Genomic DNA, 57671 nt, shown 5'->3' on the forward strand with positions numbered 1-57671 from the left:
CATGGAAAAGACAGAAGGAAACGATTTTATCAGATATGAGCTGGAAAGTAGAAAAAGGGGAGCATTGGGCAGTACTAGGCCTGAACGGATCAGGGAAAACAACACTACTTAATATGGTAAACGGCTACATATGGCCAACAAACGGGAAGGTCAGTGTACTCGGGAAGCCATTTGGTAAAACGGATATCAGGGAATTGCGTAAATCAATTGGCTGGGTCAGCTCATCACTGCAGGAAAGAATAAAAGGAACAGAAAATACCGTTGATGTGGTTATAAGTGGAAAATATGCTTCCATCGGATTATATGAAACGAAGACAGCGGCTGATTATCAAAAAGCGTATCAACTTATGGAACAATTAGGCTGCAGCTATCTCGCACCGCGTACATATCAGACATGTTCACAAGGTGAAAAACAGAAAATCTTGATTGCAAGAGGATTAATGGGGGAGCCTGAATTGCTTATCCTGGACGAACCAACAAGCGGTCTGGATTTCATTTCGCGTGAAGAGTTACTGGTCGCAATCGACCAGTTAGCTACTCAAAAGGACGCGCCCACAATTATCTTTGTTACCCATCATATCGAGGAAATACTACCTGTTTTTTCACACACGTTGTTGCTTCGACAAGGAACTGTATATAATATGGGGGAGCGGACTAGGATGCTGACGGGAGAATGCCTATCTGGGTTCTTTGAAACACCTGTGAATATTGAATGGCATAAAGAAAGGGCATGGATGACATTAAGGGATTGAAGAGGATTCTTCGGAAATGCCGAGTTTAATGGCCAGGAATCGTGGAGAATAAACAAAAGACAAGGATTAACTCAAACCTTGTCTTTTCCTGCGTTAAGAAATACATACGTTGTTACTGCATAAGTTCATGCTTGGCTTTTTGCTATAAAACATTGCGTAAAACCATACTTTCTAATTATCCGAAGACCCACAGCCCAATTGTAAACAGCAAACCAAAAACCCAGTGATGTCTCGCTGCCCACTTCATCCCACTTACTTCATCAGAGTGTGTTGCGTTTTTTCGAAATGACCAGAACAACCGGACTGCAAATGGGGAAGCTAAAACAACGACAAGCACTGATGCCGGAGTGAATTGAAATATAGTTAGCAGTATAACAGTTATATATGGCAGTATGAGTAAAGTCGTAAGCAGACGGACGGACTTCTTACGCCCAAGAGAATTTGCTAGCGTCCTGCGAAAACCGATGTCTTTTTTAAGATCTCTAATGTTGTTTGTAAGAATCATCGATGCAATTAGCAATGCAAATGGTACGGAAATGGCAAGAATTTGGAAGTCCAGTGAATTCCCCTGAACAATATAGGCTAGAATTGTGATAACAGGGCCTAAAAAGATAGCAGCTACCACTTCTCCCATACCGATTGAAGAAAAGGAGTGAGAACCTGCAGAATATTTAAAGCCTGCAGCAATTCCCAACGTTCCTGCAAGCATCACCCACATGGTAGTAGAAAATGCTAGCCATAGGCCAATCAGGATGGATATGATAAACATTAACCCGGCAACAAAGGGCAGGAGGTGATGGGCGGGTCCATGATTTGAATTTGAATCATTGGTTAGAATCCATTTTTCCTTATCCTGTCCATATTTGAAATCATAATAATCATTTAATACATTTGTTGCAGTCTGTATAAACAGTGCAGATATCAATAAAGCGATGAATATATCTAAACGTATCGGACCAGTAACTCCTGCAAAACCTGTTCCGACAAGTACTGGTGTTATTGTACCACTTAGAGTCATTGGCCGCATAAGCTCAAACCACGTATTCCGGTAATAATAATGATCTGGATTAAAGTCTATGAGAAGGTTCTCGTTTTTAGTTCCCACCGGATAAACCACCTTTCATCATAAGTTTAGCCTAAGGCTTATCACCAAAAATCTTGAAGATAGGCCGATTTTTCTTCTGTATTAAAGGGAAACCATCAAGTAAATAAGTGTAATAAAACCAATTACTTCAACAGATTCGACGGCGGCTATTTGCATAAGTGCCATTGTTAATGGCTTTTTGTTTCCGGATTCTGCATTTTTCCAAAGCCATATATCAGAAAAGATTTTGATGGAATGCCTATAGCCAACCACAACACCCCATAAAAGGGTGATAATACCGACAATCAAAGCGGTGAACCAGGTGTTTCCATAGGTCGTATTCAGGACATCATCCCAATTACTAATCGGGCCTGCTACCGTACCGAGTAATATACCGGTAAGGATTACACCGCTTCCAAGAGCTGTGAAAAACCAATGTGTCCAGTGCATCAGTGTAAGGAAAAACTTTCTCTGTATTTCGTATGCCAGAATTCTTACAGCAGGAAACACCCCCCAGCCAACAAATAGGACACCACCGACCCACAGGACAGCTAAGAAAATGTGTACAACCAAAAGGATTTGGCGGATCTCCCAAGGCATGACAGATCAGTCCTTTGCTATGTTTTAAATAATTTTTACCGATAACTGTTATTAGAAAAAAGTGGATTGTGTGCCATCATGTCCGCCTTTTGTAAGATCTGGTGGAATTTCATGTGTTTTCTCAATCACCAGTGTGTAATTTCTGTCCACTGCTTTTTTAAACTTATAGATCACAGCAGCTGCCAAAATACTTTGGACGGCAATTAGCAGATAATATAATATAGGAATGGCAGATTCATTGATCGTGAAAATAATTAGAAATAATAAGAGTTGGCCAAAAAATAATTTTTTTGTTCGTAAAATGATAGATAAAGCGAAAGTAACGATTGCCAGGAAGAAAATAAAACGATGTTCCTGAACAAAAAGAGTGAATTGAAAATCAGCTACGGCCAGGTTAGAAAAATGAATGATATTCATTCCTCATTCTCTCGTTTTCCGGTCGATTTCTTGTATGCTGCCTGTTTAGGTTCAAGCTTTTTCTTGTCATTATCGTAATAGATAAAGCCGGCACCAAGTCCTTCGTTAATCATCCGATCTACACCAATATAGCAATCACAAACTTCAACATGGTTATTTTCCATGTTCATCCCCTCCTTCTGATTCCATTATCTAATATTCCATCAGTCAATTCGTTGACGCAGGTCAAATTTTTAGAAAAACTTGGATTATTTTTTTGTGTCTTTGCTATCGAGAAATTTTATATTTTTCTGTCTGCAAAAAAACAAGGGAAGGCTCCCTTGTTACGTATGTTCCAGCTATTTGGCATTCTACTCCATTTTTAGTAAAGTAATAATATAATCTGCTACTTCTTCAACAGATCTATTATCTATTGCTACCTTATAATGATTTTGTGAATATATTGGTTGTCTTTCATAAAACAGCTGTTCGATTTCATCCATCGTCTTTCCTTGTAGTATAGGCCGGGTGTCAATAAGCATGTGTAATCTTTCTTTCCAGTATTCAAAGGATAAATCAAGGAAAAATACCACACTTTCTGACAGGCAGGTGTTTCTAATTTCATCCTGTAAAAAAGCGCCTCCTCCAACGGAGATGATTTTTTGTTTTTGTTTGCAGTTGTTTAAAATCATTTCTTTTTCTTTTTCCCGAAAGTTTTTTTCTCCATATGTTTTGAATATATCGGAGGTTGGCATGTTGAAAACTTTCTCAATTTCCTCATCAATATCAATAAATTCCCTATTGAGTTTTTCGGAAACAGTCTTACCGATTGTTGTCTTACCAACCCCCATAAATCCGATCATTATAATGCTTTTTTCCTGTAGTGAAACATTCTTCATCTGCAAGCCCCTTTTTAAAGAATAATTAAAATTATTATAAGCGATTTGAATTAATTTTGCACGGTAGGAAAATATAATAGATTTACAGTATAATAAAGAAAAGCATTATTGGATGGAAAGGTTGTTTGAGATGAATGTGGTTCAAATCAAAAATGTAAAAATTGGTGAAGGTATTCCGAAATTGATTGTGCCATTGATGGGGGAAACGGAGGAACAATTAATGGTAGAAGTTGTCGAAGTAATAAAGTTATCTCCGGACATTGTTGAATGGCGTGCCGACGTTTTTGACCAGGTGGAAAATCCGGAAGCGGTTCAAAAAATGATATCAAAGATGCAACAAAGCCTGGCTGGTATTCCGTTATTATTCACCTTCAGAACTCATAAGGAAGGGGGCAAAAAAGAAGTCACAGATCAATATTATTTTCAACTGCTGGAGAAGACCATCAAGACAAAAATGGTGGACATTATTGATATCGAACTGTTTGTTGGTGAGCAGGAAGTAAGATCGCTTGTACGGAAAGCGAAAGAAAATAATCTATATGTTATTGTTTCAAATCATGATTTTGAAAAGACACCAGCCAAAGAAGAGATTATCGCTCGACTGCGAGCCATGCAGGATCTTGGTGCCGATATCCCTAAAATTGCTGTCATGCCACATAGTGTGGATGATGTGCTGACACTGTTGGATGCAACGAATGCAATGAAATCACACTACGCAAATAGCCCATTAATAACAATGGCAATGGGAGAGAAAGGTTTGATTAGCAGGCTTGCCGGGGAAGTATTTGGGTCAGCAGCGACGTTCGGAATGGGAAAAGGAGCTTCTGCCCCAGGACAAATCATGGTAGATGATTTAAGACATGTACTCGATGTGATACATGGAAATAAATGAGGAAATATTAAGAATATAAATAAGTAAGAAGAAAACGGGATGCAGATCTATAGCATTCCGTTTTTTATTTGGAAAAAATAGCACGATCGACAATAATCAACACTAAATTACAAATATTAATTATATTAAAATTACTCTTGCAATTTAGATAACTATTAAGTATATTATAATCAAACATGGCTAATGAAAAATCAAAATATTATTTATTGGAGAAAGATAGATTTGTAAAGGGAGATGGGAGCATGTCAGACGTTGTTTTAGAGTTAGACAACCTGCATACGCACTTTTTTACAGATCGTGGAGAAATACCTGCGGTGGATGGTGTCAGTATAAAGGTACATAAAGGCGAAGTGGTTGGTGTTGTAGGGGAATCAGGATGCGGAAAAAGTGTGACGGCTTTATCCGTCATGCAATTGGTTCCAAGTCCACCAGGAAGGATTGTCAGTGGCAGAATTAATTTTAAAGATAAGAATCTGGCGAAAGCTTCGGAAAAGCAGATGAAAAAAATACGGGGAAACGAGGTCTCCATGATTTTTCAAGAACCAATGACATCATTAAACCCTTTATTTACAATCGGAAATCAAATGAAAGAAGCGATTAGAATTCATCGAAAGATAAGTAAAAAAGAAGCAAGGAGTAAATCTATTGATACATTAAGGCTGGTAGGAATACCAAGAGCCGAATCTATTATTGATGAATATCCGCATCAGCTTTCCGGAGGGATGAGACAGCGTGTGATGATTGCGATGGCGATGTCCTGTAATCCGGAATTGCTCATTGCCGATGAACCCACTACGGCGCTGGATGTAACCATACAAGCACAAATTCTTGATTTGATGCGGGAACTGAATGAAGAAAAAGATACGGCAATCTTATTAATTACCCACGACCTTGGTGTAGTAGCAGAACTTTGTGATCGGGTTATTGTAATGTATTCCGGTCAAGTGGTGGAGGAGGGAACTATGAGAGAAATCTTAAAAAACCCAATGCATCCATACTCCCAAGGTCTTATTCGTTCATTACCAAAACTCAATGAAAAAGAGCAAAAACTTTATTCCATCCCGGGGACCGTACCAAAACCACAAATAGGCAGGGTTGGCTGCAGGTTTGCCGATCGCTGTGAATTTGCATTTGAACGTTGCTTCCAGGAAAACCCGGAACTCTTTTCCTTAGGAAATAATCGCAGGAGCAGATGCTTTTTACATGATCAGAACGAAGGGGAGGGAGCTGAAAATGCTGAGTCCACTATTGGAAGTTAATGGACTAAAAAAATACTTTGATATCAAGGGTGGTGTATTTGGTAGGAAGGTAGGAGAAGTCAAGGCGGTCGATGATGTATCTTTCACCGTAATGGAAGGGGAGATTCTCGGAATAGTTGGCGAATCAGGATGTGGAAAGTCGACAGCTGGTAAAGCTATTTTACGATTAATTGAACCGACAGAAGGTGAAGTGAAATTTGAGGATCAAAATATCACGACAATGACGCCGGAAGAATTGCGGAAGCTGAGGGGGAATATGCAAATTATTTTCCAGGATCCTTATGCTTCCTTAAACCCGAGACATACGATAGAAAAAATAGTAGGAGAACCATTATTAATACATGGAAATTTATCGTTCAAAGAAAGAAAAGAACGTGTGAAGGAATTATTGGAAGTAGTGGGCCTTAGAACTCACCATGCATCTAGGTACCCCCACCAATTCAGTGGCGGCCAAAGACAGCGTATTGGAATAGCGCGTGCACTGGCAAATAATCCGAAATTGATTGTTTGTGATGAGCCTGTTTCCGCGCTTGATGTCTCTGTGCAGTCACAGATTCTCAATTTAATGGAAGGATTGCGCGATGCGTTTAATCTGACATATGTTTTTATCGCACATGATCTAAGTGTTGTGAAGCATATCAGCGATCGGGTGGGTGTCATGTATTTAGGCAGGATGGCTGAATTGACATCCAAGGATAAATTATATGATGATCCGAAGCACCCATATACTCAAGCACTGCTATCGGCGGTGCCTGATCCGGACCCGGACATCGTCAAAGACAGGGTGGTTTTAAAGGGAGACGTACCAAGCCCTGCCAATCCACCAACTGGTTGTGCCTTCCATACAAGATGTCCGCAGGTAATGGAAGTTTGCAAGACGGAGAGGCCGGTATTTGAAGAAGTTGAGGATAATCATTTTGTTGCATGTCATCTTTATGGTGATATGCAGTAAAATATATCAAAATATTATAAAGAGGGGGAAAAGGGATGAGGTTGAGGTTTACGCTTTTACTTACCTTAATGTTTGCATTTGTACTAGTGCTTGCAGCATGCAGTGGTGACGGAGGAGCAGACACTGCAGGGACCGAAGAAGCGGAAGAAGCAGACGCCAGTGATGACACAGATGCTGGAGACGATGCCGCTACAGAAGAAGGAGAAGGTGATCAGGTTCTGGTATTCGCTCGAGGAGGAGATTCAGAGAGTCTTGACCCTGGGAGCACGACTGATGGAGAATCGTCTCGCGTAACGAAGCAGGTCCTGGAAAGCTTATTGGAATTTGATAAAGATTCGTTTGAACTTACTCCTGGTTTAGCACATGACTGGGAAGTGTCTGATGATGGACTAAGCTACACGTTCTATTTAGAAGAAGGGGTTACATTCCATGATGGAACAGACTTCAATGCAGAAGCAGTAAAAACAAATTTTGAACGCTGGGCAAATCCGGATCATGAATACGCCTTTACAGACGACGGGTATGTGTACTCGATGTATGGAACGATGTTTGGTGGGTATGAAGGTGATGAGGGCCATGTCATTAGTGAGATAAATGTTGTGAATGATCATGAGATTGAATTTGTGTTAAATCAACCGCTTGGATTTTTCCTGCAAAACATGGGGATGAGCTATTTTGGTATCACCTCTCCGGCAGCTCTTGAGGAGTATGGTCCTAAGATCAATGAAAATCCTGTTGGTACAGGGCCTTTTGAATTCGTAAGCTGGAGCAGGGACGATTCAATTGTTCTGGATAAGTTTGAAGATTACCGAGTAGAAGGCTTGCCAAAACTTGATCAAGTAATCTTTGAGGTCATACCCGATAATGCAGCACGCTTAATTGCGCTTCGTTCCGGTGAGATTGATATTATGGATGGACTAAATCCGGATGATGCTGCGGGTATCAAGTCTGAAGACGGGTTGGAATTATTGACACGTTCCGAGAATAATGTTGGGTATGTCGGTTTTAATACCCAAAAAGAACCATTGGATCAAGTAGAGGTTCGCCAGGCAATTAATTATGCCATTGATCAAGAATCAATCGCTGAAGCGTTATATGCCGGTTATGCAAATACAGCTGTGAATCCGCTGCCTCCTGGTTATCTTGGATATAATGAGGACGTGGAAGGCTATGAATATGATCCGGACCGGGCGATGGAGTTATTGGCAGAAGCAGGTTATGAAGATGGCTTGGATATTGAACTATGGACAATGCCTGTGGCTAGACCATATATGCCGGATCCGGAGACGGTATCGCAAATCGTACAAAATAATTTGGCCGAAGTGGGAGTTAACGCTACGATAGTCCGGGAAGAATGGGCGCCTTATCTGGAAAAAACTTTAGAAGGTGAGCATGAGCTGTTTATGCTTGGCTGGTCAGGAACAAATGGAGATCCAGATTATTTCTTAAGCAGTCTGTTACATGGATCGAATATTGGCTCAAGCAACCGTACCTTCTATGAAAACGCTGAGGTGGATGATTTATTGGATCAGGCAAAAAGAGCAGTAGATCAAGATGAACGTGCAGCATTTTATGAGGAAGCACAGACTCTTATTTCAGAAGATTCGCCAATGGCTACATTAGTACATTCCACGCCAGTGATGGCAACGACAAGTGATGTTTTAAATTACGTACCGCATCCTTCTACCAGTGAGTCCCTGGCAGAAGTTGAATTAGCTAATTAATCGAAAGGGCAGTAGCTTATTACTGCCCTTTCAATTCAAAAACATCTTCGGAATATTCGCATTTTTTATCCGCTGTAAAAGAATTGAGGTGAAATGATGTTTGCCTATATCACTCGAAGACTGTTAATGCTTATTCCGGTTTTAGTTGGTATGACATTAATTACTTTTTCTATTGTACATCTGATTCCCGGCAATCCTGCACAGGTTATCTTAGGAGAAACAGCAACAGCGACAGCTATAGGGGATTTGGAAGAAAGTATGGGACTTAACGAGCCATATCTAATTCAGTATGGATATTATGTAATGGACTTACTTCAAGGAGATTTAGGTACTTCATTACGATCGAAAGCAGAGATTTCCAATGAAATATGGCCCTACATTGCAGCAACTTTTGAACTAACAGTTTTTGCTATGATCTTTGCCGTGATTGTCGGGGTGAACGCTGGAATTATCAGTGCCTGGAAACAGAATTCCTGGTTTGATTTCTTAGCAATGATTTTTGCCTTAATTGGTGTTTCCATGCCAATTTTTTGGTTAGCTTTAATGGAGCAATGGGTTTTCGCCCAGGAACTTGATTGGCTTCCAGCATATGGAAGGCAGGATAGCAGGGACCCGATTGCACCAATTACACATTTTTATGTTCTCGATGCACTCATTCATCTCGATTTTGCAAGAGCATTAACGGTATTAAAACATTTAGTATTACCTAGTATTGCTTTAGGCACCATCCCAATGGCAATTATTGCAAGAATGACCCGGTCAAGCATGCTTGAGGTAATGAAAACGGACTATATCCGGACAGTCAGGGCTAAAGGATCAGGTCAATTTCTAGTCATCTATAAACATGCTTTAAAAAATGCATCGATACCAGTATTAACTGTGATTGGCCTGCAAACTGGAGTGCTTTTAGGCGGAGCAATTTTAACAGAAACCATTTTTAGCTGGCCCGGAATAGGAAGGTATGTGTATGAAGCTATAAATTACCGGGATTATCCAGTTATTCAGTCTGGCATTCTTGTCATTGCGTTTATCTTTGTCATGATTAACTTAATCGTTGACGTGCTATATAAATTTATTGATCCCAGGATTAAATATTAGGGGGGATGTAATGAAAATAGACGAGAAAGACAAGCAGACTGAACGATTGATAAAAAATACCACGAAGAAAGATCAGCAATTTGATACAGAGGAAATCGAAGCGATATCCCCATGGAGGGACACCATTAAACAATTGAGAAGAAACCGGTTTGCATTGATTGGATTTACCATCATTATATTTTTTATCATCCTCGGTCTGGTTGCACCACTTCTAACCCCTTACACAGTTGAGGAACAGGATCTGGTCAACCGGCTTCTTCCACCGTCAGTGGACCATTGGCTGGGAACGGATCATCTTGGCAGAGATATTTTCACCAGAATAGCATATGGTGCGAGAGTTTCACTTCAAGTTGGATTTTTTGCTGTAACAGGTGCACTGTTTTTTGGTACGTTATTAGGGATTATAGCAGGGTATTTTGGTCGGTGGATTGATATGGTAATCTCACGGATTTTCGATATATTACTGGCTTTTCCCAGTATTCTATTGGCTATTGCAATTGTGGCGATACTAGGAGCGTCACTTCAAAATGCCTTAATTGCCATTGCAATTATAAACATCCCTATTTTCGGCCGGCTTGTGCGATCAAAGGTAATCAGTTTACGTGAAGAGGAATATATCATGGCTGCCAAAGCTCAGGGGATGAAAAATGGCAGGATTATTTTACAGCATATATTACCAAACAGCCTTGCTCCAATTATCGTGCAAGCAACATTGGGGTTTGGTACAGCAATATTAGAAGCGGCTGCACTTGGCTTTTTAGGATTGGGGGTTCAGCCGCCTACACCGGAATGGGGGCAGATGCTAGCTGATTCACGTGATTTCATCCAGCTGGCACCATGGACATTAATTATACCAGGTGTGTCGATAATGCTTGTTGTACTAGGTTTTAACCTAATGGGAGATGGGTTGCGTGATGCCCTGGATCCGAAAATGAAGCATTAATTATGATAGAAGTACTATTCAATAGCGGCCCGCAGCTTAGCATGCTGTGGGTCGTTATTTTGGTGAAACCTTTTTTGTTTCTCATCCGTATTACAATTACATGCTAATCAAAAGGAGTTAAAACATGAAGAAATTTTATATAACTGTCATTCTATTGTTTTCCATCTCTATCATAGCAGCCTGTTCGGATGAAGAACGTTCTTTTTCCATTGATGACGTAACGATCGATGCCCAAATTCAAGAAGATGGAACTATTCATGTCCGCGAGCTGTTTACATATACGTTTGTTGGTTCATATGAAGGAATGACACGTTCAATTGAATCAGATGTGGAAAATTTTCATGCTTATCTAACGGAAGGAACGGATCCTGCAATTCCCACAGATGAGTTGTCCTCTTTAGAGGTTGAAGAAGAAGACAATACATACAGTGTTTTTTCTGATTCAACGGATGAGACAAAGAAAGTGTTGTATAGCTACGATGTTGAAGGATCTGTAAAAAAATACACTGACGTTGCTGATATAACCTATGCTTTTTTTGATGGTTCCAATGAAACAAATCTGAATAATGTAGAAATTACCGTACACCCGCCCGCCGGTACCAGTCTTGGTCATGCACATACTTTTTTACATGAAGATAAGACAGGAAGCCTGACAATGACTGATAATGGCATCAAGTACACAAATTCATTATTGGAAGCAGGGGATTCATCGATGATTCGTTTTGTTTTCCCGGCAGGACAACTGACTGGTATGGAGCTTGATCGTAATAAAGCGATGGAAGCCGCGATTCTGGCCGAAGAGCAGGAACTTACTGAACGTGCAGAGAATCTTGAAGCAACGATGGGACAGGTTGAACCTATCCTATGGGTGTTCCTTGCAGTTCTGATTTTAGCATCCATTTTCATGCTTATTGTCCACCCGAATCGATACCGTGGGGATAAGGGGCAGGATGCGCTGCTTCGATTGGTTGAAAAAACGGACCCGTTATTTGTTAAATACCTCAATGGCTATTTAAGTTTGCCGAATGACAGCTTTATTGCAGCTTTATTTTCACTAAAACGACGTGGGGTGGTAACACTGAAAGAGGTTCCATCCAAAATAGATAAGGAAGAAAACACCTACCGTTTTACCTGGAAAAACGAAGAATCAGGCATTATTGATGAAGCAGACCAATACCTTCGTTCATGGCTATTTACAGAGCGTGATGCAGGTGGCGATTATTTTCTATTGGAAACCTTAGTCGATAATGAAGATGAATCCGATGAAGTAAAAGAAGAAAAAGCTGAACAGTTTAATTCCGGTTTTGACCAGTGGTCGGAGAAGGTGAAAGAAAGAGAAAACTATCAGGGATTGCGTAGCCCGTTCAAAGGATTCTCTCTCTTTTCCATTCCACTCCTCATCGCTTCGTTTGGATTATTTTATTATTTTACAAGCATCGATACAATCGGATCGACAGAGCAATGGGTATTACCATTAGTTGCTGGTATTTTAACAGTCGGTGCTCTCATGTTTAATCGAAATAAATGGGTATTGTTTGTATTTTATTTTGTCATACTGCTCATGACGTTAATTGGATTCAGCCTAACACCAGCAGTTATACTGACACTGGTTTTCTATGGTCTGTCTTTAATTGCACTGCTCGTTATCCCTTCCTATTATTGGAAAAAAGATATAAGACAACTGAAATATGCGATTCATCAAGCGCATGTGTTATTCCGAAAAAAGCGATACCCAATTGGAACAGACCCCAATAAAATAGAAAGAAGATTGGAATATGCGATTGTCCTGGGAGTTGGGGAGAACTATGGTGAACAATGTGGGAAGGAAGAACAGATAGCTGTATGGAAAACATATCACCCCTTACTTCAAAACCCTGTTTATGCGACGACAGCGTTTAGTACGAACAGTTTAATTCTTTACACTGTTGCTGTGCAAAATAGCAGTACAACAAATACATCCGCAACTGGCGGTGGGGGAGCAGGGGCGTTTTAAAGCAAATTGCTTATCTGCACTTTAACCTGAACTTATGTAAGAAGGTTTTATACTTAAAAAAGGAAGCTAATCCTTGGGACAGCTTCCTTTTTTATTCACTTAATTTACCTCCACATCGTGCACTTCGTGTTCATGAAGTCCATCATCATTTTCTACATGAATCTGAACCTTATATATGCCTGGCTTTGGAAACTCATATGTCGCATGATATTCTCCTGCAGATGATTCTCCTGCTTTTACCCAATTATGTTTGTCCGAAATAGTATCATTCCAGATTTCATAACGAACATCGGCTGCTTCCAAAGGGTTACCGTCCATTTGTAAATGAACCGCCAGATTTGTTTCTGCTTCCGTGTTAATCTCATCATCTTTTTTGAATTCCATGGAAAATCCTTCAGATTCTGTTTCATCATCAGACCCTGTTAAGCTTGCATCATCCTCCGATTCCTCACTTGTCCCTTCTCCGACTGTAATGGACTCAAGTGGCATGGTATGCATGGTTCTTGCTGTAACATGTGCATACATTTCATAAACGCCATCCTCGTCAAATGTTGTTTCGGCTGTATAGGTTCCATCTCCATTATTTTCCGGTTCTATCATGATGCTGTCATCTTCATTTCCTGTTTCCCAGATTTCAAACGTAACTTCATCGGCATCGTCTACGTTTTCATCCCCATAAGTAACAGTCGCGGTTAATTCTATTGTCTCATTAACCTCAGCTTCTTCCGGAACCGCAAAATCCACTAGAAGCTGCTTGAGTTCTTCCACATTTGATTCTGTATTTTCTTCCTCATTGCCACATGCTGATAGTAGAGTAAAAGAAAGGATTAATAAAAATAACCATTGTTTTTTTAACATAATTGAACCCCTTTTATAAGCAATCTTTAATGATAAAACTAGTATAACATGTTATTTAGCCTGATTTGTGAAGGATCAATGAACATCTTTAGTGAAAAAGAATCAAAGAAATTGACGATGTACACCAATCATTGTAAAATCAGGAGGTAATTAAACATACCAGATTAATTGGTATTAAAGAGGGGGAATATAGATGAAAGCAAAAGCATTGATACTCATTATGATTTTGATGGGACTTATTTTAGTGGCTTGTGCGGATGAACCAGACTCATCAGGAAGTGATGATTTGGAAGACAATAATAGTACAAATGAAACACAAGAAGCAGAAGGATCTAATTTAACAGTTGATTTGGCTTCTGAACCAGTGTCATTGGATCCACATGCAGCCAATGATGGAAATTCATTATATGTAATGAATGCAATGTACGATACCCTTGTACAATTGGATACAGACTTAACTTTGCAACCAGGTTTAGCAGAGAGTTTTGAACAAATCGAAGACACAGTCTGGGAATTCAACATTAGACAGGATGTAACCTTTCATGATGGCTCCCAGCTAAATGCGGAGGTTGTAAAAGCTAATTTAGATCGGGTTCGCGATCCTGAGGTGGCCTCACCACTTTCTTTTTTATTTGATATGATTGAGTCTGTAGAAGTGGTAGATGAATACACCGTACATATAACAACAGCCTTTCCATTTGCAGCATTGCCTTCACACTTGGCACATCCTGGTGGACATATAATCAGCTTGGAATCGATTAAAGCAGACTATGAAGCAATTGAAAATGGGGAAGAGCCGTTTGCATCTATTAATGCAAACCCAGTAGGAACCGGATATTTTAAATACGAAGATCGCCAGCACGGGGAGTCTATTACACTTGTTAAAAATGAAGACTACTGGGGCGAGCCAGCAAAAGTAGATGAAGTTACTTATAAAATTGTTCCAGAGGATGGAACAAGAATTGCTGAATTAGAAACTGCAGAAGCAGATATTATTTATCCAGTAAATGCAAATGATATTGGTAGAATTGATTCGAATGAAAACACATATGTAAAGCAATCAGATAGTGCAAGTTTGTCGTATATCGGATTTAATACGAATGTAGAACCTTTTAATGATGTTCGCGTTAGACAAGCAATCACTATGGCAATTGATAATGAAGCTTTAATTGAAGGTGTAACAGATGGAGTAGCATTGCCAGCTATCGGTCCATTAGCGCCAACCGTATTTGGCTATACCGATGATATCGAACCGCTGACTTATGATCCAGAACAGGCGAAAGCATTACTGGAAGATGCAGGGTACCCGGATGGATTCTCGGCAACAATTCTTACACATGATCGGACAACAACAGATACTGCTGAAGTAGCACAAGCACAATTAAGTGAGATAGGGATTGAATTAAACATTGAAACATTAGAAACGGGAACATATTTGGAAACTACTGCTAATGGAGAGATGGATATGTTTGTCGGCAGTTGGGGGACAGTTACCCTGGATGCGGACTACGGTCTTTATCCAATGTTCCATTCATCAAATGCTGGAGCACCTGGGAATCGGTCTTTCTTCGCAAATGATGAGGTAGATGATTTATTAGAACAAGCGAGAAAAACAGTTAACGAAGAAGAACGTTTGGAACTATACAAGAAAGCACAACAATTAATTGTAGATGAAGCACCAATCGTTCCACTCTATCACTCTGTATTACTAGCAGGACTTGCATCGCATGTAGATGGTTTCTTCCAATATCCAAGCAGTTTCCCATTCTTACGTGATGTTACCGTTGAGGGAGATTAATGTAAAGAAGTTCTGAGCAATTATGCTCGGGACTCTTTTTTTGTGTGCTAGAATGAGATTGTTATGAACAATTATACTTGAGGAGGGAGAACCATGGCTTGGCTATACGTTCTATTTGCAGCGATAGTGGAAATATTTTGGGTAATTGGCCTGAAGTATTCGGATTCTTTTTTAGAATGGCTTGGTACGATTATCATGATTGTGTTTAGTTTTTATTTTGTTATTAAAGCCTGTGAAAAATTGCCTGCAGGTACAGTGTATGCTGTTTTTACCGGGCTTGGAGCGGCTTCGATTGTAGTGATTGATTTTACAATTTTTGATTCGGAATTTACGTGGGAAAAGGTTCTCTTTATCGGTCTAATTATTTTGGGTGTGATCGGGATTAAAATGACAACACCTAAGTCAACGAAACAGCAGGAATCCACAGAACAGGGAGGAAGATAGAATGGCTTGGATTTACCTCATTATTGCGAGCTTTGGTGAAATATTTGGTGTAATGAGCATTAATCTATATCTTCGCAGGAAAACACTTGGCTGGCTTGCAATGATTGTATTGACTTTCGGATCTGGGTTCCTATTCCTTTCGCTGGCTATGAAAGAAATTCCACTTGGGACGGCTTATGCTGTATGGACAGGATTGGGAGCGGCAGGTGCTGTATTAATGGGGATCTTATTTTTCAACGAATCAGCAGGCTGGAAGCGGATGCTCTTTCTATGCTGTATCATCGCAGGAGCTGTGGGATTGCGATTGCTGGAATAATTTCCGTAGCGAGTAATCGTATCAACCATAATTCAAGTTACTTCGTCTTTTATATCTTTTGTGTCAAAAACAACAATTTTTTTCGGTGGGGCGAGTAATCACAGTCCAATCTTTTAAAGAGCAGCCTTCTGGTTAAATTAGCTGTTTTCATTATAGATGGTGGCGGCATGATCTTAGCCGCCATGTTGGTTTCTTAACTGCGAGCAGAGGTTTCCCACCTTTAAAGAGCCTGGTTTTATACGAAGGCATTCGCGCAAGAAGCGAACAACTTTTGTACCATCACTTCAATTCTATTTTACCTCTGTAAGAATTAAATAAAATCCTGATTTCATATTCCCCTGATGTAGTTGTGCCTCCTCTTTATTAATGCCAAGTTCCATTAATTGATCAAGGGGATTGGTTGTCTCATCTGCAAAAAGGCGATCGACTTTATCCATGAATGATTCCCCATCTTGTTTTTGTGATATTCCTTTTTCTACAGGGACATCCGTTTCATGCTTTATTTTTTTTGATTTTCTGCTATTCGTAACAATTGTAATTTCACCTTCGCGGTAGCCTTGTATTCTCAGGTCATTTGCTGCTTCTACCGCTTCTTCTTCCGTTCGGTAGGCACCTTTAATTTCCTTTGTCATTTTTATACCTCCTGAAAAAAATAATAGTCATTATTTTATTATCTCTTACCCTGCCTGAAAATAGGCTAAACAAGTCGGCGATTATTCAGGGAGTTTTTCGAGCAACTGGTAAGATTCGGAGAAATTTGATCTGTGTCAAATCAATATTCAAAAAAATACATCATAATGATAGTAGAAAACGATTTTGTCCGATTTGTTTTTTTGATGAAAATAAGCTGAATGAAATGGGGTGAGGTTATGGGGGCAAAGAATAAATATTTCATTACAGGTCTCCTCTTGTTCGTTCTCATTATAACGTTGATGGTTGTATTAGCATTTGAAAACTCGGATTATCGAGAAAAAGACCTGGGAGAAACATTGGACATAAATACGGATGAGATAACAAAGATAACGTTAAGTACCCCAATATTTAACAGTCAGTATAAAACAACAACGGACCAGGATGAAATAGAAACCTTTATTAAGTATTTTGATCAGGTTGAGTACCAAAGGTTATCAGGTGATCAGTCCACTTATATGCCGATGAAAGCAAGTTCTATTTATATATATGGAGAAGAGAAATCAGGTTTTATTATACCGTATGAAAACGAAGCGATGATCAACTATAGGGTCTATCGAATAAAACTAGGAAAGCTGGAGAATCAATTCTTAATTGATTTTTATAATTCAATTGCAGGTGAGCCGTAAGGGATTTCGTAATGAAGCACATGGGAATTATTTCCTATAATTTTAGGTGAATAAGAATTAATTAAGACTTAATATCTGTTTTAAGAATTTTAAAAATTAACAATTGAAATTTAATTAATACTTGGGTATGATAGCTTTGTTGCTTCATAAAGACATTTTAACAAGGGGGGATCATAATGAGTGTTGAAAGCGATTACAGGGATAAGCATGAATCAGAAAAACAATCAAATTTTGTCAAAACAGCGGAAAGCAGTGAATTCAAAAGATTACTATCACAAAGGAAAAAATTCATTGTACCATGCGCCATCTTTTTTTTAATCTTTTATTTTACATTACCGGTTTTGACTTCTTACACGTCATTCCTGAATCAACCGGTTATTGGAGACATTTCATGGGCATGGATCTTTGCTTTGAGTCAGTTTGTAATGACGTGGATTCTTTGTACAATCTATGTAAAAAAATCAGCTAACTTTGATAAACAGGCAAATGAAATTATTGAGGATCAGCTGAAAGAGGAGGACACTGGCAGATGAATTTGACGGTCATCGTACTTTTTCTCATTATCGTTGGAGCAACACTTCTTATTACGTATTTTGCAGCAAAGCGAACACAGACTACTGGGGACTTTTATACGGCTGGGGGTGGTTTAACCGGTTGGCAGAATGGACTGGCTATTGCAGGTGACTACTTGTCTGCAGCTTCTTTTCTTGGTATTGCAGGAGCAATAGCTTTATTCGGATTTGACGGTTTTTTCTATAGTATTGGATATTTGGTTGCGTATTTAGTTGTTTTATTTCTGGTGGCCGAGCCATTGAGGAATCTTGGTAAGTATACATTGGCGGACATGATTAATGCCCGCTTTGACGCCAGGAAAGTGAGAGCAGTTGCGGCACTTAGTACAATTACTATTGTTATCTTTTATATGATTGCCCAATTGGTTGGGGCAGGAGCTCTTATTCAGTTATTATTTGGAATCGATTATTGGATGGCTGTCTTAATCGTTGGTGTAATGATGACAATATATGTATTATTTGGTGGAATGACTGCAACGAGCTGGGTACAAATCATTAAAGCTGTTCTTCTTATGATTGGTACAGTAATTATTGCGTTTCTTGTGCTGGCGAAATTTAATTTTAATATTTTGTATATGTTCAGTGAGGTGAAAACAGCTACCAGCCATGGAGAAGCTTACCTTAACCCGGGACTGCAGTACACTGTTCCCTTGGATACAATCTCACTTATGATTGCACTTGTATTTGGAACTGCAGGGTTGCCGCATATTCTTATGCGTTTCTTCACTGTTAAGGACGCCAAGACGGCAAGAAGTTCGGTTGTGACTGCAACATGGGTGGTTGGAATATTTTATGTACTTACGATCTTACTTGGTTTTGGAGCTGCTGCCTTTGTTGGAGAGAGTCAAATTATGCAGGCAAATCCAGCTGGAAATATGGCGGCACCGCTATTAGCAGAAGCCCTGGGCGGGGATATATTAATGTCTTTTGTAGCGGCAGTAGCTTTTGCAACGATACTGGCAGTGGTGGCAGGTCTTGTTTTATCAGGCGCCTCCGCATTTGCTCATGATATATTTGGCCAAATTATTAAAAAAGGGAAAGCAACGGATAAGCAACAAATGCTTGCAGCACGCTATGCTTCCTTCGGGGTCGCAGTTTTTTCAATTTTACTTGCTTTATTCGCGCAAAATCTGAACGTAGCTTTTCTTGTTTCCTTAGCATTCTGTGTAGCAGCAAGTGCCAACTTGCCGGTCATTCTATTTACAATTTATTGGAAGCGTTTCAACACAACCGGTGCTATTACGGCCATGTTGTCAGGGTTGCTATCTGCCTTGATTCTAGTTTCTATCAGCCCAAACGTGTTATCTCCGACAGAAGGTGCAGCAATTTTCGTTGGGGATCCAATTTTCCCACTTACAAATCCTGCAATCATTTCAGTGCCATTAGGATTTATTGGGGGGTACCTTGGAACGGTTCTTTCCAAAGAAATTAATCTGGAAAGATATGCGGAAGTGAAAGTTAGAGCGAATACGGGGTATAGAGGAAAATAAAAAGACTTTTTTTCGTGAATTTTTGCTCATTAACTTCACGGGTGATATAAAAATTCGGTCAGTAATCGGGTTGATGAATGACCGAACGGAGAGGGTGAGTCGTCAATCGGTCACTACTCGGGTTGATGAACGACCGAGCGGAGAAGAAGATCCTTCATTCGGTCACTACTCGGGTTGATGAGCGACCGAACGGAGAGGCGGAACCATCCTTCGGTCACTTATCGGGTTGATGAGCGACCGAATATAATGGAGAAACTCTTATTCGGTCTCAATAAATTATCCATTTCCCCTCTGTATCGCTTTTCTCGCCAGTTGATCTGCATGATTATTTTGTTTTTCAGGAATCCATTTAATAAAAAAATATGGAAAGGCGTTGGCTTCTTGCTTAATTTTTTCAAGGAGGGGAAGGAATCTTTCGTTTTTCGTGAAATCCTTGTCAATGGTATCGACAACGAGCTTGGAATCTGATCGGAAGGATAATATCTCACCTGGAAAAGATCCCTGGCATATATGAAGAGCTTTTATTACTGCATGAAATTCTGCTTCATGATTTGACATCATTCCCAGTGAATAGGAATATTTATAATAATTCTTTCCTTGTTTGATATAAATACCTGCACCACTTGGTCCTGGATCCCCGCTTGATGCACCATCTGTGTATACTTCAATCAAATAAAAACGCCCCTTTCAGGATCTAAGAAGTACTGTGAAAAATACATATGTATTATAATATGGATAAACACTTATTCTCAAGTAAATATAAAACCTGTTAAATTTGGAGTGGCAGGCATTAACTGAATATGGGACAATAGAAATGTAAGCACTTTATCAGGGGTGTTAAAATGAAGCAAAGGCTCGTTCAAGAACAGAAATTACAATGGAAAATAAATCAGTCTTTATTACAATCGATAAATATTCTTCAGTTTTCCAGTGTGGAATTAATTGAATATATTCAGGAGGTTTCAAAAGAAAACCCGTTAATAGAAGAAGTCAATTATGATTATGATATCGTACAATATAGATCACAAGGCAATGAACAGCCGGCAATTGGGGAAATTAATCAAACAGAATTATCGATGTATGAACAACTGAAGATGCAGTTATATACATTGGATATTGCCGAGGAAATAAAGCCCGTGGTTTACTTTGGTATTGATTCATTGAATGAAGATGGTTATCTGGATGTTGATCTGGATTTGTGGGCAAAAAAATGTGATACAACAATAGAAAACACGGAAAATGCGCTGGAAATGATCCAGACTTTGGAGCCTGTGGGTGTTGGAGCCAGAACATTGAGTGAATGTATTATAATACAATTAAGGGCGATGGGTCATACCGAGTCTTTTATTGAGAATTTGCTGGAAGACCACCTGGATTGGATTGCGGAGGAAGATATTAAAGCAATCAGCGATTATTATGATGTATCGGAAACAAGCGTTTTGGAGCTGATTAAGAGTATTAAGTCCTGTCACCCCAAGCCCGGCCAGTTATTGGTTAACCAAAAGCCGGATTACATCATTCCGGAAGCGGAAATTTACAAGGAAGATGGCATCTGGAAGATTTCATTTTATAAATGGAATTCACCAAAAATTGAATTGAACCAGTCCTATGCTAATTTTAAAAGTGATGATAAAAAAACACGGGAATATCTAAAAGAAAAATATAATCAAGTGGATTGGCTGAAGCAGGCGATTTCTTATCGATCCAATACTTTGGAGAGTATTATTCAAAATGTGCTGGAAAAGCAATACACGTTTTTTGAATATGGCACATTTATGCTTCGGCCACTTACATTAAGGGAAATCGCTGCTGATATTGATGTACATGTCTCTACCGTCAGTCGGGCAATAAATAATAAATATATCCAAACAAATCAAGGTGTTATGCCAATTAAGTTTTTCCTGCAATCTGGAATCAGACAGGCTAGTGGAAAACAAACAGCTTCGATTGCGGTTAAACAGTTAATCCTTGAAATAATTCAGTATGAGAATAAAGCAAAGCCTCTATCCGATGAAGCAATCAAAAAAAGGCTGGAAGGTGAATTTGGGATAACAGTCGCCCGAAGAACAATCATGAAATACCGTGAACAACTCCAGATTCCTTCCTCGACGAAACGAAAGTAAAGGAGATATTAAACCATGTTGAAAGTTATATATTATAGGAAGGAAAATTGTCAGCTTTGTGATGAAGCCGAAGCATTATTAGAATTGTTAAAACATGATTATACATTCCACGTTGAACCACGTGATATCTATACGAATGATGTGTGGTTGGAGGAATATCATTTGTCAATTCCAGTTGTTAAAATGAATGAAACGGAACTGGATGCTTCACAGATCAATTTGGAAACTTTGGAAAAGGCATTAAAGAAACATACATGAGGAGAAATCAGTGAACGTGCTGGTTTCTTTTTTTAGCAGTTAATAAACCATCATGGCGCGGGCTTATGGATTTCACCTAACCTATAGCGAATGGAAGTTGTCTAAGAAAATAGGGTAGGCTAATCAGGCCACTTGTGCTTTTGTTCGATCAAAAATATCACAGCAAATCATTTGTATATTTTTTGTTATATGCTACAATAATAATTGTTATAGGGATTATATTTTTTTACCCACACCGGGACAAAATATAATCAACCGGGTCAATATTGCCCCGATGATGAAAAGGAGTCTTTTCATGAAAGCTTTAATCGAAGCACAGAAGAAACTATTACCTGATCTGTTAAAGGTAATGCAACAAAGGTATTCCATTTTGCATAGCATAGACCGTTTTCAGCCGATTGGCAGGAGAGGTATTGTAGAAAACACCAAACTAACAGAGCGTCATGTTCGAGGAGAAATTGACTTTTTACAGAAACAGGGTTTACTTCATGTAACTACAAAAGGAATGTATATGACAAAAGAGGGTAAATTAATTCTGGACGAGCTTGCAGTATTTATGAGCGAAATCACAGGATTGAATGTTTTAGAAAAGCGAATAAAGGAAAAGTTACATGTAGAAAATGTTATTATTGTCCCGGGTAATAGTGATAAGGACGAGTGGGTAAAACAAGAAATGGGAAAAGCATGTGCTGCTTTTCTTCGAACGATAGTAAAACCCCAAAGTACAATTGCTGTAACTGGAGGTTCTACCGTTGCTGCTGTTGCTGATATAATGACGCCAATAGATGAAAAGAATGATTATCTATTCGTGCCTGCAAGAGGTGGCGTTGGAGAAAAAATGGAAAACCAGGCAAGCAGGATTGCAGCGGAGATGGCACAAAAAACCAACGGGGATTACCGTCTGCTGTATGTTCCCGATCCAATCAGTGAAACAGCATACCAAACACTGATTGATGAGCCTTCCATAAGAGAAATGCTTCAGATTATAAGAAATGCAGGCATTGTTTTACATGGAGTTGGTGATGCATTAACCATGGCAGCACGAAGGAAAACATCTGATGAAGTAATCACCAAATTAAAAACGAACAACGCTGTGAGTGAAGCGTTCGGCTATTATTTTGATGCAGATGGAAGTGTTGTCTATAAGGTGAAAACAGTGGGACTGCAGTTAGAAGACTTGGATGCTATTGAGCATGTCATTACCATTGCAGGCGGAAAGTCAAAAGGAAAGGCGATTGCTTCATACTTTCAACAAGGAAAGAGTGATATGCTGATCACGGATGAGGCAGCTGCAGAACAGATTTTAAAGGGACAAAAAAGCCCTTTGAATATAAATACATGAAATAAATAATAATTTCTAGGAGGAATAAATATGGCAGTAAAAGTAGGTATTAACGGATTTGGAAGAATCGGACGCAACGTGTTTCGTCAAGCGCTGAAAAATAATGAGGTAGAAGTAGTTGCTGTTAACGATTTAACGGATGCAAATATGCTTGCACATCTGTTGAAATATGATTCTGTACATGGTCAATTAGAAGAAGAAGTAACTGTTAATGGGTCTAACCTTGTAATCGGTGGCAACGAAATCAAAGTATTATCTGAACGTGATCCTGCAGATTTAGGCTGGGGAGACCTTGGGGTAGAAGTTGTTATTGAATCTACCGGCCGCTTCACACAACGTAATGATGCACAAAAACATATTGATGCTGGAGCGAAAAAAGTAATTATTTCAGCACCTGCAAAAGAAGAAGATTTAACAATGGTTATGGGTGTAAACGAACAAGATTATGATCCAAGCAAACACCATGTTTTATCAAATGCATCTTGTACAACAAATGGTATTGCACCACTTGCGAAAGTACTTCACGAAAATTTCGGTTTGAAACGCGGATTGATGACAACTGTTCACTCATATACAAATGATCAGCAAATTCTTGATTTGCCTCACAAAGACTATCGTCGTGCACGTGCAGCAGCACAAAATATTATTCCTACAACAACCGGGGCAGCTAAGGTTGTCGGGAAAGTACTACCAGAACTAAATGGTAAACTTAATGGAATGGCAGTTCGCGTTCCTACTCCGGATGGATCATTAATTGATTTAGTTGCAGAACTGGATAAAAATGTTACAGCAGAGGAAGTAAATAAAGCATTTGAAGAAGCTGCAGGCAGTGGTGATCTGGAAGGAATTATGGAATATACAGAAGATCCAATTGTTTCATCAGATATTGTTGGTAACAGACATTCATCAATCTATGATGCTTTATCAACAATGATCCTTGAAGACAATATGGTTAAAGTTGTTTCCTGGTATGACAATGAAATGGGCTATTCTGCACGTTGTGTAGATATGGCAGCATTCTTGGGCGAAAAAGGACTATAAGTTTGTGAAAAACGGAGGAGGGCAGTGTTCCTCTTCCGTTTTCTCATTCGTTAAATGAAATGATTAGTAAAACAATAAACAGGGAAACCCTAATGTGGTAAGATTACATAAGAAAAGCTTAGGAGGGTGCATGAATGAATAAGAAAACACTTCAGGATCTTGAGGTCAAGGGGAAAAAAGTCTTTTGTCGCGTGGATTTCAACGTGCCGATGAAAAATGGCGAAGTTACAGATGATACGCGTATAAAGGCAGCATTACCAACGATTAGCTATTTATCAGAGCAAGGGGCAATTGTTATTCTGGCTAGCCATCTTGGTCGACCAAAAGGACAGGTTGTCGAAGAACTACGTCTGGACCCTGTTGCCAAAAGACTAAGTGATCTAATTGGCAAAGAGGTCGTAAAAACAGATGCCGTATATGGAAAAGAAGTAAACGAAGCGCTTTCCCAACGAAATGACGGGGAGATTTTATTAATTGAAAATGTGCGCTTTGAAGCGGGCGAAGAGAAAAACGATGATACGTTGGCGCAGGCCTTTGCTGACATGGCAGATCTTTATGTGAATGACGCATTCGGCGCAGCACACCGCGCACATGCATCCACAACAGGTGTTGCCGAGAAATTACCTGCAGCTGCTGGTTATTTGATGGAAAAAGAAATTAATGTGCTAGGGGAAGCTTTGGAGGATCCAAAGCGTCCATTTACCGCAATAGTCGGTGGAGCTAAAGTGAAAGATAAAATCAATGTCATTGATAATCTATTGGACAAAGTAGATAATCTAATTATTGGTGGAGGGCTTGCCTACACTTTTGTAAAAGCACAGGGACATGAAATTGGAAAGTCACTTTTAGAGGAAGATAAGTTGGATTTGGCCAAAGATTTCATGAAAAAAGCGGAAGAAAAGGGAGTCAAGTTCCTGCTTCCACAAGATGTAGTCGTTGCGGATGATTTTTCTGAAACAGCAAACACAAAAATTGTGGGTATTGAACAAATACCTGCTGATTGGGAAGCATTGGATATCGGCCCTGAAACGCGTGAAACATATGGTCAGGTAATAGCTGATTCCAAGCTGATTATTTGGAATGGACCAATGGGTGTTTTTGAGTTGAATACCTTTGCTGGTGGAACAAAAGCTGTAGCTGAAAGCCTGGCAAATACAGAGGGCTATTCGATCATTGGTGGCGGAGATTCTGCAGCCGCGGTTGAAAAATTCAGCCTCAGTGAAAAGATGGATCATGTATCCACAGGCGGTGGGGCTTCACTGGAGTTTATGGAAGGAAAGGTTCTTCCAGGGGTAAAGGCTTTAAACGATAAGTAATATTTTAATTTATCTAAATGAGGTGAGACGATGCGTAAAAAAGTTATTGCAGGTAATTGGAAAATGAATAAAGTTTTATCAGAAGCAAATGATTTTATTGATGAAGTAGTGGAAAAAGCACCTACAAGCGATGATGTAGAGGCAATCGTTTGTGCACCATTCCCTTTTCTACCTTCACTTGTAGAAAAGACAAAGGGTACGAATGTGAAAATCGGTGCACAAAATATGCATTTTGCAGAAAATGGTGCGTTTACTGGTGAAGTGAGTCCAGTCATGCTTCGCGATCTTGATGTAACACATGTCGTTATCGGTCATTCCGAACGTCGTGAACATTTTGCCGAAACAGATGAAACCGTAAATAAGAAAACACATGCAGCATTTGAACATAAATTACAGCCAATTGTATGTGTCGGTGAAACGCTTGAGCAGCGAGAGGCAAATGAAACGATGAATCATGTAGAAAACCAGGTGAAAAAAGCTGTAGAGGGCTTAACAGACGCACAGGTGGCTGAAACGATTATTGCGTATGAACCAATCTGGGCAATCGGCACAGGAAAAACAGCTTCAAGTGAAGATGCTAATGAAGTATGCAGCCATATTCGAAATGTTATCAAAAACATCACTTCAGAAGAAATAGCTGAACAAATTGTCATTCAATATGGGGGTAGTGTAAAACCGGCAAATGTAGATGAACTGTTGGCACAATCCGATATTGATGGTGCTTTAGTTGGTGGAGCGAGTGTGGAAGCAGCATCTTATCTGCAACTTGTGGAGGCAGGTACGAAATGACTGAAAATAAATTAGGTGCATTAATTATTCTGGATGGGTTTGCTTTTCGTGACGAGGAAAAAGGTAATGCGGTAAAACAAGCAAACACGCCAAACTTTGATCGATTTTGGAAGAAGTTTGCCAATAACCAGCTGACAGCAAGTGGCGAAGCTGTTGGACTGCCTGAAGGACAAATGGGTAATTCGGAGGTCGGACATTTAAACATTGGTGCAGGTCGTATCGTTTATCAAAGTTTGTCCAGAGTTAATCTATCTATTAGAGAAGGCGACTTTTTTGAGGTTGAAGCTTTTCTGAAATCAATCCATAAAGCAAAAGAGAATAACAAAGCACTGCACATTTTCGGACTTCTATCTGATGGTGGTGTACACAGTCATATTAATCATATGTTTGCTTTATTGAAATTGGCAAAAGAACAGGGTCTTGAGAAAATATATGTACATGCCTTTCTCGATGGTCGTGACGTTGGACCGCAAACAGCGAAGAAGTACATTGAACAAACAGAAGAGAAAATGAAGGAACTTGGTGTTGGCCAGATTGCAACAGTTTCCGGCCGGTATTATTCGATGGACAGGGATAAACGCTGGGAGCGTGTGAAAAAAGCCTATGATGCAATGGTTTACGGTGATGGACCAACCTATCAGGATCCATATGAGGTTATCAATGATTCCTATGAAAACGGCATTTATGATGAATTTGTGATACCTTCCGTAATTGTTGATGAAAATGACACCCCGGTAGGTAAGGTAGCGGATAATGATTCGGTTATCTTTTACAACTTCCGTCCAGATCGTGCGATTCAAATATCCCGAACCTTCGCAAATGATGATTTCCGTGATTTTGATCGTGGAGAAAATGCGCCGAAGGATCTGGATTTTGTGATGCTGACGAACTTCAGTGAAACGGTGGAAGGCTATGTGGCTTATGCGCCGGTAAATCTGGATAACACATTAGGAGAAGTCCTGGCACAGAATGACTTAAAACAACTAAGAATTGCTGAGACGGAAAAATACCCACACGTGACATTTTTTATGAGTGGTGGCCGTGAAGATAAATTTCCTGGCGAAAAGCGTATACTCATTGATTCGCCGAAAGTTGCAACTTATGATTTGCAGCCTGAAATGAGTGCATATGAAGTAACGGACGCATTGTTGAATGAACTTGATGCAGGAGAACAGCAAGCGATTATTTTAAATTTTGCAAATCCGGATATGGTTGGTCATTCCGGTAAATTGGAACCGACCATCAAAGCGATTGAAACAGTTGATGAATGTCTTGGGAAAATTGTCGATAAAATTACAGAGCTTGGTGGACATGCAATCATTACTGCTGATCACGGTAATTCGGATGAAGTTATCACATTGGATGGTAATCCGATGACAGCACATACTACAAACCCGGTTCCTGTCATCGTCACAAAAGAAGATGTTGAATTACGTAATGGTGGAATTTTGGCAGATTTAGCCCCAACACTACTTGATTTATTAGATGTAGAAAAACCAGAAGAGATGACTGGCAATTCGTTAATTAAAAAATAAAAGGAGAGATTTTCATGCCATATATTACAGATGTTTATGCTCGCGAAGTATTGGATTCACGCGGTAATCCAACCGTTGAAGTAGAAATTTTTACAGAATCAGGTGCATTCGGCTCCGCACTTGTTCCAAGTGGTGCCTCCACTGGTGAATATGAAGCAGTTGAATTGCGTGATGGTGACAAAGAACGTTACCTGGGTAAAGGTGTTCAAAAGGCTGTGGAGAATGTAAATGAGATTATTGCTCCGGAAATGCTCGGCCTGGATGTTACACGTCAAAATATCATTGATGCTTTAATGATTGAACTTGATGGTACAGAAAACAAAGGAAAACTTGGAGCGAATGCGATTCTTGGTGTCTCCATGGCAGCAGCACATGCAGCATCAAGCTATCTGGAAGTTCCATTATATAACTACCTTGGTGGATTTAACGCAAAAACACTTCCGACACCAATGATGAACATTCTTAATGGTGGAGAACATGCAGATAATAATGTGGATATTCAGGAATTCATGGTGATGCCTGTAGGTGCTCCAACGTTTAAAGAAGCTTTACGTACTGGTGCTGAGATTTTCCATTCCCTAAAAGGTGTATTGAAGTCTAAGGGTTATAACACTGGTGTTGGTGATGAGGGTGGATTTGCTCCAAACCTTGGATCTAATGAAGAAGCACTGCAAACAATTGTTGAGGCAATTGAAGCTGCCGGCTATAAACCTGGTGAGGAAGTTAAATTAGCCATGGATGTTGCTGCATCAGAAATTTATGACGATGGCAAATACAACCTAAAAGGTGAAGGTGTTGTTCGTACATCAGAAGAAATGGTTGACTGGTATGAGGAAATGATTAATAAATATCCAATCGTCTCCATTGAAGATGGCCTGGATGAAAATGACTGGGAAGGCTTTAAAGTGTTAACTGATCGCCTTGGTGCTCGCGTACAACTCGTCGGTGATGATCTATTTGTTACAAACACGGCAAAACTTTCCCAAGGAATTGAACAGGGTGTAGGTAACTCTATTCTTGTAAAAGTGAACCAAATTGGAACACTTACAGAAACTTTTGAAGCAATCGAAATGGCGAAACGTGCTGGCTATACAGCAGTTATTTCCCATCGTTCCGGTGAAACGGAAGATGCTACGATTGCTGATATCGCCGTAGCAACAAATGCAGGTCAAATCAAAACAGGTGCACCTTCACGTACAGACCGCGTTGCAAAATACAATCAGCTGCTTCGAATTGAAGATGAGCTGGCTGGCATGGGCGAATATGCCGGAGATACAGCATTTTATAATTTGAAAAAATAAATGAGAAATTGATAGAGAAAGAGGCAGAGAAATCTGTCTCTTTTTTGCGTTATCGGAACAAATGGGACTGAAAATTGTACGTCCAATACTTAAAAGGTCGTTAAAACAAGAAACAGATCACAGCGACTGATGGAATAATCGAATCCAGACACATAGGACAGAGCCCTTTTTAAATATAGTAATAGAGGCTGTAAATAATTTACAGGGAGTGGATACAGTTTGGTACAAAAAGTTTTGCTATTTGGTGATATTGGGATTGATGATACAATTGCACTTATATATGCATATTTAAATGATGAAATTGACATTGTTGGTATTGTAGCAGATTATGGAAATATCCCCAGAGAAAACGCGATAGCTAACATTCGATATGTGAGAAGTTTATTTGATAATGAAGAGATGGAAAATATCCAAATCATTGCCGGAGCTGAAATTCCGATGACAGGAGAATTGCCCAATTATGTCCCCGAGATCCATGGGGAGTACGGACTTGGACCAATTATTCCACCGGGAAACGGTAATGACATTTTAAGCGAAAATTTCCATGATATTATTGGTATTATTGAAGAGCACCAGGAGGAACTAATTGTAGTTAATATTGGCAGGTTAACATCGCTTGCTACAATGTTTCTTACCTATCAGGAATTAATGAATAATGTAAAGGCTTATTATATTATGGGCGGGGCATTTTGGGTTCCGGGAAATGTGACTGCAGTGTCGGAAGCTAATTTCCATGGAGATCCTGTGGCCGCGCAGCTAGTATTAAACAACGCACATAATATCACGATAATCCCATTAAATGTCACGCTACAGGCAATTGCCACTCCACAAATGGTTGATTACATTGACAGTGTCGGAGAAATTGATATAGTGAAACCATTATTGGATTATTATTATGATTTTTACAAACAGCGGAATCCAAACGTACAGGGGAGTCCACTCCATGATGTACTGACATTAATGGCTGTCATTCATAATGATATGTTTGAATTTCAATTTCTGCCGGCACATATTGTTCAAGCTAACGAAGGAGTAGAAAGAGGACAGAGCATTGCTGATATTAGACCATATATCACCCCGGAAGACGAAGATGAGGAAATACAAGAGGAGAAAAGGCATCGCATTGCCTTTAGCCTTGATTATCAGAAGTTTTATATTGATTTTATGTCGATCATGACGGCAGAGCGTTTTGGATAAAGATTTGCTTGAAAGAAGTGTGCTAATTACAATCTATTAACTGGCAAACTTCTTCTTTAGCAGTTAAGAAACCATGGCGGCTAAAAGCATGCCGCCATCATCTATTATGAACAGCTAATTTAACCATAAGACTGTTTTTTAAAAGATTTGGAACTGCGATTACTCGTCCCATCAAAAAGACTTGTTGTTTTTTGACACAAAAACGATAAAAGACGACGTAACTGCTATGTCGATTTCCGCTACGGACCGTTGCTTTCCGCGGGCACGGCTTTAGCCTCCTCGCGGAAGATCACCGCTGCGGGGTCTTCAGCTCGTGCTGTTCCCGCTGGAGTCAACGGTCCTCCGCTCCAATCAACCATCTTAAAAGTGCATGACTATGTTTTTTATATAATTAAGCAATATAAGTGTTTAGATGAAGTTGCCATACACATATCAGCGAAGGAAATATACGGAGACTCCTGCGGGAACAGTGGCCAGAGTGAGACCCCGCAGAACGGAGTTCGAGGAGGCTCACGGGTCACCCGCGGAAAGCGTAGTGTATTTCCGCAGCGGTTAAAAAGCACCAACCATAATTTCAAGTTATGTCACATTTTATTTCAATTGCGACGTTAATGAGCAACAAAATTTTACCAAAAGAGCCAACCAGAAAAGGTATAATCTTGATTCATGGTGATTATACTGAATAATTTTCCCGTTCTAATACCAGTTGTTTTCATACAAAAGTGCAAAACTTTCTTATTGTATAAGTTTAGGCTAAGGCTTTAACGCCATAAAAACTTAGGCATTCAGCCAGGCTTCTACTGGTAAACTATTATTTTGGACCCGTGGCATTTTCATCAACAAGAAGTTTTCGACTTAAATAAAAACTATAGACGAGGTGAGTATCATCGATATATTAAAAACAATTAAAGAACGCAGGTCCATTCACCATTTTAAAAAACAGGAAGTGGAAGCAGAAATTTTAAAAGAAATTTTTACATATGGTTCTTATGCACCGAGTCATTATATGAAGGAGCCCTGGAATATTAAATTGTTTCAGGAAAAAGGAAAGCAGCCCTTCATTGATGCGATAATCCGAAGTTATCAACGGATTGGAATGATAAAAGATGATAATGCGCCAAAGACGCTAAAGATGATTGACTCCATGAAAGGTTTTTTACTGGAAATCCCCCACCACGCCGTCATCTATTTTAAAAATGAAGATGACCCGGTACGATATGAAGAAGAATATTCCGCCGTATGCGCGTTTATTCAAAACTCACAACTGGCAGCATGGGAATATGGAGTCGGTATGCTATGGACAATTACTCCCTATATCCATGACCCGGAATTTTCAAAGGATATTGGATTGGACAGGAATGAAGTGAAAATTGCTGCAGTGATGCAAATCGGTTATCCGAAAAAAGTTTCCCGGGATAAAGGAAGAACTCCGATCGAGGAGAAATTGGAAGTCATCGTAGAATAGAGGGAAGTGCATCCCAAATCGAGTAAAGTCTTCGCTAGACGAGCATTATCCTGTAACGGCCATATGCCCCGTCAAATCAATTCGACAATCTCTACTTATAAAAAGAGCGTTTGAACCTGATTAGGTCCAAGCGCTCTCATAATCTAATCTATTCCGTTTTTTCTTTGACAAATTCAACAACTTCTTCAGCAGTGCCCATCGCCAAAAGCTTCTTCTTATAGGAAACCATTTTCTCTTTGGAAAGCTCACGTAGTTGAGTTCGTGCTGGGAGAATGGATGTTGCGCTCATGCTGAATTCGTCCAATCCAAGTCCGAGAAGAATTGGAATTGCAATTGGATCGCCGGCCATTTCTCCACACATGCCGACCCATTTTCCTTCACTGTGCGCAGCTTCAATCACATTGTTTACTAAGTTTAATATTGCTGGGTGGTATGGCTGGTACAGGTAGGAAACCTGTTCATTCATTCGGTCAGCAGCCATTGTGTATTGAATTAAATCATTTGTTCCGATACTGAAAAAGTCAACTTCTTCCGCAAACTGTTTCGCAATGACAGCTGTTGAAGGAATCTCTACCATGATTCCAACTTCGATATCATTGGAAACTTTGACCCCTTCGCCGGTTAATGTTTCCTTTTCATCCAGTAAAATTGCTTTCGCCTGACGGAATTCTTCCAGTGTGGCAATCATTGGGAACATAATTTTTAAATTCCCATGTGCACTTGCTCGAAGTAATGCTCTTAGTTGCGGCCGGAAGACATTCTCATTTTCCAGGCAGAAACGAATAGCACGGAAGCCCAGGAATGGATTAAGCTCTTTTGGAAGATCCAGATAATCCAATTCTTTATCCCCGCCAATATCCAACGTTCTTACAACAACAGGCTTGTCACCCATCTGTTCAAGTACAGATTTATAGGCTTCATACTGCTCATCCTCTGTCGGTAATTCACTTTTACCCATGTATAAAAACTCAGTGCGGTATAGGCCGACACCTTCGCCCCCATTATTTAATACACCTTCCACATCATTTGGTGTTCCGATGTTTGCAGCAAGTTCCACCTGTTCTCCATCTTTAGAAAAAGTAGGTTCATCTTTTAATTTGGCCCACTCTTCTTTTTGCAGTTCGTATTTTTCCTGTTTCTTGCGGTATTCCGCTAACTCATCTTCAGATGGATTAATAAGTACGATTCCTTCGTTTCCATCAATAATAACCATATCATCCTCGGACACGGAAGAAGTAATCTCTTTGGTTCCAACTACTGCAGGAATCTCTAACGATCTTGCCATAATAGCGGAGTGGGAGGTACGCCCGCCGATATCTGTGGCAAAACCTTGCACAAACTGGCGATTCAATTGAGCAGTATCAGATGGAGTTAAGTCATTTGCGATGACGACAACCTCTTCGTCAATCAACGCAGGATCTGGAAAGCTTACGCCTAATAAATGTGCCATGACTCGTTTTGTTACATCATGAATATCAGCTGCACGTTCGCGCATGTATGCATTATCCATATTTTTGAACATTTCAATGAACATATTTGCTATTTCATCCAATGCTGCTTCTGCTGAGGCATTATCCGAATTGACTTTTTCCTTAATTGGATTGATCAGTTCCGGGTCACTTAAAACAAGCAGATGCGCAGAAAAGATTTCCGCATGTTCTTCACCAAGTTCTTTCAGTGTATGTGTTTTAATTTTTTCAAGTTCCTGTTTGGAAATTTCCAATGCTTTATCTAAACGTTCGATTTCTTTATTTGGGTTGTCCGTTTTTGTTTTTTCAAACGTTAAATCAGGTGTTGCAAGCTGATAGGCTTTAGCAATTGCAATACCTGGAGAAGCAGCTATTCCTTTAATTTTTGTCATGATTATTACCAACTTTCTTTAATATATCTACACATATAGTTTACCTTTTCACCCTAATAAACTCAAGTGATTCCACGCCAAGAGTAATATCACAAATAGTTGTCCATCCAATCGGTTATCGCCTTATAGACTTCTGTCTTATTTTTTTCATTTAACAACTCATGACGCCCTTCTGCAAAAAGCATTGTTGTTATTTTCTCAAGACCTGCTTTTTTATACAGGCAGGCAGTTTTCCATACCCCTTTCTCATAATCTCCCACAGGATCTCTATCCCCACTTATAATAAGCATTGGAAGGTTATTCCTGATTGCTTTATTATAATTTTTCTTCTGAATTGCCAGTAATCCAGACATCAAATCATAAAAAAATCTGCCCTTTGGAATAAAACCGGTAAGTGGATCTTTTGTATATGTTTCTACAGCACTTTCATCTGAACTGAGCCAATCAAAGGTTGATATCTTTTTCATTACTTTTTTATTATAGGAACCAAATGCAAGTGAATTCATCAGTTTCGATTCTTTTTTCGGTGGAAGCATTGCAGCAAGTTGTCTGCCTGTCAGCGAGGTGATGATAGGATAATATCCTGTTCCTGACAGGATAACTGCATGGATACTTTCACTATGGTACTGTATATAATACCTCGCTAAAAAAGATCCCATGCTGTGACCAAACAAAAAAATCGGCACATCTGAATGGTCCTTTTTTATCTCGTTTGTAATAAGATGTAAATCTTCAGCTGTTTTTACGAACCCATCATTTTCGGCTAAATAACCAAGCATCCCTTGCCTAACTCCAGTTTTCCCATGACCCCGGTGATCATTTCCATAGACAAAAATTTGCTGTCTTACGAGGTGTTTGGCAAATTCACTATAGCGGTTAATATGTTCTACCATGCCATGGGAAAGCTGTATAATGGCTTTTGGTTTTAGATTTGGTGTATACCATTTTTTTACATAAACCGCCGTCCCGTCTTCTGTCCTTATCCAAAATTCCTTTTCCATTGGTATCCCATCCATTCCTATAGATTGTCCTGTTTCTATCATAAAATGAATGAGAGGAAACGTCTATTTGAGCAGATATGAATGTATAAAAATTCAAATGCAATGCAGGTTGACTGCTGAGACCCGAGAAATAGCCAGCATTCATTCTAAAAATAAATCTTGCTTTGCAAATCATAATTATGCTAAAGTATTTAATAGGTATTTGTTCGTCTGGAGGGGGATTTGCAAACAATGGCCAATGTTGTAAATATATTATTAGTAATTGACGCGATTATTATGATTGTTCTTATTTTACTACAATCAGGGAAAAGTGCAGGCCTTTCCGGAGCGATTTCTGGTGGTGCTGAGCAATTATTTGGAAAACAGAAAGCGCGCGGAATCGATTATGTACTGCATCGTGGAACAATTGTAACAGGTGTGTTATTTTTCTTGTTGGCATTTGTAAGTGTATATGTGGTATAAAAAACGGACCTCTGTCACAATACGTGATAGAGGTTTTTTTCGGCAGTTAAGAAACTTGATTCAGGGTGTTATACTGAATAATTTTCCCCGTTCTAATAACAGTTGTTTTTATACAAAAGTATAAAACGTTCTTATTTATACATAAGTTCGGGCTAGGTTGCACGCGCTATAAGAAGAAAAGCCGAGGTTTCTAATGCAATAATGTGATACATTTATATAAAAAGGGTAAAGTAAAAATAGGATATATTTAAGGAGAGAAAGTTTAATGAAGGTAGTAAAACCAAAGCCATTTACGTTTGAAGCAGGTTCAAGAGCGGTATTATTATTACATGGATTTACGGGACATTCTGCAGATGTAAGAATGCTTGGCCGCTTTTTGGAAAAGAAAGGTTATACCAGCCATGCACCTATTTACAGAGGGCATGGGGAATCGCCAGAGGAATTGATAAAGTCTAATCCGGATCAATGGTGGGAGGATGTTGAGAAGGCATTCAATCACTTAAAAGATTTGGGGTATGAGGAAATTGTTGTTGCAGGTCTTTCACTTGGAGGAGTTCTCAGTTTAAAACTTGCTTATTCAACAAAAGTAAAAGCGGTTATTACAATGTGTTCTCCTATGTTTTTTGATAATGAAACACAATTAACACAGGGGTTTAAACGTTTTTCACAGGAGTACAAGCAGTTAGAAGGAAAAGAGGATCAAACCATTACACAGGAAGTTGACGCTTTAATGGAAAATTCAGATGATGTATTTAACCATTTGGAGAATTTTATAAACGAAGTAAAGAATGAAATTGATACGATTTATACACCAACACTCGTCGTTCAGGCCGAGAAAGACGAAATGATTAATAAAAAAAGCGCGACATACATTTATGAGAATGTTGAAGCTGATAAAAAAGATATCAAATGGTATGAAGAATCCGGCCATGTGATTACGATGGGCAAAGAGAAAGAACAGCTGCATGAGGATATTTATCAATTCCTTGAAACTCTCGATTGGAAAGAATGATTAGTATTAACAGAAAAAGGAAACAATTAAGAAGAAAGAAGGTGAGCAGATGAAACATGAAATACTAAAACATTTTAAGGAATCAGGAACAAAACCATTAGCTGTAGACGAATTGGAAGAAGTTCTGGAAATAGAAGATGCCGTGGATTTTAAGGAAATGGTCAAGGCATTGAATGAGCTGGAGGAAGCAGGTGAGCTTGTACGAACCCGGAAAAATCGTTTCGGTTTGCCGGAGAAGATGAATCTTGTCAGGGGAAGAGTACAAATGCATGCGAAAGGATTTGCCTTTCTAATCCCTGATGATGAAGATCAAACGGATGTATATATTCATAGTTCGGATCTTGCTTCAGCGATGAATAATGATAGAGTACTTGTGCGTCTAGAAAAAAATGGAGAAAATGGGAGTCGCCCGGAAGGTACAGTTATTCGGATTCTGGAACGGGCTGTACTTCAGATTGTCGGTACATTTGAAGATAACCGTGCCTTTGGCTTTGTGATCGCGGATGATAAGCGAATCCCAAACGATATTTTTATACCGAAAAACATGGTAAACGGCGCAGTTAGTGGACATAAAGTTATAGCGCATATTACTAAATATCCAGAAGGACGCAAAAGTGCTGAAGGCGAAATTATTCATATCCTTGGACATAAAAATGATCCGGGCATTGATATCATTTCGATTATCCATAAGCATGGAATTACCGTAGATTTCCCTGATGAAGTACTGGAACAAGCTGCGAATGCTCCGGAAACTATTTCGGAAGATGAAATCCACAACCGTCGTGATCTGCGTGATGAAGTGATTGTGACCATTGATGGTGCAGACGCAAAGGACCTTGATGATGCGGTAAGCGTGAAAAGATTAGATAATGGCAATTATAAGCTTGGCGTGTATATCGCGGATGTCAGCTATTATGTGGATAAAGATTCGCCGATGGATCAGGAAGCATATGAACGTGGAACAAGTGTTTATTTGGTAGACCGCGTGATTCCAATGATTCCACACAGGCTCTCCAATGGGATTTGTTCGTTAAATCCTCAGGTAGACCGCTTGACCTTGGGTTGTGAAATGGAAATAACTACAGCTGGTGAAGTTGTTAATCATGAAATTTTTCAAAGTGTGATTAAGACCTCTGAGCGAATGACATATACGGATGTTAACAAAATCCTTGTAGATAATGATCAGGAACTCCGTGAAAAATATAAACCGCTTGTCCCGATGTTTGAACAAATGGAAAAACTAGCTAAAATTTTAAATGATAAACGAATGGGTAGAGGCGCGATTGACTTTGATTTTAAAGAAGCACAGGTCCTCGTGGATGAGAAGGGCAAAGCGGAAGATGTTGTGCTGAGAGAGCGTTCTGTAGGGGAACGGTTGATTGAAGAGTTTATGCTTGCAGCAAATGAAACAATTGCTGAACATTTTCACTGGATGGATGTACCATTTATTCATCGTATTCACGAGGATCCGGACCAGGGAAAATTGGAGAGCTTTGTTGAGTTTCTTGCGGGAATCGGAGTTGCAGTGAAGGGAAAAGCAAATGAACTTCATCCACAGGCATTGCAAAAGGTCATTGATGAGGTACAGGGAAAGCCGGAAGAAATGATCGTATCAAAGCTGATGCTTCGTTCCATGAAACAGGCGAAATATGACCCACAAAGTATCGGCCACTTTGGTCTGGCAACAGAATTTTATACACATTTCACGTCACCAATACGCAGATACCCTGATTTGATTGTCCACCGATTGATTCGAACCTATTTGATCCATAAACAAATGGATAGTAAAACAATCAGGGAATGGAAGGACAAACTTCCAGAAATTGCCAGACACACCTCGGAGAGAGAACGGGCGGCAGTGGATGCAGAGCGGGAAACCGATGATTTGAAAAAAGCGGAATACATGCAGGATAAAATTGGTGAAGAATTCATGGGTATTATTAGTTCAGTGACCAACTTCGGTCTTTTTGTGGAATTGGAAAATACCGTAGAAGGGTTGATTCATGTCAGCTATCTAACTGATGACTATTATCATTATGATGAGAAAAGCCATGCCCTAATCGGTGAACGAACAGCTAATATGTACCGTATTGGAGATGAAGTGAAAATAAAAGTGGTCAGTGTGAACATCGATGAACGTGCTGTCGATTTTGAAATGGTAAATGCAGAGAAACCGAAACGGCAAAAGAAAAAAATCAAAGCAAATCAAAAAAAGAAGCGAAGATCAAAAAAGTGAATAAACGCAGAAAAAAAGCCGAAATTGGCTGATTTTAGAATGAAAATTATATACCTTCTTCACTACGGAGGAAAAGGATGAGCCGAATGAATAGAGGCTCATCTTTTTCATTAATATAAACTTTTTAGCAACAATTGAAATTCATGTGCATATAATCAAAATATAAAAGTTGCAATAGGGAAACATTATTGTTGACGTTGAATTAATTGTCTTTTACACTACAGATTAGAGTGATAACAATTATAATGAATGATAATATAAAAAGTTCACAGATAATGGAAAAAGGGGGGATTCCGAGTGAATGAGGTTTTACTGGCATTTTTATTTACCCTATTCGCCGGTCTTGCAACAGGGATAGGGAGTTTACTTGCTTTTTTTACGAAAACAACGAACACGAAGTTTTTGTCCTTTGCCCTAGGTTTATCCGCTGGGGTAATGATTTATGTATCGATGGTTGATATATTTTTTAAGGCAGAGGAATCGTTAATATCGGAGTTGGGTGAACAGGGGGGGAGTTGGCTGACAGTCATATCCTTTTTTGCAGGAATGCTGTTAATTGCGTTAATTGACCGGATGATCCCAAAACATTCAAACCCCCATGAACTTAAAAAGATTGAGGATATGAAAAAGCCCGGTGATGCAATAAATGATCCGGACCTGTTAAAAATGGGAGTTTTCACAGCTTTGGCGATTGGTATTCATAACTTCCCCGAAGGAATTGCGACATTTATGTCCACACTTCAGGATCCGACATTAGGCTTTGCAATCGCAGTAGCGGTTGCAATCCATAACATACCAGAAGGAATCGCAGTTTCTGTCCCTATTTATTATGCAACAAATGATAAAAAGAGAGCATTCAAATTATCCTTTCTTTCTGGCTTGGCAGAACCTGCGGGTGCAGTGCTGGCATTTTTAATACTCATGCCCTTTTTAAATGAGCTGATGTTTGGAATTATTTTTGCAATGGTCGCCGGGATTATGATATTTATCTCATTGGATGAGCTGCTGCCTGCTGCAAGGCGATATGATGAAGCGCATCTCTCAATTTATGGTGTGATTAGCGGAATGGCAATAATGGCCGTAAGTTTATTGCTTCTTTAACCTGACAATCTGTTTTCTCGATTGGCATAAAACCGAATGTTTGGTAGAATAGAGTTCCATGTAAGTAGTAGGAGGAACCATCATGCCAAAAGGAAATGGAAAAACACTTGCACAAAATAAAAAAGCATCCCATGATTATTTTATAGAGGATACCTATGAAGCCGGGATTGTTCTTCAAGGCACAGAAATCAAATCAATCCGGGCAGGTAGAGTAAATATTAAAGACTCCCATGCACGAATCGCAAAAGGCGAGGTGCAACTAATCAATTTGCACATTGCACAGTATGAGCAAGGCAACCAGTTCAATCACGACCCGACTCGTACGAGAAAGCTGCTTTTGCATCGTAAAGAGATTGATAAATTAATCGGCCTGACCCAACAGCAGGGGTATGCGCTTGTACCATTAAAAATTTATATCAAAAACGGATATGCTAAAGTTTTAATTGGACTTGGAAGAGGGAAAAAGAAATACGATAAGCGTGAAGATTTGAAACGTAAACAAATGAAACGGGATGTGGATCGGGCAATTAAGGAGCACATGAAATGATTTGTGAAATCCTTCCAGCGCTTGATTTCACTGAGATTTATGTTATAATTAAAAATGTAGTTGAAATTGAATAAATGCTCATGATTATCCTGAGCGTTTCTCCTTATATGGGGACGTTATGGATTCGACAGGGATAGATTGAGCTCAGGTTGCACGTCGAGGTTACGGCTCGTAAAACGTTACTCGCCTAAATATAACTGGCAAAGAAAACAATTCACCTGCTTTAGCAGCAGCGTAAGCACTGCTTAAGCGATCCTTCCTGCTATCGCCCGTGTGGCAGATTGAAGGGTCTCAAATGAAGCGGGCTATACTGTCATCCACCGTCTGAGGATGATGGTTGAAACCAATCAGACTAGCTGCTCGAAAGCCTGTTGGCAGGCTGCAGAGTTAGCGAATGATAATATACCAACTATGCGTGTAGAAGCCTGAGTGGCGATATCTCTGGACGTGGGTTCAACTCCCACCGTCTCCACCAATACATAATGTTGGTGGTTTTTTTGTGTCAAAAAAAGTCGATTCCGAATGATAGCTAAAAACGTGGTAGGGTGAGACCATATTTGAAACCAAGTACTTGGATAGTTTTTTCACTACTAATAGAAAATGGATAGCGTAACTCGATCTTTTTTTAAAACCTGGAAGTTAGGGGCAAAGAAATTCAATTCGAAACCTTTAACAATATATCGTGTGGGACGAGTAATCGCAGTCCCAGGTCTTTTCGGTGGGACGAGTAATCGCAGTCCCAGGTCTTTTTTAGAATACAGTCTTCTGGATAAATTAGCAGTTTTCATTATAAAGTGGTGGCGGCATACTCTTAGCCGCGATGTTGGTTTAACTGCTAAAGAAAAACGAAAACATATATCATTCCTTTCCATACAGACAAAATACTTTTTCCGATACTTAGCATCTTCTTCCATCTCAATTAGATCCCATACTTTTTGCTTGATATCTTCATCTTTTAATTCATCATATAACTTTTTCATACCTTGAATTATGTCAAATCGAATTAAGGTGTAATGTTTCTCATTCGCACCATTTTGAAAGCCGACTAGCCAAATGTTCTATCACCATTTCTTTTTGTTCTTTCCCGGATAATCCTACTCTCCAGATTGATTGTAAACTATGTCTTGCTGTAACGAATTTTTCATCCTTGGTTACTTCCCATAAAGCCTGAAAATCTTTAAGCATTCTCTTCTCAGGATCAGTGATTAATTTAGTCCATCTACAAAAGCGTAATTTTTTAAAAATTATGTTAAAATAAAAAATATTAATTAATGAATAGGTGGGAAACTATGAAAAAAATTAATTCTGCTTCTTTAGTCGGTCTTGGCGCAATTTGGAGCTGCCTATGGGAGCAAACTGCAGGGGTTGATGGGTGAAATCTTCAATGTAGTTGCCAATCCAGACAGGATAAAAAAATATCAAACAAACGGGGGGAATATAAATAATCAAATCCAACAGTTTAATTACATATCTAAAGAGACAAAAACAGAACCAGCAGACCTTGTTATTATTGCTGTAAAAAAAATTATTCATGTGATGGAAGAGATTAGAAGAAAAAATACTGCAAATGCCTGAAAGGGGAATAAATCTGTTTGCCAGCTAAAAAATAATTATCAAACACATCAAAACACTTGTTCCGAACAAAGGTTTTTGATACAATAGTTTCAAAATTAAAAAAGAGGTGTTCCACTATGCCAGTAATCAATTTCGAAAATGATGTACGGAAACTGACAAAGTTAGAATTAGGAACGGCTCTCAACCTTAGTGAAAAAGAAATCCACCAGACCAAAAAGACAGTGCTCGTGGAAAGTTTTAGGCTTAGATATAGTGATGAAGTATCACAAAAAAGAGTATACAAAATCTTTTCCTCTCATTTTTCAATCCCACCGGCAGAGGTTGAGGATCTTCTGAGTATATCTGCTGCAGAACGGAAAAGATGGACCAGCGAGGGGAAACTTGTGGTAGATCACTACGAATCTTTAACCAAATGGGGAAGACACCTGGAATATCCGATGTATGATGTATATGCACTTTCCAAACTATCAAAAGTGTCCATTGACATCTGGAGAGAAGAACATCATCTAGCGGTTCGGAAAAATCGGCAAAAGGCAGGAAAAAAATCTGTTGAGACAAAAAGAAGGAATACATCCATTCAACGTAATTTTTATGAAAACGAGTGGAAAAGTTCATTGAGGAAATGGTTTAAAGATAACCCCGAGCTGGGCGCAACGCTTCAACTGGCCTTCTGGACGATATGGGTTAGCAGGTGGGCGAAAGAGTTTCAAGCTAAAGCTTTACGTGCAAGAACAAAAGGTGCTGAATATAATTTAAAAAAAGCGCAGCTATACAAATTAAAAAACGAATCTCTGGAACTTCTTATGCTGTCACCATATACGGAGCTTTCTTTGTATAGACCAGCATTTCCACATAAAGTATTCAATTTATACTTTTGTCCAGATCATTATAATAGATGGTGCGATTTACGGGAAGTTGATTATATCGGGAAATGGGACTTCTTCGAAATGTATCAAAAGGACATAGAAGCATGTAGTGGGTGCAGATTTGATAAAATTAATGATTATTACACTTTATATCACCTCTCTGTAAACAGCAATGAACTGGGGTATTTTCATTTTTCGTTCCATACACCCTATCCTATTGGCAAGAAATTCTTCCCACCAAAGCATGAGCTGGAAAAAGTCATACATGGTGAGCAGGAAGGAATATTTCGGTTTGGCAGGGAATTAATGGAGATAGAAAAGATTATTTTTACAGAAAAAGAAGTGGTCAAGCGATTTGAAGAAGCTCGAAAAAAATATATGCTATATTTTTCATCAGTGAAGAAAGCATAAAACTTCCTTACAACACCAGATACAAGCATATAATAAAAAAGCATGGAACTCCCTTGAGAATCCATGCTTTTACTTATACTCATAGTACATACCAATACACACAGAAAAAATGAAACAGACTTCCAAACAAAATAAAAATATGGAAGATCTCATGAAATCCCATATGTTTGAAAGAAAGAAACTTTGGCTTCAACCAGTAGATAATTGCACCAATTGTGTAAAATAAGCCCCCAAGAATTAGATAAAACATTCCGCCACCACCTAAAATTGGTGCAAGGGCTGAGCTGAAGAATACGACGATCCAGCCCATTACAACATAGATAGCGGTGGACAACCATCTTGGCGCATGGAACCATACTAATTTAAAAATTACTCCAAGCAATGCAAGCGTGTTGATAACTGCAAACAAAGTCCACCCCATTGTGCTATTTAAACTGATTAGACATAATGGTGTATAGGTTCCTGCAATTAATACAAAAATCATCGAATGATCAATTTTTCTTAAAAACGCGATGACATTATCTTTTGCTATGACCATATGGTAGGTTGCAGATGCAGAATACAGCAGTATCATGCTTACTCCAAAAATAATCACTGCTACTGTGGCCAATGCGGATTCCGCTGAGGCCTTGATAATCATCATTAACAACCCAACAAAAGCCATAATGGCCCCAAACAAATGTGTGATGGCATTTACAGGCTCTCGAATATACATATTCAATATATCAACACCTTTACATGTGGTTTTGAAAACTATATAACAATCATATATGCATGGCATTATATAGTCAAGTTTTACTAATGGTAGATATTATCTTATAATAGAACCAAATTACTTACTTAAACGGGGTTTTATAATGGAAAGTGTTGAAAAGCTTATCAACAGCTTAAATTTAGATAATCAGCTATCACTGGAGGATATCCCTGATTTGGACCTATACATGGATCAGGTTATTCAACTTTTTGAAAATAAATTTGCCGCTTCGAAACGAAATGAAGACGAAAAGGTTTTAACCAAAACAATGATCAATAATTATGCAAAGGGCAGGCTGTTTTTTCCAATTGAAAATAAAAAGTATTCTAAGGATCATTTAGTTCTAATAAGCATGATCTATCAGATGAAGGGTGCATTATCCATCAATGATGTTAAAACAACGCTGGATCAATTAAACACAAAAATGACGGAGGATGAGTTTGATTTACAACAGCTCTATCAGGGTTATCTCCGGCTTTCTGAGGCAAATGTGGAGGTGTTCAAAGAAGACATTCAAAAGCATAAAAAGGAAGTAAAACAAGAGGTATCAAAATTGGGAGATAACGATGAAGCATACTTGGAAAAGTTATTATTAGTAGCGGTATTCACGAGTATGAGTAATTTATACCGTCGTGCAGCAGAAAAAATTGTCGATGAAATAGCAGATGATAGATCATGAATTTTTCAGTTGGTACACGTGATGATTCGTAGTAATATAGGAATTAAAGAAATAGAGAGGAGTCGATTTTTTGAGTACATATCCGAAAGTCAATGAAACGAAAGAACTTTTGAAACAATTGGTTTCTATCCCTAGCCCCTCAGGAAATACAGCCAAAGTAATCCGGCATGTTGAAGGCTTTTTGAAAGACTTGGATGTGGAAACAAGGCGCAATCGAAAAGGCGGGTTGATTGCAACACTGCCTGGTGACAATAAAAATCAGCATCGAATGTTAACGGCACATGTGGATACGCTAGGTGCAATGGTAAAAGAAATTAAAAGCAATGGCCGTCTTCGTATGGATCTTATCGGTGGATTTCGTTATAACGCTATTGAAGGGGAGTATTGTGAAATCCACACGTCCAGTGGCAAGGTATACACTGGCACAATCCTCATGCACCAAACCTCAGTACATGTATACAAAAATGCCGGTGAAGCAAAACGTAATCAGGAAAATATGGAAATTCGTATTGATGCAAAGGTTGAAAATGAGAAGGGAATTCGTGAGTTGGGAATCGAAGTGGGAGATTTTATTTCATTTGACCCCCGTGTCCAACTGACAGACAACGGTTTTATCAAATCCCGGCATTTGGATGATAAAGCAAGTGTTGCAGTCCTCTTACAGTTGATTGCAAGATTAAAAGAAGAAAATATTAAACTTCCTTATACGACACATTTTCTTATTTCCAATAATGAGGAGATCGGCTATGGGGGGAATTCAAATATCAGTCCGGAAACGGTGGAATATTTGGCTGTAGATATGGGAGCCATGGGTGATGGACAATCCACTGATGAATATACTGTATCAATCTGTGTAAAAGATGCTAGTGGTCCGTATCATTATGATCTGCGGAAGCAACTGGTAGAGTTAGCGGAAAAGAATAATATCGAATATAAACTGGATATTTATCCTTACTATGGATCGGACGCTTCAGCCGCTATAAGGGCTGGCCATGATATTATCCATGGTCTCATAGGGCCGGGGATTGATTCCTCCCATGCATATGAAAGAACTCATGAAACATCACTGGCTCATACGGAACAATTACTTTACCATTATATCCAATCTGAAATCATTTCGTATTAATTGAATGGGTTCCATCTATTGGAATCCTTTTTCATTTAGTAGGGAATTAATAGGAGAGCAGAAAAACTCATCGAACAAATTCAATAACCAGAAGAATATTGGCAGCAATGCTATACTACTAATTAATTATAATTCTTAATGAAAGAAGGTATAGACGATGAAACTCAGTATATTGGATCAGGTACCCATTTCTTCTGGAAAAACTGCACAGGGGGCACTGAATGCAACAGTGGAACTTGCTGTGCTTGCAGATGAATTAGGATATAACCGTTATTGGATAGCTGAGCACCATAACCTGCCAGGGCTGGCATGTCCGGCACCAGATATGATGATTGGACTCATTGGACAACAGACGCAACGCATTCGTATCGGAGCAGGTGCCGTGTTATTACCACATTATAAACCGTTTAACATTGTAGAAAGGTATAACCTGCTGGCGACCCTTTTTCCTGACAGAATCGATTTAGGGATTGGCCGTGCGCCTGGGGGATCCGCAGAAGTTACCATGGCCTTATCTGATAACTTTCTTCAGGAAGTCCGAAACATGCCGGAATCCCTGGATGAACTAATATCCTTTTTACAGCATGATTTTCCAAAAGAGCATCTGTATTCAAAGATTAAACCGGAACCTGTTCCGAAAAAATCACCAGAACCGTGGTTGCTCGGAACAAGTGAAAAAAGTGCCATCTTAGCTGCAGATAAAGGTATGCCGTATACATTCGGGCATTTTATGACAAGTAAAGATGGTCCAGCCATTGTGAAGAAGTACCATGATAACTTTCCAGGGAAAACGATCGTTGCGGTTGCAGTTATTTGCGCAGAAACAACCGAAGAAGCAGAAGAGCTTGCCTTAAGCAATCTCCTCTGGGGGATACAGCAGGAAAAATTAGAGGAATCAGGCGGTGTACCATCTATAGAGGAAGTGAAAACTTATGACTTTACGCAGGAAGACATGAAAAAGGCAGAAAAAACACGAGAAAAGATGATTATCGGCAACCCATCCGAGGTGAAACAGCAACTACTTGAATTGCAGGCGGAGTATGAAACAGATGAAGTAATGATTGTAACTATTACACATAGCTATGAAGCGCGACAGAAATCCTATGAGCTTATCGCAAATGAATTCGGGTTGATTTAGTAATTTTCTCCGCTAAATATTTATAGCTTTTCCTTAAAATGCTATAGAGCAACAATAAGCTTTTAGCGAATAGACAACAAAGAAAATAAAAATATAGATGGAGGTAATTCGTGCAAAATTGGGTTACAGATTTTATGGAGGAATTCGGCTATATGGGCATTTTTCTCATGATGGCAATAGAAAATGTATTTCCGCCTATCCCATCAGAGATTGTTCTTCCATTTGGAGGGTTTCTTACAACATATACAGAGTTATCTATTATAGGAGTTGTCATGACGGCTACTGCCGGGTCCTTTATTGGTGCAGTAATCTTGTACGGTATCGGTTTGCTGTTGGATGTTGAACGCCTGGAGAACATCGTAGACCGATGGGGGCATATCCTTCACGTGAAAAAAAGAGATATACATAGAGCGGATGCATGGTTTGATAAATATGGATACTGGACGGTTCTTTTCTGCCGTATGGTTCCGCTCGTTCGAAGTTTAATCTCGATTCCTGCCGGGATGTCGAATATGAGTTTTTGGCTTTTCCTCCTTTTTACGACAATTGGTACAGTGATATGGAATGTAATCCTTATAACTGCCGGCGTCCTCCTGGGTGAAGCATGGGAGGATCTCCTCGGGTTCATGGATGTGTATTCAACGATTATTTATGTATGTATTGCAATTGGTATGATATTGGTTGGTCTGTTATTTATAAAAAGAAAGCGGAAATAGAAGGGGGCGCTCCTTCTATTTTTTTGTTTTCAGTTACAAAATCCAACATGGCGGCACCATCTATAATGGAAACACAGCTCATTTAACCAGAAGACTGTTTTAATAACAGTTGCTTTCATACAAGAGTAAAAACTTTCTTACTTCATATGTTTTGGATAAGGCTTTTATCGCCATAAAAGTCTTCTAAGAATCAATTTCCCTTTACACACACGTTACGCCTAATAAAAACAGTTTCGCATAAGGAGTACATCACTATACGCCTCAGGACCTATCCGAAAATATGGCGCAGGCTCATTACTGCAATCTCATTTCCCCTATAAAATGAAAACAAGATAAAGAAAGGAGGCGGAAATGAATGAAAAAATTTATGTTGTTCGTTGGCGGGTTAATCGCGTTTTTTATATTACTGGCCAATCTTGGACCAATGGTTTTATTAGCACTTAGTGTCTGGTTACTGTATGTCGTTTTTAAAAAGTTTGTAAAGAGTGATTCGATAACAGGAAAAGTCGGCTGGGTAATTATTGGATTGATTGTGCTAAGTATAGCATTGTCCAATATTTATGCGGTTCTGGGGATTGCAGCAGCCTACGCGCTGTATTTAATTTATAACAGCTGGAAAAAGGATGGGAATGATCCGGTTGTACATGTGGAAGAAGATGACGACCCGTTTGTGAATTTTGAGAGACAATGGGCGGAAATAAATAACTAATCAAAAGGAGAATTGAAAATGACAAGTACAAATATCTTTACACGTATAGTCGATTCCATTTCGGGTGATCTTCATAACATAATGGATAAGAAGGAACAGAAAAACCCAATTGCTTCATTAAATCAATATCTGCGCCAAAGCGAACAGGAAAAAGAGAAGGTGCGGAAGCTTGTGGATCGTCAATATAAGCTGAAGGATGAATTTACAAGAGAATACCATAAGGCACAAGACCTGGCAGATAAACGGTTAAAACAGGCAAACATTGCAGATAAAGCAGGAGAAACAGGGATGCATGAATTTGCTTTGAAAGAGTATGAGGAATACCAGGCACGAGCAAATCGCATGAAGGAAAACCGGGAAGAGGCTGTCGAACAGCTGGAAACATTAGAACAAAAATATGAGGATATGAAACACCGGCTTAAAGACATGCATCTGCGGCGTATGGAGCTGATGGGTCGCGAAAATGTCGCACATGCGAATCATCAAATAAATAAAGTAGTCGAAGAAACAGCGGAAAGACCGTTTTCCCGCTTTGAGGAAATGGAACAATATATTGAAGGACTGGAATATAAAGTGAACAGTGCGTATTACCGCAGCACATTTGACAATAAGATTGCTAAACTGGAAAAAGAAATGAATGAAAAAGCAAATTAAATGGAATGATTCAATTTCAAGAAAAAAATGATATACTGAATAAGGCGCAGTACTGTGCCTTATTCAGTTTTACATAAAGGCTGTTTTCTAAAAGTTTGTTGCTTTATTTTTAATCTCGTGGTTCATCTGTAAAACAACAATCTTTACGATAAGAGGCCAAAAGAGGGAGGGACACGCATGTTCAAACGACTGACAACTGATACATTTAACTGGATTTTGATCATTGGCGTGATTCTCTTCATTTTTGAGATTGCTTTTTTTTATGGCGGAACGATTATACCTGCAGTACTTTCTGGATTATTTACGTACGTTGGCTGGAACAATTTTAATAAATTATGGGGGAAGATTTTGTTCTGGATTTCCTTAATCAGCTTGGTATTCGCAGTGTTGAATTTATTGGCAGTCCGGTTTTTGATTATTGCAATAATTGTTTTATTTATTCTTAATTATTCCAAATCGAAGAAAGAAGAAGAATATATTAGCCCAGTGCTTCCCATGGAGGAAGAGGTCATTGAAGACCCTGTTACTAAAGTAAAACCATTATTCAATCACAGAATATTTGGCGACCAAAAGACAGAAGATACTGCGTACCAGTGGCGGGATGTGAACATCCATGGAGCGTTTGGTGACCGTGTTATTGATTTGAGCAATACGGTTCTGCCAAATGACACGACAGTCATTTCCATCCGGCACCTTATTGGAAATATTGAAATTTATGTTCCATACGAAGTCGAGGTCAGTATTCATCACAGTTCGATCTTCGGGCGGGCACATATTTTTGGGAAACACCATTGGAAACTGATGAATCAGTCTCTATTATATCAAACAGAAAATTACGGAAACACCTATCCGCGTGTGAAAATAATTACCTCCTTATTCTCTGGTGACATTGAGGTGAAGCGTATATGAGTACGATTATCCGGCATATATTCACCTCGATTCTTATATGTCTGTTTCTTACATTTATATTAGTGGGTCTTACCTTATTGGCTTTCCAGCCAGATGATTGGTCAAGTATTTGGCAGCAGCAAATAGGGAATGTATCTTTCATTTTGCTTATCATCGGGATACCAGTCACTGCAGGAGCAATCATTGGCATTTCCACTGGATGGTATTGGAAAGAGCGATTGCATCAGATTGACCGAAAGCTGGATCAAATGATCAAAGGGCAGAAAATTACAGGGGACGAGGAATCTTACAAAGAGCTGCATAGCATCGAGAAACACATGAGAGAATTACAGGAAAAAATTCAAAATCAGGCAGAGTATTCCCAGCGCTTAGCGACAGTTAGGGCAAATGAACGGGAGAAAAGCTTGCAGGAAATTGTTGTCCAGGAAAGAAACCGACTTGCTCGTGAGCTTCATGATTCAGTAAGTCAGCAGCTTTTTGCGGCTTCCATGATGATGTCGGCAATTAATGAATCGAATCCCCCTGAAAATAAAGAAATGAAAAAACAATTACAAATGGTAGAAAAAATGATCCACCAATCCCAGCTTGAAATGCGAGCATTATTGCTCCATTTAAGGCCTGTTGCCCTGAAAGGTAAATCACTAAAAGAAGGTGTCGAAGAACTTTTAATTGAATTGACTCAAAAAGTACCGATGGAGATTGGTTGGAAGGTAGAGGATTTTACGGTTGATAAAGGTGTGGAAGATCAGTTATTCCGGATCCTTCAGGAAGCTGTATCAAATACACTTAGACATGCAAAAGCATCCAACTTTCATGTGATGTTAATCGAAAGGGATGAAACAGTCATTTTACGAACGGTTGATAATGGCGTGGGTTTTGATATGGAAACAGTGAAAACAAGTTCATATGGCTTGCAAAATATGCAGGAGCGCGCCTATGAAGTTGGCGGAACCTTTAAGGTTATTAGTTTACCAAATGAAGGTACACGCCTGGAAGTTAAGGTTCCATTCTTGCGAAAAGAGGGTGAAGAAGTTGATTGATGTTTTATTTGCCGATGATCATGAAATGGTTCGAATCGGGGTTTCTTCTTATTTGTCAGCACAGCCTGATATCGAGGTTGTTGCTGAAGCAGATGATGGAGGACCTGCCGTGAAATTGGCTTTGGAATTGAAGCCTGATATTATTTTGATGGATCTTGTGATGAAGGAAATGGACGGAATTGAAGCAACGAGACAAATTATAGAACAATGGCCACAAGCAAAAATCATTATTGTTACAAGCTTTCTTGATGATGAAAAGGTCTACCCAGCTCTTGAAGCCGGTGCAAAAAGCTATATGCTAAAGACATCAAAGGCCGAAGAAATAGCCAAAGCAATCCGTGCTACCTATGAAGGGCAGTCAATTCTGGAGCCTGAGGTTACAGGAAAAATTATGAACCGGATGCGAGAGCAGCCTGACGAAAATCTGCATGACCAATTGACAGATCGTGAAAGGCAAATCCTAATGCTGATAGCACAGGGGAAGACAAATCAGGAAATTGCTGATGAATTGTTTATCGCAATAAAAACAGTGAAGGTACATGTTAGTAATGTTTTAGGAAAACTGGAAGTACAGGATCGAACACAAGCAGTCATTTATGCGTTTAAGCATGATTTAATCAAATGAGGCTTAATGGACACTAACTATAGAGCAACATTAACCCCCCACTCTCCTCTCAACTACGGGGCTGTCTCATTAGAAAACTTGGCATTCGCCAATCCCTCACTTATCAGTAAGAAAGTTTTATACTTTCTTAACTGCGAACAAAGGGCAGGACTTCTTTGGGACAGCCTTTTAATTTTATTCTTCATAATATTTCGTAACAAGCTTGTAAATCGAAAGTAATTCATACAGAATAATCAGCTCTGGTGGAAAACTTGTTGGGTACCTTTCACTATTTTTTGTAATTCCTTCATTATCCTCCCAAAATATTTCTGTTATCTGTTTCAATTCATATCGGTGTTTATCTGGTCTATAATATGATGCATTTTGCATGCCCTTCGCTAATTCAGTAACGGCATGCAAAATAATTGTTCGTTCCTCTTTTGTCCAGGAATTCATTTTCAAATCTGTATTGATTAGGTTGTCCACATGGTAGTGAATGGAGCGGAGTTGCACTAATTGATTTTGTGCATGATTAAATTGGTGTTTTTCACTTCCGACAAGTGGATGATACTTTGACTCATCTTTTTGAAAACGAATTAGCAATTCGGTTTGATGTATTTTTTTATCCAACTGTTTCGACATACTTTTTTCCACCGTATCCTGATCATGCTTATCTTCCAAAATATCACGGAAGACCTTTTCGACGATTGTACCTGTACGTTTACTCATACTTTGAATGTTTTTAACGATGTCCTCTGTGTAATCAGGAGGCAGTACAAACATATTAACGACCGTTGACACTAATAAACCTACTGTTGTAGTACCAAGCCGAATAAAAAATGAAATCAAATAATTGCTATGAATAACCTCAACCATAGCAACTGCCGTCAAAGTTGCCACAAGCAAACCAGCATGTAATTTCAATCGAAAGCAAGTAGCGATTGTAAAGACTGCTGCGAGTGTGTAGGTGATCGGAGAATTACCGAATAATGAAATAAATAAGACCGCGTATGCGGAACCAATTGCTGAGGCAGGAAACCGGATAATTCCTTTTTTAATCGAATCAGATACAGTTGGTTCAATTGTTACAATAGCTGTTATAACTGCAAAAACCGGTGGCCAGTTTAATAACTGACAAATCCAGGCCGTAAGAAAAATGGCAACTCCTGTTTTTACAACACGGCTTCCTATAAATTGAAATCGCTTCAAGTCAATAACCACCTTAAAATATGTATACATAAAATATATCATAACATTTTTAACTTTTTTTTAAAAAAGGGTTGAAATTTTCTGATTAAGCATTTACACTGTATTATAACAAATAAAGAAATTAAATATTTGTTATACAACAAAAGGAGGAATTAAGATGATGAAAATGAAAGAAAGAATGATGTGTCCAGAGTGTGGAGAACAGGTGGATCCGCAAAGTTATTCAATGGAGTGTGATTATTGCTTGTCTAAAAAAGTGGATTAATTTTTTGTATATTTTGTTATATAACAATAAAATAATAAAGTTATTGTATTACAACAAAAGGAGGAATTAAAATGATGGAAATGAAAGAAAGAATGATATGTCCAGAGTGTGGAGAACAGGTGGATCCGCAAAGTTATTCAATGGAGTGTGATTATTGCTTGTCCAAAAAAGTGGATTAATTTTTTTGCCCACATTGTTATACAACAATGAAAATTAATGATTGTTGTACCATAACAAAGGAAATTTCTAGTACTGTAAATGGAAATTGAGTAACCATTCGACAAGGTTTCACGGGAGATGCACTTATAGATTTATGGAAAGTTGTACACTGATTTGAAGCGCTTATTAGCAATGATTTTGCTAAAACTTCTGACACTTCCACATAGGGAGAATTATAAAAGGGGGAACAAATAATGGATATGAATCGTGTAGAAATACTGAAAAAGGAATGGGAGAATAATATTCGATGGGTAGATATTGAGCGTCCGTATGCAGCTGAAGAGGTTATCCGGCTGCGGGGTTCCATTGATATTGAATACACCCTGGCAACACGGGGGGCAAATAAATTATGGGAAATGATTAACACAGAAGATTATGTAAATGCATTGGGTGCACTCACCGGAAATCAGGCAGTTCAGCAAGTGAAAGCTGGTTTGAAGGCAATATACTTAAGTGGCTGGCAAGTTGCCGCAGATGCGAATATGGCTGGTCAGATGTATCCGGACCAGAGCTTGTATCCCGTAAATAGTGTTCCAAATGTGGTGAAGCGCATTAATCAGGCACTGCAGCGCTCGGATCAGATACATTTCGCAGAAGGAAATGAGGATATCGATTGGTTTGCCCCGATTGTGGCAGATGCTGAAGCTGGGTTTGGCGGACAATTGAATGTGTTTGAACTGATGAAAGCAATGATAGAAGCAGGAGCGTCCGCAGTTCATTTTGAAGATCAGCTTTCATCTGAGAAAAAATGCGGGCATCTGGGAGGGAAGGTCCTGTTACCGACACAAACAGCGGTGAAAAACCTGATTGCTGCACGATTTGCCGCAGATGTGATGGGAACACCAACATTAATTATTGCAAGAACAGACGCGAATGCAGCTGATATGATTACAAGTAATGTAGATTCATATGATGAGCCGTTTATTACTGGGGAGCGGACGTCAGAAGGCTTCTTTAAGACGAAATCGGGAATTGACCAGGCAATCGCCCGTGGTATAGCATATGCGCCATATGCTGACCTTATCTGGTGTGAGACCTCCGAGCCGAATCTGGAAGAAGCACAAAAATTTGCAGATGCTATCCATGAAAAATATCCTAACAAATTGCTGGCATATAACTGCTCTCCATCTTTTAACTGGAAACAGAAACTATCAGATTCTGAGATTGCCAATTTCCAGAAGGAGCTAGGTAAGATGGGCTATAAATTCCAGTTTGTTACATTGGCAGGATTTCATGCATTAAACCATAGTATGTTTGAACTAGCCAGAAAATACAAAGATGGTGGAATGGAGGCATATTCTCAACTGCAGCAGGAGGAATTTGCCAGTGAAAAATATGGCTATAGTGCAACACGTCATCAGCGGGAAGTTGGTACAGGATATTTTGATGAGGTGGCACAGGTAATTACTGGTGGAACTTCTTCCACAGCTGCTCTGAAGGGATCTACAGAAGAAGCGCAATTTAGCAAATAACTCGAGTAAAAGATGCATCTGTAAAATAGGATGCATCTTTTGTTATCGACCCGAAAGGTTTTTGTCGAATTTGAAATATAATTGTAATATTTATATTATCTCTCTGTCATTTTCTTCTGTTATAATACGAATTACCTAATAGATGAGACAACATAGATAAATAAAATATTACACATTCCTGCAAATTAACTGTAAAAAAGCGAATAAGGCATACATATTGAAGTATTGAAAAATTGGCTAATCGCCATATCATTAACCAGCCTTAGTTGCACATTTACAGTGGGGAAAACTAAATAGTTTTGCGGGGGTAAAAAGAAGGGGAACGAGAAGGTTGAAAAAGTTATTTATGACCATTACCACTGTTGGCGTGGTTGGTTTAGGCAGTGTATTTTTAGGAACAGCAGCTTATGCAGATTCAATCGATGATTTGAAAGATAAACAGACGCAGATTGAAGATGAGCGAGCAACAATCAAAGCAAATCTTTCAGACGCTGAAGCAGATATTGCAGATGTATTAATAGAGTTGGAAAAATTAAAAGCGGAAATTGAAAAAGTCAATGGAGCTTTAGAAGAAAATCAAGATACGCTGGACAAAACTGAAGCAGATATTTCAGATAAAGAGGATGAGGTAGCATCACTTGAAAATGAAATCGCTGAATTAGAAGAAGCAATAGAAAAGCGTCATAAGATATTGGAAGAACGTGTTATTTCTCTTCAAAAAAGCGGCGGTAACATCGCTTTTTTAGAAGTATTATTCGGTTCCCAGAATTTTGGGGATTTCATCAGCCGTGCATCTGTAGTTAATAAAATTGCCGATTCTGATGCAAAATTAATGGAGCGTCAGGAAGAAGACAAAAAAGAAGTGGAAGAAAAACAAAACACTGTGTTAGACAACTTGGAAGAATTAAAGGATATGGAAACAGAACTTAAAGGTATGCAGGAATTGATAAAAGAGCAGAAACATGAAAATCAAGATAAAATTGGAACATTACAGAATAAAGAAGAAGAATTGACTACACAAATTAAAGAACTTGAAATAGAAGATAATAATCTGGCAGCACTGGAATCAGCAGTAGAAGAAAGTATTACGGCTGCTTCCCAACCAGTTGCAGCATCGACTGCTACAGCTGGAGATGCCGCAAATTCCGAGAGTTCGGATGGGGATCTAGTTACATTAAGTAAAGAAGAAAATGAAAATAGCAGTACGAAAGAAAGCACGAAAAGTAAATCGGATTCTAAACCATCCAGTGGTAGTGGAATGAGCGCAGTTATCAACGCGGGGTACCCGCATATTGGCACACCATATGTTTGGGGTGGAAAAACTCCTAGTGGATTTGATTGCTCTGGTTTCGTATCATGGGCATTCGCGCAGGGCGGTTATTCGATTCCATCCAGTACCTCAGCTCTGGCTGGTACGGGAACCAAAGTTTCTTACAATGATATTCAGCCTGGCGATATCGTATTCTTTAATACGTATAAAACAAATGGTCATGTTGGTATCTATGTTGGCGGTGGAAACTTTATTGGTGCACAAAATTCAACTGGACTAGATGTAGCCAGTATGACAAGCGGTTATTGGGAAGATAAGTTTGCCGGCCATGTAAGACGTGTAAACTAATAAAATCAAATCAAACTTATGATAGAACTTGGCTCCTGCCAATGCTTAGGCATCTGCCTTCGTTATCCTCATGCAGTAAGAAAATTTTAAGCTTTCTTAACTGCTAAATAAAATGATCCTGTTAAAACTTTGCAGGGTCATTTTTTAATGGTAAAATATTGTATGGGTTTTAATTCCATTACAACTGACTGAATTATCTTTCCAGTTACTAGGTTAATAGTTATATTCTGAAACATGAGGTGATTTAACTTTTTAGAACATTGGTACTTAAAGGATTCAGGAGTTGTGGTTTAGTATTATAGAGGTTGGGTAAAATATAATATATTCCTTGATTCTGTCACTACATATTTAATTGGAAAGATAAAAACTTTAAATGGAAAGGACATATTATGAATAAAAAGTCTTATCAAAATCCGGTATTTTTTATATCGGTAATTATTGTAACGGCACTAGTTCTGATAGGAGCTTTCATGCCAGAGCAATTTGGTACGGTCGCTCAGGCACTTTTTGATTTTACAACTGTGAATTTCGGATGGTTTTATTTATTAGCAGTATTTGCTATCATCCTATTCTTAATTGGCATTTCCATAAGCAAACACGGGAAAACGCGATTAGGACCTTCGGATTCTAGACCGGAATACCCGTTTTTTACTTGGATTGGTATGCTGTTCTCGGCAGGGTTTGGAGTGTCCCTTGTTTTTTGGAGTGTCGCAGAACCAATGAGTCATTACTTTGTGACTCCATTTCCTGGGCTTGAAGAGCAGACAGAGGAAGCAGCCAGAGTGGCAATGGGCTATTCCTTCTTCCATTGGGGAGTAAGTCAGTGGGCCGTTTTTGCGATGGCTGGACTCGCAATTGCTTTTCTTCAATTCAGAAAAAACAGGAGTGGATTGATTTCAGCTGCCATTGAACCTGTTGTCGGGAAAAACAAGTCCATAGCAAATACAATTAATATATTGGCTGTAATAGCTACAGTTATGGGGGTAGCAACAACTGTCGGACTCTCGTTTATACAGCTGAATGGTGGGTTATCCTCTGTATTTAATATCCCGAATAATATTGGAGTTCAAGTAATCATCGCCCTGGTCATGCTGGGCTGTTATTTAATTTCTTCCGGTACAGGGTTGGATAAAGGAATTAAATGGTTGAGTAACATAAATTTGGCACTGGCTCTTCTTATTATGTTATTTGTATTTATACTGGGACCAACTGTATTTATTTTAAACAGCTTTGTGTTGGGCTTAGGTGATTATATTGTCAATTTTGTTCAGTACAGTTTGCGTCTAACACCATATGCAGGGGGCGAATGGGTTTACCAGTGGACGATATTCTACTGGGCATGGGCCATTGCCTGGTCTCCATTTGTAGGGGCATTTGTCGCAAGGGTATCCAGAGGAAGAACTGTCCGTGAATTTGTCACTGGGGTGATGGTAGTACCACCTGCTATTGCTTGTATCTGGATTGCAGTATTCGGTGGTACAGCAGTGTACAGTGATTTAAATAATGGAACACAAATTGCAGAGGCGGTAAACAACGATGTAACCGTAGCATTATTTGAAGCTTTAGCCGTTGTTCCGTTCACGGATATTCTATCGGTTATTTCGATACTGCTGATTTTTACATTCATGGTAACTTCTGCTGACTCTGCAACTTATATTTTAGGTACCATGACCTCAAAAGGAAGTTTGAATCCGGCTCTTATAACCAAAATAATTTGGGGTGTGTTAATTA

At 39.1% G+C, this 57671-nt stretch carries 56 protein-coding genes, 1 other RNA gene and 1 pseudogene (2 of these 58 running past the window's edge); 45 read left to right on the forward strand and 13 right to left on the reverse strand.

Annotation, left to right across the window (positions count from 1 at the left end):
- Positions 1-752, forward strand: the 3' portion of a protein-coding gene (locus ACZ427_RS05095; RefSeq protein WP_461178419.1) for an ABC transporter ATP-binding protein. It extends 31 nt beyond the left edge of the window; only the last 752 of its 783 coding nucleotides appear in the window; its start codon lies off the left edge, out of view; the stop codon is at positions 750-752.
- A gap of 175 nt (positions 753-927) precedes the next feature.
- On the opposite strand, the gene ACZ427_RS05100 is transcribed toward ACZ427_RS05095, so the two are convergent.
- The 5 genes from ACZ427_RS05100 to ACZ427_RS05120 form a co-directional block, all read right to left on the reverse strand.
- Complete coding sequence (locus ACZ427_RS05100) at positions 928-1857, reverse strand: prenyltransferase (RefSeq protein WP_461178420.1); 930 nt, start codon at positions 1855-1857, stop codon at positions 928-930.
- An 81-nt stretch (positions 1858-1938) separates the two neighbouring features.
- On the reverse strand, positions 1939-2436 hold the full coding sequence (locus tag ACZ427_RS05105) for a hypothetical protein (protein WP_461178421.1): 498 nt from the start codon (positions 2434-2436) through the stop codon (positions 1939-1941).
- A gap of 51 nt (positions 2437-2487) precedes the next feature.
- Positions 2488-2853 carry a hypothetical protein gene (locus tag ACZ427_RS05110; protein ID WP_461178422.1) on the reverse strand — a complete coding sequence of 122 codons (366 nt, stop codon included), beginning with the start codon at positions 2851-2853 and terminating at the stop codon, positions 2488-2490.
- Entirely contained in the window at positions 2850-3017 is a 168-nt protein-coding gene (locus tag ACZ427_RS05115) for a hypothetical protein (RefSeq protein ID WP_461178423.1), read from the reverse strand. The genes ACZ427_RS05110 and ACZ427_RS05115 overlap by 4 nt, the downstream gene beginning before the upstream one ends.
- Before the next feature lie 186 nt (positions 3018-3203).
- Complete coding sequence (locus tag ACZ427_RS05120) at positions 3204-3731, reverse strand: shikimate kinase (protein WP_461178424.1); 528 nt, start codon at positions 3729-3731, stop codon at positions 3204-3206.
- 130 nt (positions 3732-3861) lie between these two features.
- On the opposite strand from ACZ427_RS05120, the gene aroD reads away from it, so the two are divergent.
- The 7 genes from aroD (at position 3862) to ACZ427_RS05155 (ending at position 12592) form a co-directional block, all read left to right on the forward strand.
- On the forward strand, positions 3862-4623 hold the full coding sequence (gene aroD / locus ACZ427_RS05125) for a type I 3-dehydroquinate dehydratase (RefSeq protein WP_461178425.1): 762 nt from the start codon (positions 3862-3864) through the stop codon (positions 4621-4623).
- Positions 4624-4865: 242 nt separating this feature from the next.
- A complete protein-coding gene (locus ACZ427_RS05130) occupies positions 4866-5882 on the forward strand; it encodes an ABC transporter ATP-binding protein (RefSeq protein WP_461178426.1) in 1017 nt (338 codons plus the stop codon).
- Positions 5857-6834 carry an ABC transporter ATP-binding protein gene (locus ACZ427_RS05135; protein WP_461178427.1) on the forward strand — a complete coding sequence of 326 codons (978 nt, stop codon included), beginning with the start codon at positions 5857-5859 and terminating at the stop codon, positions 6832-6834. The genes ACZ427_RS05130 and ACZ427_RS05135 overlap by 26 nt, the downstream gene beginning before the upstream one ends.
- A gap of 35 nt (positions 6835-6869) precedes the next feature.
- Positions 6870-8558, forward strand: coding sequence for an ABC transporter substrate-binding protein (locus ACZ427_RS05140; RefSeq protein WP_461178428.1), 1689 nt, complete (start codon positions 6870-6872; stop codon positions 8556-8558).
- Positions 8559-8654: 96 nt separating this feature from the next.
- Complete coding sequence (locus ACZ427_RS05145; RefSeq protein ID WP_461178429.1) at positions 8655-9656, forward strand: ABC transporter permease; 1002 nt, start codon at positions 8655-8657, stop codon at positions 9654-9656.
- 10 nt (positions 9657-9666) lie between these two features.
- Positions 9667-10599, forward strand: a complete 933-nt coding sequence (nikC, locus tag ACZ427_RS05150) for a nickel transporter permease (RefSeq protein WP_461178430.1) — start codon at positions 9667-9669, stop codon at positions 10597-10599.
- A gap of 124 nt (positions 10600-10723) precedes the next feature.
- Positions 10724-12592, forward strand: a complete 1869-nt coding sequence (locus ACZ427_RS05155; protein ID WP_461178431.1) for a DUF2207 domain-containing protein — start codon at positions 10724-10726, stop codon at positions 12590-12592.
- A gap of 99 nt (positions 12593-12691) precedes the next feature.
- Here the strand turns inward: ACZ427_RS05155 and ACZ427_RS05160 are convergent, their stop codons facing one another.
- The gene (locus ACZ427_RS05160) at positions 12692-13450 is read right to left on the reverse strand and encodes a FixH family protein (RefSeq protein ID WP_461178432.1); all 759 of its coding nucleotides are present in this window, start codon (positions 13448-13450) and stop codon (positions 12692-12694) included.
- 193 nt (positions 13451-13643) lie between these two features.
- On the opposite strand from ACZ427_RS05160, the gene ACZ427_RS05165 reads away from it, so the two are divergent.
- The 3 genes from ACZ427_RS05165 to ACZ427_RS05175 all read left to right on the forward strand — a co-directional run bounded on the left by ACZ427_RS05165 (position 13644) and on the right by ACZ427_RS05175 (position 16008).
- The gene (locus ACZ427_RS05165) at positions 13644-15248 is read left to right on the forward strand and encodes a glutathione ABC transporter substrate-binding protein (RefSeq protein WP_461178433.1); all 1605 of its coding nucleotides are present in this window, start codon (positions 13644-13646) and stop codon (positions 15246-15248) included.
- 93 nt (positions 15249-15341) lie between these two features.
- On the forward strand, positions 15342-15692 hold the full coding sequence (locus ACZ427_RS05170; protein ID WP_461178434.1) for a DMT family transporter: 351 nt from the start codon (positions 15342-15344) through the stop codon (positions 15690-15692).
- Between the two features lies 1 nt (position 15693).
- A complete protein-coding gene (locus ACZ427_RS05175; protein WP_461178435.1) occupies positions 15694-16008 on the forward strand; it encodes a DMT family transporter in 315 nt (104 codons plus the stop codon).
- Between the two features lie 290 nt (positions 16009-16298).
- Here the strand turns inward: ACZ427_RS05175 and ACZ427_RS05180 are convergent, their stop codons facing one another.
- The gene (locus ACZ427_RS05180) at positions 16299-16640 is read right to left on the reverse strand and encodes a general stress protein (RefSeq protein WP_461178436.1); all 342 of its coding nucleotides are present in this window, start codon (positions 16638-16640) and stop codon (positions 16299-16301) included.
- Positions 16641-16877: 237 nt separating this feature from the next.
- On the opposite strand from ACZ427_RS05180, the gene ACZ427_RS05185 reads away from it, so the two are divergent.
- The 3 genes from ACZ427_RS05185 (at position 16878) to ACZ427_RS05195 (ending at position 19389) form a co-directional block, all read left to right on the forward strand.
- Positions 16878-17327, forward strand: coding sequence for a hypothetical protein (locus ACZ427_RS05185; protein WP_461178437.1), 450 nt, complete (start codon positions 16878-16880; stop codon positions 17325-17327).
- A 176-nt stretch (positions 17328-17503) separates the two neighbouring features.
- Positions 17504-17860, forward strand: a complete 357-nt coding sequence (locus tag ACZ427_RS05190; RefSeq protein ID WP_461178438.1) for a DUF485 domain-containing protein — start codon at positions 17504-17506, stop codon at positions 17858-17860.
- The gene (locus ACZ427_RS05195) at positions 17857-19389 is read left to right on the forward strand and encodes a solute symporter family protein (protein WP_461178439.1); all 1533 of its coding nucleotides are present in this window, start codon (positions 17857-17859) and stop codon (positions 19387-19389) included. Before ACZ427_RS05190 ends, ACZ427_RS05195 begins: the two co-directional genes overlap by 4 nt.
- A gap of 276 nt (positions 19390-19665) precedes the next feature.
- Here ACZ427_RS05195 and ACZ427_RS05200 read toward each other — a convergent pair whose 3' ends face one another.
- Positions 19666-20061, reverse strand: a complete 396-nt coding sequence (locus ACZ427_RS05200) for a ribonuclease HI family protein (RefSeq protein ID WP_461178440.1) — start codon at positions 20059-20061, stop codon at positions 19666-19668.
- Positions 20062-20231: 170 nt separating this feature from the next.
- Between ACZ427_RS05200 and rpoN the strand changes: the two genes are divergently transcribed.
- From rpoN to ACZ427_RS05250, 10 genes are all read left to right on the forward strand, one after another.
- Positions 20232-21512, forward strand: a complete 1281-nt coding sequence (gene rpoN, locus ACZ427_RS05205; protein ID WP_461178441.1) for an RNA polymerase factor sigma-54 — start codon at positions 20232-20234, stop codon at positions 21510-21512.
- 15 nt (positions 21513-21527) lie between these two features.
- Positions 21528-21770 carry a glutaredoxin family protein gene (locus ACZ427_RS05210; protein WP_461178442.1) on the forward strand — a complete coding sequence of 81 codons (243 nt, stop codon included), beginning with the start codon at positions 21528-21530 and terminating at the stop codon, positions 21768-21770.
- Between the two features lie 295 nt (positions 21771-22065).
- Positions 22066-23112, forward strand: a complete 1047-nt coding sequence (locus ACZ427_RS05215) for a sugar-binding transcriptional regulator (protein ID WP_461178443.1) — start codon at positions 22066-22068, stop codon at positions 23110-23112.
- A gap of 30 nt (positions 23113-23142) precedes the next feature.
- On the forward strand, positions 23143-24153 hold the full coding sequence (gene gap / locus ACZ427_RS05220) for a type I glyceraldehyde-3-phosphate dehydrogenase (protein ID WP_461178444.1): 1011 nt from the start codon (positions 23143-23145) through the stop codon (positions 24151-24153).
- 134 nt (positions 24154-24287) lie between these two features.
- The gene (locus ACZ427_RS05225) at positions 24288-25469 is read left to right on the forward strand and encodes a phosphoglycerate kinase (protein WP_461178445.1); all 1182 of its coding nucleotides are present in this window, start codon (positions 24288-24290) and stop codon (positions 25467-25469) included.
- Between the two features lie 30 nt (positions 25470-25499).
- A complete protein-coding gene (gene tpiA, locus ACZ427_RS05230; RefSeq protein WP_461178446.1) occupies positions 25500-26258 on the forward strand; it encodes a triose-phosphate isomerase in 759 nt (252 codons plus the stop codon).
- A complete protein-coding gene (gene gpmI, locus ACZ427_RS05235; protein WP_461178447.1) occupies positions 26255-27793 on the forward strand; it encodes a 2,3-bisphosphoglycerate-independent phosphoglycerate mutase in 1539 nt (512 codons plus the stop codon). Before tpiA ends, gpmI begins: the two co-directional genes overlap by 4 nt.
- Positions 27794-27807: 14 nt before the next feature.
- Positions 27808-29094 carry a phosphopyruvate hydratase gene (gene eno, locus ACZ427_RS05240; protein WP_461178448.1) on the forward strand — a complete coding sequence of 429 codons (1287 nt, stop codon included), beginning with the start codon at positions 27808-27810 and terminating at the stop codon, positions 29092-29094.
- A 219-nt stretch (positions 29095-29313) separates the two neighbouring features.
- Complete coding sequence (locus ACZ427_RS05245; RefSeq protein ID WP_461178449.1) at positions 29314-30291, forward strand: nucleoside hydrolase; 978 nt, start codon at positions 29314-29316, stop codon at positions 30289-30291.
- 877 nt (positions 30292-31168) lie between these two features.
- Positions 31169-31756, forward strand: coding sequence for a nitroreductase family protein (locus tag ACZ427_RS05250; protein ID WP_461178450.1), 588 nt, complete (start codon positions 31169-31171; stop codon positions 31754-31756).
- Between the two features lie 148 nt (positions 31757-31904).
- Here the strand turns inward: ACZ427_RS05250 and ptsP are convergent, their stop codons facing one another.
- Both ptsP and ACZ427_RS05260 read right to left on the reverse strand, forming a co-directional pair.
- On the reverse strand, positions 31905-33617 hold the full coding sequence (ptsP, locus tag ACZ427_RS05255; RefSeq protein ID WP_461178451.1) for a phosphoenolpyruvate--protein phosphotransferase: 1713 nt from the start codon (positions 33615-33617) through the stop codon (positions 31905-31907).
- Between the two features lie 89 nt (positions 33618-33706).
- A complete protein-coding gene (locus tag ACZ427_RS05260) occupies positions 33707-34618 on the reverse strand; it encodes an alpha/beta hydrolase (protein WP_461178452.1) in 912 nt (303 codons plus the stop codon).
- Positions 34619-34849: 231 nt separating this feature from the next.
- Here ACZ427_RS05260 and secG point away from each other — a divergent pair, with 231 nt between their 5' ends.
- From secG to ssrA, 6 genes are all read left to right on the forward strand, one after another.
- Positions 34850-35080, forward strand: coding sequence for a preprotein translocase subunit SecG (secG, locus tag ACZ427_RS05265; RefSeq protein WP_461178453.1), 231 nt, complete (start codon positions 34850-34852; stop codon positions 35078-35080).
- A 265-nt stretch (positions 35081-35345) separates the two neighbouring features.
- Positions 35346-36092 carry an alpha/beta hydrolase gene (locus ACZ427_RS05270; RefSeq protein WP_461178454.1) on the forward strand — a complete coding sequence of 249 codons (747 nt, stop codon included), beginning with the start codon at positions 35346-35348 and terminating at the stop codon, positions 36090-36092.
- A 49-nt stretch (positions 36093-36141) separates the two neighbouring features.
- Positions 36142-38328, forward strand: a complete 2187-nt coding sequence (gene rnr / locus ACZ427_RS05275; RefSeq protein ID WP_461178455.1) for a ribonuclease R — start codon at positions 36142-36144, stop codon at positions 38326-38328.
- Between the two features lie 297 nt (positions 38329-38625).
- Complete coding sequence (gene zupT / locus ACZ427_RS05280; protein ID WP_461178456.1) at positions 38626-39429, forward strand: zinc transporter ZupT; 804 nt, start codon at positions 38626-38628, stop codon at positions 39427-39429.
- An 82-nt stretch (positions 39430-39511) separates the two neighbouring features.
- Positions 39512-39976, forward strand: a complete 465-nt coding sequence (gene smpB, locus ACZ427_RS05285; RefSeq protein WP_461178457.1) for an SsrA-binding protein SmpB — start codon at positions 39512-39514, stop codon at positions 39974-39976.
- A gap of 109 nt (positions 39977-40085) precedes the next feature.
- Positions 40086-40451, forward strand: a transfer-messenger RNA (tmRNA) gene (gene ssrA / locus ACZ427_RS05290).
- Positions 40452-40811: 360 nt separating this feature from the next.
- Here the strand turns inward: ssrA and ACZ427_RS05295 are convergent.
- A pseudogene (locus ACZ427_RS05295) lies at positions 40812-41182 on the reverse strand (hypothetical protein); the annotation flags it as partial.
- A 117-nt stretch (positions 41183-41299) separates the two neighbouring features.
- Here ACZ427_RS05295 and ACZ427_RS05300 point away from each other — a divergent pair.
- A complete protein-coding gene (locus ACZ427_RS05300) occupies positions 41300-41551 on the forward strand; it encodes a hypothetical protein (RefSeq protein WP_461178458.1) in 252 nt (83 codons plus the stop codon).
- Between the two features lie 116 nt (positions 41552-41667).
- Complete coding sequence (locus ACZ427_RS05305) at positions 41668-42828, forward strand: hypothetical protein (RefSeq protein ID WP_461178459.1); 1161 nt, start codon at positions 41668-41670, stop codon at positions 42826-42828.
- Positions 42829-42907: 79 nt separating this feature from the next.
- On the opposite strand, the gene trhA is transcribed toward ACZ427_RS05305, so the two are convergent.
- Positions 42908-43549, reverse strand: a complete 642-nt coding sequence (gene trhA, locus ACZ427_RS05310; protein ID WP_461178460.1) for a PAQR family membrane homeostasis protein TrhA — start codon at positions 43547-43549, stop codon at positions 42908-42910.
- 136 nt (positions 43550-43685) lie between these two features.
- Here trhA and ACZ427_RS05315 point away from each other — a divergent pair, with 136 nt between their 5' ends.
- The 9 genes from ACZ427_RS05315 (at position 43686) to ACZ427_RS05355 (ending at position 51178) form a co-directional block, all read left to right on the forward strand.
- A complete protein-coding gene (locus ACZ427_RS05315; RefSeq protein ID WP_461178461.1) occupies positions 43686-44261 on the forward strand; it encodes a DUF1836 domain-containing protein in 576 nt (191 codons plus the stop codon).
- Positions 44262-44331: 70 nt separating this feature from the next.
- Positions 44332-45387, forward strand: a complete 1056-nt coding sequence (locus tag ACZ427_RS05320) for a M42 family metallopeptidase (protein ID WP_461178462.1) — start codon at positions 44332-44334, stop codon at positions 45385-45387.
- A 157-nt stretch (positions 45388-45544) separates the two neighbouring features.
- Entirely contained in the window at positions 45545-46525 is a 981-nt protein-coding gene (locus tag ACZ427_RS05325; RefSeq protein WP_461178463.1) for an LLM class flavin-dependent oxidoreductase, read from the forward strand.
- 110 nt (positions 46526-46635) lie between these two features.
- Positions 46636-47241, forward strand: a complete 606-nt coding sequence (locus tag ACZ427_RS05330) for a DedA family protein (RefSeq protein WP_461178464.1) — start codon at positions 46636-46638, stop codon at positions 47239-47241.
- Positions 47242-47596: 355 nt separating this feature from the next.
- A complete protein-coding gene (locus tag ACZ427_RS05335; RefSeq protein WP_461178465.1) occupies positions 47597-47950 on the forward strand; it encodes a lmo0954 family membrane protein in 354 nt (117 codons plus the stop codon).
- Positions 47951-47968: 18 nt separating this feature from the next.
- Positions 47969-48604, forward strand: a complete 636-nt coding sequence (locus tag ACZ427_RS05340) for a PspA/IM30 family protein (RefSeq protein WP_461178466.1) — start codon at positions 47969-47971, stop codon at positions 48602-48604.
- A 177-nt stretch (positions 48605-48781) separates the two neighbouring features.
- Positions 48782-49513: a cell wall-active antibiotics response protein LiaF gene (liaF, locus tag ACZ427_RS05345; protein ID WP_461178467.1), complete on the forward strand. Its 732-nt coding sequence runs from the start codon at positions 48782-48784 to the stop codon at positions 49511-49513.
- Positions 49510-50553 carry a sensor histidine kinase gene (locus tag ACZ427_RS05350; RefSeq protein WP_461178468.1) on the forward strand — a complete coding sequence of 348 codons (1044 nt, stop codon included), beginning with the start codon at positions 49510-49512 and terminating at the stop codon, positions 50551-50553. Before liaF ends, ACZ427_RS05350 begins: the two co-directional genes overlap by 4 nt.
- Positions 50546-51178, forward strand: coding sequence for a response regulator (locus ACZ427_RS05355; RefSeq protein WP_461178469.1), 633 nt, complete (start codon positions 50546-50548; stop codon positions 51176-51178). Before ACZ427_RS05350 ends, ACZ427_RS05355 begins: the two co-directional genes overlap by 8 nt.
- Positions 51179-51352: 174 nt before the next feature.
- Here the strand turns inward: ACZ427_RS05355 and ACZ427_RS05360 are convergent, their stop codons facing one another.
- Positions 51353-52366 carry an aromatic acid exporter family protein gene (locus ACZ427_RS05360; protein WP_461178470.1) on the reverse strand — a complete coding sequence of 338 codons (1014 nt, stop codon included), beginning with the start codon at positions 52364-52366 and terminating at the stop codon, positions 51353-51355.
- 157 nt (positions 52367-52523) lie between these two features.
- Between ACZ427_RS05360 and ACZ427_RS05365 the strand changes: the two genes are divergently transcribed.
- From ACZ427_RS05365 to ACZ427_RS05380, 4 genes are all read left to right on the forward strand, one after another.
- The gene (locus tag ACZ427_RS05365) at positions 52524-52631 is read left to right on the forward strand and encodes a protein YhfH (protein WP_461178471.1); all 108 of its coding nucleotides are present in this window, start codon (positions 52524-52526) and stop codon (positions 52629-52631) included.
- Positions 52632-53044: 413 nt separating this feature from the next.
- On the forward strand, positions 53045-54322 hold the full coding sequence (aceA, locus tag ACZ427_RS05370) for an isocitrate lyase (RefSeq protein WP_461178472.1): 1278 nt from the start codon (positions 53045-53047) through the stop codon (positions 54320-54322).
- 331 nt (positions 54323-54653) lie between these two features.
- Positions 54654-55940, forward strand: coding sequence for a C40 family peptidase (locus ACZ427_RS05375; RefSeq protein WP_461178473.1), 1287 nt, complete (start codon positions 54654-54656; stop codon positions 55938-55940).
- A 389-nt stretch (positions 55941-56329) separates the two neighbouring features.
- On the forward strand, positions 56330-57671 hold the 5' portion of the coding sequence (locus tag ACZ427_RS05380; RefSeq protein WP_461178474.1) for a BCCT family transporter. The gene runs 152 nt beyond the window's last position; 1342 of the gene's 1494 nt are visible here — the first part of the coding sequence; the start codon lies at positions 56330-56332; its stop codon lies beyond the right edge, outside the window.

This window comes from Virgibacillus ainsalahensis, assembly GCF_055380755.1.

Excerpts from the sequence above, each read along its gene's own strand:
- ACZ427_RS05105 (WP_461178421.1), bottom strand. The coding sequence starts at position 2,436 with ATGCCTTGGGAGATCCGCCAAATCCTTTTGGTTGTACACATTTTCTTA.
- ACZ427_RS05110 (WP_461178422.1), bottom strand. The coding sequence starts at position 2,853 with ATGAATATCATTCATTTTTCTAACCTGGCCGTAGCTGATTTTCAATTC.
- ACZ427_RS05115 (WP_461178423.1), bottom strand. The coding sequence starts at position 3,017 with ATGGAAAATAACCATGTTGAAGTTTGTGATTGCTATATTGGTGTAGAT.
- ACZ427_RS05120 (WP_461178424.1), bottom strand. The coding sequence starts at position 3,731 with ATGAAGAATGTTTCACTACAGGAAAAAAGCATTATAATGATCGGATTT.
- aroD (WP_461178425.1), top strand. The coding sequence starts at position 3,862 with ATGAATGTGGTTCAAATCAAAAATGTAAAAATTGGTGAAGGTATTCCG.
- ACZ427_RS05130 (WP_461178426.1), top strand. The coding sequence starts at position 4,866 with ATGTCAGACGTTGTTTTAGAGTTAGACAACCTGCATACGCACTTTTTT.
- ACZ427_RS05135 (WP_461178427.1), top strand. The coding sequence starts at position 5,857 with ATGCTGAGTCCACTATTGGAAGTTAATGGACTAAAAAAATACTTTGAT.
- ACZ427_RS05140 (WP_461178428.1), top strand. The coding sequence starts at position 6,870 with ATGAGGTTGAGGTTTACGCTTTTACTTACCTTAATGTTTGCATTTGTA.
- ACZ427_RS05145 (WP_461178429.1), top strand. The coding sequence starts at position 8,655 with ATGTTTGCCTATATCACTCGAAGACTGTTAATGCTTATTCCGGTTTTA.
- nikC (WP_461178430.1), top strand. The coding sequence starts at position 9,667 with ATGAAAATAGACGAGAAAGACAAGCAGACTGAACGATTGATAAAAAAT.
- ACZ427_RS05155 (WP_461178431.1), top strand. The coding sequence starts at position 10,724 with ATGAAGAAATTTTATATAACTGTCATTCTATTGTTTTCCATCTCTATC.
- ACZ427_RS05160 (WP_461178432.1), bottom strand. The coding sequence starts at position 13,450 with ATGTTAAAAAAACAATGGTTATTTTTATTAATCCTTTCTTTTACTCTA.
- ACZ427_RS05165 (WP_461178433.1), top strand. The coding sequence starts at position 13,644 with ATGAAAGCAAAAGCATTGATACTCATTATGATTTTGATGGGACTTATT.
- ACZ427_RS05170 (WP_461178434.1), top strand. The coding sequence starts at position 15,342 with ATGGCTTGGCTATACGTTCTATTTGCAGCGATAGTGGAAATATTTTGG.
- ACZ427_RS05175 (WP_461178435.1), top strand. The coding sequence starts at position 15,694 with ATGGCTTGGATTTACCTCATTATTGCGAGCTTTGGTGAAATATTTGGT.
- ACZ427_RS05180 (WP_461178436.1), bottom strand. The coding sequence starts at position 16,640 with ATGACAAAGGAAATTAAAGGTGCCTACCGAACGGAAGAAGAAGCGGTA.
- ACZ427_RS05185 (WP_461178437.1), top strand. The coding sequence starts at position 16,878 with ATGGGGGCAAAGAATAAATATTTCATTACAGGTCTCCTCTTGTTCGTT.
- ACZ427_RS05190 (WP_461178438.1), top strand. The coding sequence starts at position 17,504 with ATGAGTGTTGAAAGCGATTACAGGGATAAGCATGAATCAGAAAAACAA.
- ACZ427_RS05195 (WP_461178439.1), top strand. The coding sequence starts at position 17,857 with ATGAATTTGACGGTCATCGTACTTTTTCTCATTATCGTTGGAGCAACA.
- rpoN (WP_461178441.1), top strand. The coding sequence starts at position 20,232 with ATGAAGCAAAGGCTCGTTCAAGAACAGAAATTACAATGGAAAATAAAT.
- ACZ427_RS05210 (WP_461178442.1), top strand. The coding sequence starts at position 21,528 with ATGTTGAAAGTTATATATTATAGGAAGGAAAATTGTCAGCTTTGTGAT.
- ACZ427_RS05215 (WP_461178443.1), top strand. The coding sequence starts at position 22,066 with ATGAAAGCTTTAATCGAAGCACAGAAGAAACTATTACCTGATCTGTTA.
- gap (WP_461178444.1), top strand. The coding sequence starts at position 23,143 with ATGGCAGTAAAAGTAGGTATTAACGGATTTGGAAGAATCGGACGCAAC.
- ACZ427_RS05225 (WP_461178445.1), top strand. The coding sequence starts at position 24,288 with ATGAATAAGAAAACACTTCAGGATCTTGAGGTCAAGGGGAAAAAAGTC.
- tpiA (WP_461178446.1), top strand. The coding sequence starts at position 25,500 with ATGCGTAAAAAAGTTATTGCAGGTAATTGGAAAATGAATAAAGTTTTA.
- gpmI (WP_461178447.1), top strand. The coding sequence starts at position 26,255 with ATGACTGAAAATAAATTAGGTGCATTAATTATTCTGGATGGGTTTGCT.
- eno (WP_461178448.1), top strand. The coding sequence starts at position 27,808 with ATGCCATATATTACAGATGTTTATGCTCGCGAAGTATTGGATTCACGC.
- ptsP (WP_461178451.1), bottom strand. The coding sequence starts at position 33,617 with ATGACAAAAATTAAAGGAATAGCTGCTTCTCCAGGTATTGCAATTGCT.
- ACZ427_RS05260 (WP_461178452.1), bottom strand. The coding sequence starts at position 34,618 with ATGGAAAAGGAATTTTGGATAAGGACAGAAGACGGGACGGCGGTTTAT.
- secG (WP_461178453.1), top strand. The coding sequence starts at position 34,850 with ATGGCCAATGTTGTAAATATATTATTAGTAATTGACGCGATTATTATG.
- ACZ427_RS05270 (WP_461178454.1), top strand. The coding sequence starts at position 35,346 with ATGAAGGTAGTAAAACCAAAGCCATTTACGTTTGAAGCAGGTTCAAGA.
- rnr (WP_461178455.1), top strand. The coding sequence starts at position 36,142 with ATGAAACATGAAATACTAAAACATTTTAAGGAATCAGGAACAAAACCA.
- smpB (WP_461178457.1), top strand. The coding sequence starts at position 39,512 with ATGCCAAAAGGAAATGGAAAAACACTTGCACAAAATAAAAAAGCATCC.
- ACZ427_RS05305 (WP_461178459.1), top strand. The coding sequence starts at position 41,668 with ATGCCAGTAATCAATTTCGAAAATGATGTACGGAAACTGACAAAGTTA.
- ACZ427_RS05315 (WP_461178461.1), top strand. The coding sequence starts at position 43,686 with ATGGAAAGTGTTGAAAAGCTTATCAACAGCTTAAATTTAGATAATCAG.
- ACZ427_RS05325 (WP_461178463.1), top strand. The coding sequence starts at position 45,545 with ATGAAACTCAGTATATTGGATCAGGTACCCATTTCTTCTGGAAAAACT.
- ACZ427_RS05335 (WP_461178465.1), top strand. The coding sequence starts at position 47,597 with ATGAAAAAATTTATGTTGTTCGTTGGCGGGTTAATCGCGTTTTTTATA.
- ACZ427_RS05340 (WP_461178466.1), top strand. The coding sequence starts at position 47,969 with ATGACAAGTACAAATATCTTTACACGTATAGTCGATTCCATTTCGGGT.
- liaF (WP_461178467.1), top strand. The coding sequence starts at position 48,782 with ATGTTCAAACGACTGACAACTGATACATTTAACTGGATTTTGATCATT.
- ACZ427_RS05350 (WP_461178468.1), top strand. The coding sequence starts at position 49,510 with ATGAGTACGATTATCCGGCATATATTCACCTCGATTCTTATATGTCTG.
- ACZ427_RS05365 (WP_461178471.1), top strand. The coding sequence starts at position 52,524 with ATGATGAAAATGAAAGAAAGAATGATGTGTCCAGAGTGTGGAGAACAG.
- aceA (WP_461178472.1), top strand. The coding sequence starts at position 53,045 with ATGGATATGAATCGTGTAGAAATACTGAAAAAGGAATGGGAGAATAAT.